At 42.3% G+C, this 57671-nt stretch carries 46 protein-coding genes and 1 pseudogene (1 of these 47 running past the window's edge); 36 read left to right on the top strand and 11 right to left on the bottom strand.

Annotated features, from left to right (window positions below; all coding sequences use genetic code 11):
- The 3 genes in view from HNQ82_RS04190 to HNQ82_RS04180 are tightly spaced (at most 60 nt apart) and all read left to right on the top strand, a layout consistent with a single transcriptional unit that may run on beyond the window.
- On the top strand, nucleotides 1-958 hold the 3' portion of the coding sequence (locus HNQ82_RS04190) for an aspartate kinase (RefSeq protein ID WP_183247425.1). 389 nt of this gene lie to the left of the window's left edge; the window shows 958 of its 1347 coding nt (coding positions 390-1347); its start codon lies off the left edge, out of view; the stop codon is at nucleotides 956-958.
- 60 nt (nucleotides 959-1018) lie between these two features.
- Nucleotides 1019-1942, top strand: coding sequence for a processed acidic surface protein (locus tag HNQ82_RS04185; protein WP_183247423.1), 924 nt, complete (start codon nucleotides 1019-1021; stop codon nucleotides 1940-1942).
- Nucleotides 1924-2430 carry a class D sortase gene (locus HNQ82_RS04180; RefSeq protein WP_032101269.1) on the top strand — a complete coding sequence of 169 codons (507 nt, stop codon included), beginning with the start codon at nucleotides 1924-1926 and terminating at the stop codon, nucleotides 2428-2430. The genes HNQ82_RS04185 and HNQ82_RS04180 overlap by 19 nt, the downstream gene beginning before the upstream one ends.
- 4 nt (nucleotides 2431-2434) lie before the next feature.
- Here HNQ82_RS04180 and HNQ82_RS04175 read toward each other — a convergent pair whose 3' ends face one another.
- Nucleotides 2435-2842, bottom strand: coding sequence for a YwpF-like family protein (locus tag HNQ82_RS04175; protein WP_343053397.1), 408 nt, complete (start codon nucleotides 2840-2842; stop codon nucleotides 2435-2437).
- Between the two features lie 375 nt (nucleotides 2843-3217).
- Between HNQ82_RS04175 and HNQ82_RS04170 the strand changes: the two genes are divergently transcribed.
- A complete protein-coding gene (locus HNQ82_RS04170; RefSeq protein ID WP_183247418.1) occupies nucleotides 3218-3610 on the top strand; it encodes a coiled-coil domain-containing protein in 393 nt (130 codons plus the stop codon).
- 21 nt (nucleotides 3611-3631) lie between these two features.
- Here the strand turns inward: HNQ82_RS04170 and HNQ82_RS04165 are convergent, their stop codons facing one another.
- Entirely contained in the window at nucleotides 3632-4045 is a 414-nt protein-coding gene (locus tag HNQ82_RS04165) for a helix-turn-helix domain-containing protein (protein ID WP_032101393.1), read from the bottom strand.
- Nucleotides 4046-4236: 191 nt separating this feature from the next.
- On the opposite strand from HNQ82_RS04165, the gene HNQ82_RS04160 reads away from it, so the two are divergent.
- A complete protein-coding gene (locus HNQ82_RS04160) occupies nucleotides 4237-4686 on the top strand; it encodes a hypothetical protein (RefSeq protein ID WP_032101266.1) in 450 nt (149 codons plus the stop codon).
- Between the two features lie 168 nt (nucleotides 4687-4854).
- Here HNQ82_RS04160 and HNQ82_RS04155 read toward each other — a convergent pair whose 3' ends face one another.
- A complete protein-coding gene (locus HNQ82_RS04155) occupies nucleotides 4855-5724 on the bottom strand; it encodes an accessory Sec system S-layer assembly protein (RefSeq protein WP_183247416.1) in 870 nt (289 codons plus the stop codon).
- Nucleotides 5725-5746: 22 nt separating this feature from the next.
- Nucleotides 5747-8077 carry an accessory Sec system translocase SecA2 gene (gene secA2 / locus HNQ82_RS04150; RefSeq protein WP_183247414.1) on the bottom strand — a complete coding sequence of 777 codons (2331 nt, stop codon included), beginning with the start codon at nucleotides 8075-8077 and terminating at the stop codon, nucleotides 5747-5749.
- 237 nt (nucleotides 8078-8314) lie between these two features.
- Between secA2 and HNQ82_RS04145 the strand changes: the two genes are divergently transcribed.
- Together HNQ82_RS04145 and HNQ82_RS04140 are read left to right on the top strand one after the other, a co-directional pair.
- Nucleotides 8315-11755 (top strand): S8 family peptidase, encoded by a 3441-nt coding sequence (locus HNQ82_RS04145; RefSeq protein ID WP_183247412.1) that lies wholly within the window; start codon nucleotides 8315-8317, stop codon nucleotides 11753-11755.
- 114 nt (nucleotides 11756-11869) lie between these two features.
- Nucleotides 11870-13462, top strand: a complete 1593-nt coding sequence (locus HNQ82_RS04140; protein WP_425486236.1) for an S-layer homology domain-containing protein — start codon at nucleotides 11870-11872, stop codon at nucleotides 13460-13462.
- 23 nt (nucleotides 13463-13485) lie between these two features.
- Here HNQ82_RS04140 and HNQ82_RS04135 read toward each other — a convergent pair whose 3' ends face one another.
- The gene (locus HNQ82_RS04135; protein WP_183247410.1) at nucleotides 13486-14451 is read right to left on the bottom strand and encodes an S-layer homology domain-containing protein; all 966 of its coding nucleotides are present in this window, start codon (nucleotides 14449-14451) and stop codon (nucleotides 13486-13488) included.
- A 367-nt stretch (nucleotides 14452-14818) separates the two neighbouring features.
- Between HNQ82_RS04135 and HNQ82_RS04130 the strand changes: the two genes are divergently transcribed.
- The 22 genes and pseudogenes from HNQ82_RS04130 (at nucleotide 14819) to HNQ82_RS04035 (ending at nucleotide 41864) form a co-directional block, all read left to right on the top strand.
- Complete coding sequence (locus HNQ82_RS04130) at nucleotides 14819-17875, top strand: S-layer homology domain-containing protein (RefSeq protein ID WP_183247407.1); 3057 nt, start codon at nucleotides 14819-14821, stop codon at nucleotides 17873-17875.
- Nucleotides 17876-18078: 203 nt separating this feature from the next.
- Entirely contained in the window at nucleotides 18079-18588 is a 510-nt protein-coding gene (locus tag HNQ82_RS04125) for a JAB domain-containing protein (RefSeq protein ID WP_183247405.1), read from the top strand.
- A gap of 14 nt (nucleotides 18589-18602) precedes the next feature.
- Nucleotides 18603-18902, top strand: a complete 300-nt coding sequence (locus tag HNQ82_RS04120; RefSeq protein ID WP_183247403.1) for a hypothetical protein — start codon at nucleotides 18603-18605, stop codon at nucleotides 18900-18902.
- A 24-nt stretch (nucleotides 18903-18926) separates the two neighbouring features.
- Entirely contained in the window at nucleotides 18927-19178 is a 252-nt protein-coding gene (locus tag HNQ82_RS04115; protein ID WP_183247401.1) for a hypothetical protein, read from the top strand.
- Between the two features lie 249 nt (nucleotides 19179-19427).
- On the top strand, nucleotides 19428-20297 hold the full coding sequence (locus HNQ82_RS04110) for a tyrosine-type recombinase/integrase (protein WP_183247399.1): 870 nt from the start codon (nucleotides 19428-19430) through the stop codon (nucleotides 20295-20297).
- Nucleotides 20298-20794: 497 nt separating this feature from the next.
- Nucleotides 20795-21181: a hypothetical protein gene (locus tag HNQ82_RS04105; protein ID WP_183247397.1), complete on the top strand. Its 387-nt coding sequence runs from the start codon at nucleotides 20795-20797 to the stop codon at nucleotides 21179-21181.
- Nucleotides 21182-21258: 77 nt separating this feature from the next.
- Entirely contained in the window at nucleotides 21259-23079 is a 1821-nt protein-coding gene (locus HNQ82_RS04100) for a DUF927 domain-containing protein (protein WP_183247395.1), read from the top strand.
- Between the two features lie 72 nt (nucleotides 23080-23151).
- On the top strand, nucleotides 23152-24045 hold the full coding sequence (locus HNQ82_RS04095; protein ID WP_183247393.1) for a tyrosine-type recombinase/integrase: 894 nt from the start codon (nucleotides 23152-23154) through the stop codon (nucleotides 24043-24045).
- A gap of 14 nt (nucleotides 24046-24059) precedes the next feature.
- Nucleotides 24060-24800, top strand: a complete 741-nt coding sequence (locus HNQ82_RS04090; RefSeq protein ID WP_183247391.1) for a hypothetical protein — start codon at nucleotides 24060-24062, stop codon at nucleotides 24798-24800.
- Nucleotides 24801-25395: 595 nt separating this feature from the next.
- Nucleotides 25396-27567: a hypothetical protein gene (locus tag HNQ82_RS04085; protein WP_183247389.1), complete on the top strand. Its 2172-nt coding sequence runs from the start codon at nucleotides 25396-25398 to the stop codon at nucleotides 27565-27567.
- A gap of 218 nt (nucleotides 27568-27785) precedes the next feature.
- Nucleotides 27786-28175 (top strand): hypothetical protein, encoded by a 390-nt coding sequence (locus HNQ82_RS04080; protein ID WP_183247387.1) that lies wholly within the window; start codon nucleotides 27786-27788, stop codon nucleotides 28173-28175.
- Nucleotide 28176: 1 nt separating this feature from the next.
- Nucleotides 28177-28542: a hypothetical protein gene (locus HNQ82_RS04075; protein ID WP_183247385.1), complete on the top strand. Its 366-nt coding sequence runs from the start codon at nucleotides 28177-28179 to the stop codon at nucleotides 28540-28542.
- Nucleotides 28543-28761: 219 nt separating this feature from the next.
- A complete protein-coding gene (locus tag HNQ82_RS14455; RefSeq protein ID WP_019418134.1) occupies nucleotides 28762-28869 on the top strand; it encodes a putative holin-like toxin in 108 nt (35 codons plus the stop codon).
- A gap of 334 nt (nucleotides 28870-29203) precedes the next feature.
- A complete protein-coding gene (locus tag HNQ82_RS04070) occupies nucleotides 29204-29845 on the top strand; it encodes a transposase (protein WP_343053394.1) in 642 nt (213 codons plus the stop codon).
- Nucleotides 29737-30301 (top strand): annotated as a pseudogene (locus tag HNQ82_RS14730) (ATP-binding protein); the annotation flags it as partial. The gene HNQ82_RS04070 and the pseudogene HNQ82_RS14730, both read left to right, overlap by 109 nt.
- 69 nt (nucleotides 30302-30370) lie before the next feature.
- Nucleotides 30371-31273 carry an RpnC/YadD family protein gene (locus tag HNQ82_RS04060; protein WP_246348874.1) on the top strand — a complete coding sequence of 301 codons (903 nt, stop codon included), beginning with the start codon at nucleotides 30371-30373 and terminating at the stop codon, nucleotides 31271-31273.
- A 262-nt stretch (nucleotides 31274-31535) separates the two neighbouring features.
- Nucleotides 31536-31643, top strand: coding sequence for a putative holin-like toxin (locus HNQ82_RS14450; protein WP_221261027.1), 108 nt, complete (start codon nucleotides 31536-31538; stop codon nucleotides 31641-31643).
- Nucleotides 31644-31930: 287 nt separating this feature from the next.
- Nucleotides 31931-32503 (top strand): transposase, encoded by a 573-nt coding sequence (locus HNQ82_RS04055; protein WP_183247382.1) that lies wholly within the window; start codon nucleotides 31931-31933, stop codon nucleotides 32501-32503.
- Between the two features lies 1 nt (nucleotide 32504).
- Nucleotides 32505-34019: a YifB family Mg chelatase-like AAA ATPase gene (locus HNQ82_RS04050; RefSeq protein ID WP_183247380.1), complete on the top strand. Its 1515-nt coding sequence runs from the start codon at nucleotides 32505-32507 to the stop codon at nucleotides 34017-34019.
- Nucleotides 34016-34492 (top strand): hypothetical protein, encoded by a 477-nt coding sequence (locus HNQ82_RS04045; protein WP_246348872.1) that lies wholly within the window; start codon nucleotides 34016-34018, stop codon nucleotides 34490-34492. The genes HNQ82_RS04050 and HNQ82_RS04045 overlap by 4 nt, the downstream gene beginning before the upstream one ends.
- Before the next feature lie 82 nt (nucleotides 34493-34574).
- Nucleotides 34575-35405, top strand: coding sequence for an RpnC/YadD family protein (locus HNQ82_RS04040; protein WP_183247378.1), 831 nt, complete (start codon nucleotides 34575-34577; stop codon nucleotides 35403-35405).
- A gap of 357 nt (nucleotides 35406-35762) precedes the next feature.
- Nucleotides 35763-41864, top strand: coding sequence for a pullulanase X25 domain-containing protein (locus HNQ82_RS04035; protein ID WP_183247374.1), 6102 nt, complete (start codon nucleotides 35763-35765; stop codon nucleotides 41862-41864).
- Between the two features lie 33 nt (nucleotides 41865-41897).
- Here the strand turns inward: HNQ82_RS04035 and HNQ82_RS04030 are convergent, their stop codons facing one another.
- Both HNQ82_RS04030 and HNQ82_RS04025 read right to left on the bottom strand, forming a co-directional pair.
- Nucleotides 41898-43736, bottom strand: a complete 1839-nt coding sequence (locus HNQ82_RS04030) for a stalk domain-containing protein (RefSeq protein ID WP_343053392.1) — start codon at nucleotides 43734-43736, stop codon at nucleotides 41898-41900.
- Nucleotides 43737-43827: 91 nt separating this feature from the next.
- Nucleotides 43828-45750 (bottom strand): 5'-nucleotidase C-terminal domain-containing protein, encoded by a 1923-nt coding sequence (locus HNQ82_RS04025; protein ID WP_183247370.1) that lies wholly within the window; start codon nucleotides 45748-45750, stop codon nucleotides 43828-43830.
- Between the two features lie 184 nt (nucleotides 45751-45934).
- On the opposite strand from HNQ82_RS04025, the gene HNQ82_RS04020 reads away from it, so the two are divergent.
- From HNQ82_RS04020 to HNQ82_RS04010, 3 genes are all read left to right on the top strand, one after another.
- Nucleotides 45935-48157 carry a S8 family serine peptidase gene (locus HNQ82_RS04020; RefSeq protein WP_183247369.1) on the top strand — a complete coding sequence of 741 codons (2223 nt, stop codon included), beginning with the start codon at nucleotides 45935-45937 and terminating at the stop codon, nucleotides 48155-48157.
- A 264-nt stretch (nucleotides 48158-48421) separates the two neighbouring features.
- On the top strand, nucleotides 48422-49864 hold the full coding sequence (locus HNQ82_RS04015) for an N-acetylmuramoyl-L-alanine amidase (protein WP_183247366.1): 1443 nt from the start codon (nucleotides 48422-48424) through the stop codon (nucleotides 49862-49864).
- 11 nt (nucleotides 49865-49875) lie between these two features.
- The gene (locus HNQ82_RS04010; RefSeq protein ID WP_343053390.1) at nucleotides 49876-50622 is read left to right on the top strand and encodes an S-layer homology domain-containing protein; all 747 of its coding nucleotides are present in this window, start codon (nucleotides 49876-49878) and stop codon (nucleotides 50620-50622) included.
- An 18-nt stretch (nucleotides 50623-50640) separates the two neighbouring features.
- On the opposite strand, the gene HNQ82_RS04005 is transcribed toward HNQ82_RS04010, so the two are convergent.
- Both HNQ82_RS04005 and HNQ82_RS04000 read right to left on the bottom strand, forming a co-directional pair.
- Nucleotides 50641-51984, bottom strand: a complete 1344-nt coding sequence (locus HNQ82_RS04005; protein WP_246348869.1) for a SpoIID/LytB domain-containing protein — start codon at nucleotides 51982-51984, stop codon at nucleotides 50641-50643.
- 2 nt (nucleotides 51985-51986) lie between these two features.
- Entirely contained in the window at nucleotides 51987-52205 is a 219-nt protein-coding gene (locus tag HNQ82_RS04000) for a hypothetical protein (RefSeq protein ID WP_183247362.1), read from the bottom strand.
- Nucleotides 52206-52430: 225 nt separating this feature from the next.
- Here HNQ82_RS04000 and HNQ82_RS03995 point away from each other — a divergent pair, with 225 nt between their 5' ends.
- Nucleotides 52431-53483, top strand: coding sequence for a glycosyltransferase family 4 protein (locus HNQ82_RS03995; RefSeq protein WP_183247360.1), 1053 nt, complete (start codon nucleotides 52431-52433; stop codon nucleotides 53481-53483).
- A gap of 35 nt (nucleotides 53484-53518) precedes the next feature.
- Here the strand turns inward: HNQ82_RS03995 and HNQ82_RS03990 are convergent, their stop codons facing one another.
- Together HNQ82_RS03990 and HNQ82_RS03985 are read right to left on the bottom strand one after the other, a co-directional pair.
- Complete coding sequence (locus tag HNQ82_RS03990; RefSeq protein WP_183247358.1) at nucleotides 53519-54535, bottom strand: LCP family protein; 1017 nt, start codon at nucleotides 54533-54535, stop codon at nucleotides 53519-53521.
- Between the two features lie 93 nt (nucleotides 54536-54628).
- A complete protein-coding gene (locus HNQ82_RS03985) occupies nucleotides 54629-55267 on the bottom strand; it encodes a YigZ family protein (RefSeq protein ID WP_183247356.1) in 639 nt (212 codons plus the stop codon).
- Between the two features lie 196 nt (nucleotides 55268-55463).
- Here HNQ82_RS03985 and HNQ82_RS03980 point away from each other — a divergent pair, with 196 nt between their 5' ends.
- The 3 genes from HNQ82_RS03980 to HNQ82_RS03970 form a co-directional block, all read left to right on the top strand.
- A complete protein-coding gene (locus tag HNQ82_RS03980) occupies nucleotides 55464-56627 on the top strand; it encodes a sensor histidine kinase (RefSeq protein ID WP_183247353.1) in 1164 nt (387 codons plus the stop codon).
- Nucleotides 56624-57310: a response regulator gene (locus HNQ82_RS03975; RefSeq protein WP_183247350.1), complete on the top strand. Its 687-nt coding sequence runs from the start codon at nucleotides 56624-56626 to the stop codon at nucleotides 57308-57310. Before HNQ82_RS03980 ends, HNQ82_RS03975 begins: the two co-directional genes overlap by 4 nt.
- A 208-nt stretch (nucleotides 57311-57518) precedes the next feature.
- A partial coding sequence (locus HNQ82_RS03970; RefSeq protein WP_183247348.1) for a helix-turn-helix domain-containing protein occupies nucleotides 57519-57671 on the top strand: 153 nt, incomplete at its 3' end.

Below are 57671 nucleotides of genomic sequence, written 5' to 3'. Positions count from 1 at the left end.
TCTTCGTCAGCTCGGTTATGAAGCGCATTATGTCAATCCAAAAGATGCTGGTATTGTCGTGACAGACGAGCCAGGAAATGCACAAATTTTGCCAGAATCATATGAACGACTTGCAAAATTAAAAGAAAGAAGTGGTATTTTAGTCATTCCAGGCTTTTTCGGCTATTCTCGTTCAGGGCATATCGTTACCTTCCCACGTGGCGGTTCGGATATTACGGGTTCGATCGTTGCCGCAGGTGTTGGTGCTGAGCTATATGAAAACTTTACCGATGTCGACTCTATTTACTGCGTCAATCCATCAATCGTTGAGCATCCGTGCCAATTAAAAGAATTGACGTATCGCGAAATGCGCGAATTGTCGTATGCAGGGTTTTCCGTCTTTCACGATGAAGCGCTTGAACCTGTGTACCGCCGTGGCATTCCGGTATGCGTCAAAAATACGAACAACCCTGAAGCGAAAGGGACGATGATTGTCGCAACGAGAGACCATCGCGAGCGTCCTGTCGCGGGCATTGCCAGCGATACAGGCTTTTGTAGCATTAACGTCAGCAAATATTTAATGAACCGCGAAATCGGATTTGGACGTCGCCTACTACAAATTTTAGAAGATGAAGGCATTTCATACGAACATACGCCATCAGGCATTGATAACATGTCTGTTATTTTACGTGAAGAACAATTGGCTGGTGATGTAGAGCGCCGCGTATTAGACCGCATTGTGAAAGAGTTGCGCGTCGATGAAGTATCGATTGAACGCGATTTAGCGCTTATTATGGTCGTTGGAGAAGGGATGGAGCGGAGCGTCGGTATTGCTGCAAAGGCAACCGCTGCGTTCGCTCGCGCAAACGTCAACATCGAAATGATTAACCAAGGTTCATCGGAAGTGAGCATGATGTTTGGTGTCAAAGCGGATGCGGTTGAAAAAGCGGTGCGCGCCTTATACGAAGTATATTTCTAATCGTATAAAAATGGAATAATCGAACAAAATAACCATAGCACACATAAGGGAGGAAAATACATGCGCGTGCTATGGTTATTGATTTGTTTATTATGTGCGACACCTGTGCAAGCAGCCATTCCTGAAGAAGCATTGCGACAATACGTACAAGACATCGGTTGGACGATGGACGATTTAACGCGTTATTTAGCGAAATGGAATATGACGATCAACGATTTTTCTTCGTTGGAAGCATTGAAAAAACAATTAGGAACACCGATCACTCCAGAGCGTCTTGATGAACTATTGCTCCGCTATGAGATGACGCAAGAAGAAGCTGAAGCGCTTCTCGGACAATTTGGCGAACAACTCCAACAATATACGTTTATTGAAGATTTAGCATATGCCTTATCGTTTTACCGCGATCGTTACGATGCGATGCAAGCAATGACCGACATTTTAGCAACGATCGGGCTAACTGAAGATGAAATTCATCGGTTAGTGGAGCGGACGCCTCCGTCTGCGAAACAAACGCTTGAGCGTCTTGATGAACAAATTCAAACGCTCGTATTGCGCGATTCATCTGCGCCGCTAACAAAAATAGAACAAGAAACCGTTCGTCATCTTTGGAACGAATGGCTGTCGCTTTACCGCCTTCAAGCAAAAGTATATGAAGTAAACGAACAAGGACGAAAACCCATTTCGTTTGAGCAATTCCAAACCGCCACGGCGCCTGTTGTGATGGAATGGTACGATGACGACGGCACATTAGTGGCTGATTTATATATTCCGTATGAGCGAATCGGATCAAGTGCGCTCATTGATGCAAGCGAACAGCTCGCACATATCGGCATGATGGCGCTTGATTTAGAAAGCGGATTACTTGTTGCGCGCATGCCAAAAACTGCTTCTTCGTACGGGATGAACATATTGATTGGTATCGCTTTACTTTTTGCAAGCTTCGTGTTATGGAAGAAGGGGAAACGATGCGAGTCGTGGCGATAGCGTTATTTCTTTTCGGCGCGTCTTTCATTTGGGCAAACGCTATCGGTTGGCATGAAGCGTATGAAGCGGTGCAACAGAGTGAACAACCGCCCGTCCAACAAGGAGACGCGATCGGCACGTTATTTATTCCGAAACTAAACGTAGCGATGCCCATTTATGAAGGCATGCAACAGTTAAATAAAGGAGTGGCACACGATGAACGAAGTGCACTTCCTGGTGAAGGCAATCATACCATTTTAGCAGGACATCGCGATACAGTATTTCGTAAGCTCGAGGACATTCAATTAGGTGATGAACTGATCGTACGGACGAACGACAAAACGTGGACGTATGTCGTTCAACATATTCGCATCGTCAAGCCCGATGACAAAACAGTGCTCATCCCAAAAGCGCACCCGACGCTAACGTTAATTACATGTTATCCGTTTCGCTGGGTAGGCGATGCGCCGAACCGATACGTGGTAGTTGCCAAACAAAAAAGAGGCTGAATAATCAGCCTCTTTTCGTATGCATTTGTTGTTTAAATTGTTGCAGGAGCGTTTCGCCATGTAGTCCACGTTGAACTAAGTCTTCTAACACGACTTCAGCTAAATTCGAGCGCTTAATGAGCGTCGCATCCATTAATACGCTCATTCGTTCTCCCATCATCGTCACGGAGCGAACAGTTGCACGTACATGAGCGGGATCGTTCGTTTTGCGCGAAATGGTTACGAGCGCATCAAACGGTGCCTCGCTCTCTTTTAACGACGTAAATAGCTCGCGATATGTTTGCTCGACATACGCCTCGATAAGCCAACGTTTATTTTCATCTTCTTTATTAATCATTAACCCATCAATGAGCGGAATGTCTTGTTTTTGCTCATGCAATAGTGTAAGAGCAACGAGCTTAAAAGTTTTCACCGCATCCACCTCGCAACAGTAGTTGCCTTTATTATACCATATGGGCGAAATGTAACAAAAAAAGAAAAGAAAAAGTGAAAATTGAATTTTTAGGCGCTTTTTTTGTCAAAAACGGCCGAAAAACGGCAAAAAAACAAAAAAACGGGCTCGAAAATTGAAAAATCGAAATTTTACACCATTTTTTTATTTTTGTATCATATGAATCGAGGAGGTGATCAAAAACAATTCCTCTCAACTTCCTTCCAAAATGTGTCCTCTTACTGCTCCCTCATTATTTGGCTAGCATCCCCTTCGCTAGCCTCTTTTTTCAATTGACCGTCTGTTACGGGAGTGATATGCTAGGGGTAAAACGAATAGAAAGGAGGGAAATGAAAAATGGAAAACCAAGTTTTACAAGCGGTGAAAGAATTGCTTTATGAAGTACGTGAAATGCGTGGGGAAATAGAAAGCTTAAAAGAAGAGATGAAAAGCTTTAAACAAGAGATGCGCACAGAAATGGAAAGTTTCAAACAAGAGATGCGCACAGAAATGGAAAGTTTCAAGCAAGAAATACGTGCAGAAATGGAAAGCTTCAAACAAGGGATGCGCACAGAAATGGAAAGCTTCAAACAAGAAATACGTGAAGAAATAAAAGAGTTGCATGTGCGCATCGACAAGTTAGAAACAAAAGTGGACAAGCTACACGACAAATTTGAACTGCACGCACAAAAACAATGGCAAACAGAAGCAGACGTGTATCGCTTAAAAAAATTAATTGGCATTGAATAACGGGCAAAAAGTGCCCCTTTTTTATTTCAACGCCTCAATCATTTCATCAATCATCTTGATGACGACTCCTTCAATTCGCTTTCGCTTATGTAAAGGCAATGACTGTAGGGCATATAGTCGCTTCGCGAGCTCGCGCTGTTCATTCATGTAACGAATAAGCGATAATTGCTCATCGCTCATTTCGTCCGTTCCGTACGCCAATCGCACTTCTTGTAACAGCTGTTCATCTGTTGGATGTTTTCCAAGCAAAAAGTCGACGCTGACACGAAACATATCACTCATATCGATAATGGATTGTAAATCAGGGAGCACCTCACCATTTTCCCATTTACTTATTTTAGAACGAGATACATTTAATCGTTGGGCGAATTGCTCTTGCGTCCAATCGTGAGCGTTTCGCAATCGTCTAATTTGTTCGCCAATACGTTGTAACATCATCTTCCACCAAATTCCCTTTTTCTTTTTACGATAGAAGAAGAAAGGGGATTATTTTGTTCTTTTTACGAACGAAATGACAAAATGTTCATTTTTAGAACAAAAATCGACGGTTTGTTTGTCGAAAAAAGTTGATTGAATATTCATAAAATGTAAAAATATACATTGGAAAAACTTGAAGGAGAGGATGAATCGTGAATATTTATTTTTCAAATTACATTGTTCATCAAGCGAAACAAGGAGGAAAAATGTGTGAAGTACTTATTAAAGAGAAGCCGAATCCTCCGTTTCACGAATCGCGAACGATTGAGCCCATTCACTTTTCTGATTCACTTCAGTTTATTTCACCAAGCGATAAACGACCGCTAGAACCGATTCGTTATCGGATGATTACGTGCACAACAAAAGATGACTTGTTTTTATTTTTTAAAACGATAGACGATCAATTAATGATTGTCATTACGTTTTTCTTCGGAAGAGGAAAAGCTCAAATATGTGTGAAACGTTGGAGTGACCTCGAGAAACGTTACATCCCCGCACCGATGAATGACCTCACAGCTGCTGAAGAACGAGCCATCTTATGTACATTCCGCTCAGTTTCCATTCGTTCTGGGCAGAAAATTCAATATTGTTTATTTTAATGGTTTGTCAACGAAAAATTTATGCCAAAAAAACTAAAAATATGTTTGTTAAACGTGAAAAATGATGCTAAAATATAACTGTAGTACTATTTCCTTCTGTTTACAATAGAGAGCGGTTGGTGGCCAGAGGCAAAGAAAAGGGCTGATGTAAATCATCAGCCCTTTTCTTTATGATTGCGGAATGTAGGCGCGCCATGTGGAAAAGTCAAATTGTTCTTTTTGCAAGAGCGACTTTGGAAAGATAAACGTCCACGGTTTGCTTGTATTTGCTTTTACTTCTAATTGCAATGTAAACGCTCCGCGTGCAACAACGTCCCCTGATGCATCTTCAACCACTAATGGCAATTGTTCAAACGTAATGTTTTTGTCGCTACCATTGCGAATGAGTAATGTGATCACTAAACTTCCTTCTTCATTTATGCGCGCCTGTAGTCCCATGACGTTCACTTCTCCTTGTTTTGGCGGAGTAAGAGAGCGAACGAGTTGCTCAAGCTTTTGTTTATCTTCTTCTTTTAAATGTTGTTCCCAACTTTCTTCTAAATCTAGTCGATGTGGCTTTTTTAATTCAAACGCCAACTTCCATCCTGTTTCTGGAATATGTTCTGTATACAGGTCGCTTGTTGTAAATACAAATCGCCATGGACGACTGCTTTTAGGCGGAATGTCCCCAAGTTCGTGCATTGGAAATACCTTTCGTCCGATTACTTTCCCATCTGGTCCAATCAACAACAAAGGTGTATGTTCAAAACGAATTGATTGATCTAAACTGTTTCGCACAAACGCTGTAACAATATAACGATCATCTTCTTTTTTCCATTCAATTCCTGATAGTGATACTTGATTTTTTTTCAATGGCGGCAGTTCGTTATTTACGTATTGAAAATAATATTTTTGTTCTGCCGTTAGCGACATCAGTGGATGAATCGATAACGTGGTATGCACGTCTTCATCTTGTTGTTCAGCTGCTCCGTCAAATAATTGTCCTGCTTGAACGGTACTATCTTCCCCTTGTTTTTTCTTTTTGAAAAATGGAATCATCGTTCCATCTCCTTTCCTCCATTTAAATAAGTAGCTGGGCAAGTTGTTGGGAAGCATCTTTTTCTAATCGATGGTACATTTGTATAAAGAGTTCCAACCCTTCTTTTGCATATTGGCGCATCGGGTCTTCTTGTCCGTAATAGCGCAACCCAATTCCTTCTTTTAATAACTCCATCGCTTCCAAATGTTTTGTCCAGTGAAAATCAATAAGTGAAAGTAAAGCACGTTTCAGTGCCCATTGGTGTTCTTCAGTGTATTCTAATGCATGAACACGCTCTTTCCATGAGGAGATTGCTTGTTGGACGATCGCTTCCACTTCTTTTTGATCGACAACACTAGTCAAATCAATATGTTCGTTTGTCACCGTTTGAACGGTTTTCACTAGCCGAGCCATATCCCATTCTTCTGGAATGACGTCTTCTGGACATGTATAACGAATTTCTCTTTCAAGAAATGACGGCACCATATGAGCGACAATTGGAATCACATCGTTAGCTTCAAGAATGCGATTGCGGAGCGTATAAACGGTACGACGCTGTTCGTTTAGTACGTCATCCAGTTTTAAGTTGTATTCTCGTACCGAGAAATTGCTGCCTTCACAAATACGCTGTACACGGTTGACGAATTCATGCACCTCTTTGTCTAATACTTCACCTTCTTCATTTACTTGTAGTGATTTTTTCATTTTTTCTAGCTCATCTTTAGCAAAACGACGAAACATGTCATCTTCAAGCGAAATGAAAAATTGCGAGCACCCCGGGTCTCCTTGACGGCCAGCCCGTCCTTTTAATTGGTTGTCGATGCGACGGCTTTCATGACGTTCTGTACCGAGAACATATAAACCGCCAAGTTCTGCTACGCCTTCTCCAAGCATAATGTCTGTTCCACGTCCTGCCATATTTGTCGCGATTGTAATTTGTCCTTTTTGACCAGCGCGTGAAATCAACTCCACTTCTTGCTCGACACTTTTGGCGTTTAACAATTGAAACGACAATCCTTCTTCTGCTAAATATTTCGCCACTTTTTCTGACTGTAAAATAGATGTTGTTCCAATGAGCATCGGTTGTCCTGTCTCATGCACGCGCTTTGCTTCTTTTGCGACTGCTTTATATTTCGCATCGATTGTCGCGAAGACGCGGTCTGGCAAGTCTTGACGGATGACAGGGCGGTTTGTTGGAATTTGGACGACATCCATTCCATACAACGTTTGAAACTCTTTTTCTTCTGTTTTCGCCGTCCCTGTCATCCCGGATAAAATTGGATAAAGACGGAAATAGTTTTGAATCGTAATCGATGCTTGGATTTTATTTTCTTCTGTTAACTCTAATCCTTCTTTCGCCTCAATGGCTTGATGAAGACCATTGCTTAAACTGCGTCCTTCCATCGAGCGACCAGTGAACATATCAATAAGCAACACTTTTCCGTCTTTCACGATATAATCGACATCGCGTGTAAACATGACGTATGCGCGCAACGCTTGAATGACGTAATGATACAACACTTGGTGTTCAAGGTCATATAAGTTGTCGATGCCGAACCCTTTTTCAATTTTTTCAATACCTTGTTCGGTTAAGTTGACAGTTTTTGTTTCTTCATCGTATTCGTAATCTTCATCGCGAACGAAATGTTTTACGATACGGGCGCATAAATAGCTTAACTCCGAACTGACACCTGTTTTTCCTGCGATAATGAGAGGGGTTTTTGCTTCGTCAATTAATACGCTATCGACTTCATCGATAATCGCGTAATGAAATGGACGTTGGACACGATCAGCGCTGCTGTACACCATATGATCGCGCAAATAGTCGAAACCAAATTCGTTACCGACACCGTACGTAATATCGGCATTGTATGCTGCTTTTTTCTCCTCTAGTGTCATTTGTGGCAAATTTAAGCCAACGGTCAGCCCTAAAAACTCGTGAATTTTTCCGATTAAATCACGGTCACGGCGAGCTAAATAGTCGTTGACGGTAATGACGTGCACGCCTTTTCCTTCAAGCGCGCGCAAATAGCTTGGGGCGGAAGCGACGAGCGTCTTTCCTTCACCTGTCGCCATTTCTGCAATATTCCCTTCCGCAAGCACAAGACCGCCGATGAGCTGAACGTCAAAATGGCGCATGCCAAGCACACGTTTCGATGCTTCTCTGACAGTCGCAAACGCTTCGACCTGTATATCGAGTACCGATTCACCTTGCGCTAGTCGCTGTTTAAATTCGTTTGTTTTGGCGCGTAATTCTTCATCTGTCAACGATTCAAATGTCGGTTCAAGCTCATTGATACGCGCGACGATTTTATTGTAGTTTTTCAGTTTGCGTTCATCACTGTTTACTAGTTTTTTTATGTAAGACAACATGGGGAACCTTCTCCTTCGCTGTAAATCAAATCGTTTCAACGTACAGTATACCATTGTTCCCAAAATGTTTCACGACCCGGAAAATATTTCTTTACTTTTTGTTTGTTGGGTGATATTGTAAGTTTATTAGAAAAAATTATCAAAATATGAAACTTTTTTGTCTTTTTTTCGTTATAGTAGGTGTATTTGCCTTTTATGGCGAATACATATGTTACATTCTTTTGAAGGAGGCTTTTTATGAAAAAATGGAAGAAAACCGCATTATCGATTAGTTTAGCCTCATCGCTTATCGTGCCGGCAGTTGCGCAAGCATCGACGGAACCGCCGATTGCGCAGTGGAAAAAACAAATGACGAAAACATCAGCGCCACTCGCTTACAAAAAGTTTGAAGATGCGCAAAACCAAGTGAGTACGGATACATTGATCGTAAAGTACAACGAGGCCATTCCAGCTGCTGTGCATCGCAGTTTAGGAGCGACAGTAAAACAGTCGTTTCCGCAATTAAAATATGATGTTGTGACGGTGCAAAAAGGGAAAAGTTTACAAGACGTAATGAGAAACTATGCAAAATTAAAAGCCGTAAAAAGCGTGACACCAAGTTTTACATACAAACGGCTCGGTTCTGCTGATCCAAAATCAGACCATATGTATTTATTATCGCTTTTAAATATGGATAAGGCGTTAAAACTTGCTGGACAACATAGCGTCACGGTTGCGGTCATCGACACAGGGATGGATACGAAGCATCCAGAGTTTAAAGGACGTGTTCTCCCTGCTTACAATGCGATAAACCCAGCTGGTGCGCCTGTAAAAGATGTACACGGGACGCACGTTGCTGGCATTATCGGAGCAAATGCAAACAACGGCATTGGTGCACACGGTGTTAATCCAAATGTTAAAATTTTACCCATTGACGTATTCGGTGGCGGTTGGGGGGCAAGCGACTATACGATTGCCCAAGGGATTTTATATGCGATTGAAAAAGGCGCAAAAGTCATTAATATGAGCCTCGGTGGCTATTTTAGCTCGCCAATTTTAGAAGAAGCTGTTCAAAAAGCAATTGATGCAGGGATTACGGTCGTTGCTGCAGCAGGAAATGAAGCGACGGACATGTACTCCATTCCAGCTTCCTATGAAGGAGTCATTAGCGTGGGGGCAACGGATAGTAAAAATAAACTTGCTGAGTTTTCAAACTACGGTCCGTCCGTTGACCTCGTTGCACCGGGGGTTGATGTATACAGCCCTATTTATGACTATACAAAAGGATCTTCATTTGCTGAGTTAAGTGGAACGTCGATGGCATCGCCAGTTGTCGCAGGCGTCGCTTCGCTTCTTTTATCGAAGTACCCGAATTTAAAGCCGTATCAAGTTGAATGGATTTTAGAGCGCACCGCAACAGATTTAGGGGAAAAAGGATACGATTTAACGTACGGTAACGGTTTAGTCAATCCCGTTGCTGCGCTGCAATATAATATCAAAAACGTGCCGCAAAAAGAAAAATGGAACGATGAAACGATTTTAGCGAAAGCGTCTGTGATTGATGCGAAAGAACCGTACGTGAAAAAAGGATCGCTGACAAAACCGGAAGAAGTGCATTGGGTAAAAGTAAACGTTCAACAAGGTGAAAGTGTGCAAGCGCTACTCGAAGGAGCAGAATTATACGACTATAAGCTCGTATTCCGTTTCTATCCTGAAGGAAAAACAACGTCTGAAAAGCCGATTCAAGTGAATGACGGTCGAGCAGGCGAGATGGAAGCGAAACTATTTACGGCGAAGCAATCTGGCGTGCTTGCGATCGGCGTTACAGATGCAAATGGCAACTATAGCTTACAAGGAAAATCAACGTATACGTTAGCTGTTCAATCGTTTACGGAACTTGCCGATGATGGCATTACAAAAGAAAATCCAGCTGTTATTGAACAATTGCCGTTTGCCTTAGAAAACTTAACATTTGTGCCAGAAAAAGATGCGAAAGAAGGCGACCGCGACTATTTCTTGTTTACTGTCGCTGAGCCGACAACGGTAAAGTTTGAATTGTCGCCTGTTCCGGGCATTGATTCGTCATTAAACGTTTATTTCGCTGAAGAACTATATCGTCCAGTTGATCCGAATGCGAAGTATAAAGAAATTCCATTCCCAATCGTGTTTGGGAACAATAACGGCGTCAGCAAAGGGGAGACGGTGACGTTTGAAGCGCAACCGGGCGTACAGTATGTGCTCGAAGCGTCAAGTGAACCACTGAGTGGATTTTATCCGATGATATTAGACTCTTTTATGTCAAGCAATCAAGTGAAAGAAGGAAACGCATCAGCCATTCCATATCAGCTGAGCGCAAAAGCCATTACATTGCCACAAGACGAAGACAACTTCCCAGCGCGCGAGCCGATGCCATCGGGCGGTGGTGCTGTTGAACAAACAGAAAAAATAAAAGAACAAATGCGTAAGCCAAACGATATCATCATCATTGGCGATGACGGAAGCTGGAGCTATTTTGAAAAAGAACAAATCCAGCAAATTAAAGAAAATGCTCGCCCTTACAACATCGGTGATCGGACGGAAGCATTTATCCAGTTTAGTGGTGACCAAGACTTTTATCGCTTCACTGTTCCGCACACCGCTATATATCAGTTTTCATTTGCGACACCGGACGATATGACGCCGTCAGCGATGTTGTTTGAGTACGATGAGAAAAAAGACGATCTTGTGTCAGTCAACACGTTTTACCCATTCGATTGGATGACAGGGAAAAAACAAACAGACTGGACGTTAATTCTTGAAGAAGGAAAAACGTATTACATGTCGGTGCAAAACGACAATTATCAATCGGTAGCTGATCCGTATGTGATTACATCGAAAAAGATGATCGATGCACCGAAAGATGTGAATGAGAAAAATAATGAACCGATTCAAGCGACAGTTGTGAATGTCAATGAATCGAAAACAGGAAATTTCGTGCTTCCGAACGATGTTGATTACTACTACTATAAACATCGTCAAGCGAACGAACTGTTGACGATTTTTGCAAATCCGAGCAAACCGAACGCATCGCTGCCAAAACCGTTGCTTGGCACACTAATTCCAATCGTATCTGTTGTTGAAGATACGAACGGCAATATGGCGATCGATGAAGACGAATACAACAAAGCTGTCATGTTTTTCCCGAATGGCTGGAGCCCTTTATATGAGGTAAACGGTTCGTTCCAAGCGAAGAAAAATGTCGGATACTTCTTCGTCGTCAACCCGCTTATGTGGAATGGGCTATCGCTTCAGTCGTATAAATTTGGCATTCAATCGCTCAATAAAAAAGACGAAGATGCGTCATCTGTTGTGAAAAACAATGTGCCATCAAAACCGCTTTCTTTCAATAAAAAAGGAAATGTGTATGAAGCACGTGGCTACATGAATGTCGTTGACTACGGCGATAAAGATTATTACAAATTTGTCGTTGAAAAAGACGGCACATTTACATGCAAGCTCGATGTACCGGGCACGATGGATGGGGTCATGTCCATTTACGACGCGAAAGGTCGCCTCGTTCAAACGTACGACCATTACGGCGATGGCGATGCAGAAATCGGCATGCTTTCTTTGAAAAAAGGAACGTACTATGTCGTCGTTGAAGAATCGCTTGCCCGGCCAAATGCCAACCCATACACGCTCTCTATAACGAAGAAATAAATATAAATACAAAGGCTGCCTATGCATACAGGCAGCCTTCCTTATTTTTCTTTTCCATCGCCGCGTGTGACGTGTTAACATAAATGTAGATTAATAGATAACGAGGTGATTGACGTGCAGCGCATGCGCTTCATTTGGCTTTCATTCATTTTTTTATTCTTTTTTCACGCGCCTGCCCACGCCCATGTCGTTGATTTAACGAAAAAAGCGCAGGCGCAAGCGTACGAAGATTATTATCCGCTGATCGCTCGCTATAAAGGAGCGAGTGGAGTAACGTTTGAAAGTTATAGCGTATATTGGAATACAGCGAAGCTTGCTCAGCTTGAACAAGAACTATTAAAAAATAAACATGGTGCGGAGCTTTCTTTATTAGGAAGCGTAAAAATTTTTCCAGATTATCCCGCAGGACAAAACGTGCTCGGACAATATTTTGTCCAATATCAACTGAGCCCGAAGCTCGCACTTCTTCCGAATCGGTACATTCATTTATACGGTGGCAACGAATGGACGACGGTGGAACAAATGGCAACGACGCTCGCACATGAGTACGGACATCATTTTACGTACTATTATATGATTAACAAAGAACAACGTCGCCCGAACGAATGGTTACAATCGTCATATGCTTCTGCGCGCGAGCTTTTTCGCTATCCGGCTATCCATGTGGACGGAAGTGGAGCGTACGAATGGTATATGCCTGAAATACTAGCAGAAGACTACGTGCAATTATTCGGCTCACCGAATGCTTTAAAAGGACATATGCAAATGAACGTTCATCTTCCGACACCGTTTGAGCTTCCAGCGCTACAAACGTATTGGAAAAATCAGCTCGGCGCTTTGTATGAGCCGATGCCACCGCTTTCATTACTGCTGACAAACTATACGGTAAAAAATAACGTATATGCGCTCAAGCTTTACACATATGCCGATGCCACCGCGTACGTCAACGCGCAAGATGGAAACGGACGCTATGCCTCTGTTTATATCGGAAGTGTGCCAAAAGGAGTAAAAGAAACGACATATGATGGTGCAACGTTAAACAATGAAGTGTCGTGGTTGTTTCGTTCAACGATTGTTGATACGGCACTATTTCGTGTCGTTCAGCCGACAACAAAAGGATTCAATCGCGGTTCGGCAACGCTACGTGTATCGTACGGAGCGATCGATTCGCTTCTTTCCACCCCGCCGCTTTTTCCTGACATTGCAGGGGGAGAACTACAAGAAGCAGCCACATTATTATATGAACGAGGGATTATCTCAGGATTTCCAGACGGAACGTTTCGTCCAAATGAACGGTTGCTTCGCCGACATGCTGCGCTTATGCTTATTCGTGAGTTAAGGCTGACGCTGCCTGAAGGATATGTCGTCAAAGCAACAGATATCAAACCGACCGATCCGTGGTATAAAGAAATGGCAATTGCCGAAGCATACGGATTGCTTACAGGATATAACGGAAAGCTATATCCGAACGATTATATCACTCGTGCCCAAATGGCAACGATTTTAACGCGTGTATATGCGGATGTATATGAACGCCCGACGGTAAATCAATCGTTTTTTGATGTTTCTCCTTCTCACTGGGCGTATGAACCGATTAACACGCTATTTTATAATCGAATAACGATCAACAATCCATATCGTCCAAACGACGTTGTGACACGCGGGCAGTTTGTGCTCTTTTTAAAGCGAACGATCGATAAAAAATAGCGAGAAAGGCTTGTCCTTTCTCGCTATTTTGCGTTAATTGCACGATAGAAAAATACCGCAAATTGTGCACGTGTCACTGTCTCTTTCGGTCGAAACGTTCCGTCTTCATAGCCGCTTGCAATGCCAGCTGCGACAAGTTTTTCAATCGCATCATATGCCGCATCTGTTTCTTTGACATCGGTAAATGCTACATCTGCTCCACGCTTTAACTTCCATGCTTCCGCAAACCACATCGCTAATTGTTCGCGCGTTAACGGTTCATCGGGTTGAAACTGCTTATTGTTTTTATCGACAATATTTTCTTTCACAAGGGCGTTCACCGCACCGACAGCCCAATGATCGCTCGGTACGTCAGAAAACGTTTCTTTTCGATTGTTCATGTTGAAGTTAAAGTACGTTGCGATCAGTCCGGCCGCTTCTGCACGCGTCATCACTTCATCAGGCTTAAAGTAGCTTTTCGCATATCCAAGCACCATTTCTTTTTTACCTAACGCCTCAATTTCTTTACTTGCCCAAAAATCGTTTCCGACATCTTGAAACTGCCCAGCAGCTTGCACGTATGCAAGCACGCGTCTTGCTCCTATGTATCGCTTTTTATAGTAAGAGTCGTCTAATGAAGTGATCGTAATGCCTTTAGATGAGCTCGCGTGAATAAATTGATTATCTCCAATATAAACACCTGCATGCGACGGCCCTTTTTTATACGTCTCAAAAAAGACGAGATCACCGATTCGTAAATCTTCTTTCTTTACTGCGCTTCCTTGTTTATATTGTTCCGTTGTCGTACGCGCTAACGTCACACCAAGTCCGCTCATTATATGGCGCGTAAATCCAGAACAATCAAACCCCTTTTCCGAACTTCCGCCGAACTGATACGGTACACCGATATATTTTTTCGCCAGTGGAATGAGCCGATCGTAACTTTCGTTTGCATAAGCGAAAGAAGGGAAAAGGAGAAACAAAAACAATGTTGCAACAAACCGCCTCACACGTCACACCTCACTCCGCCATTGTTCGACATTTTTACACTATTCCAAGTGTATCATAAATAGGGGAATGATAACTTTACAGTTATGTAACAAAACTTTTTGTCAAAAAGTTACGTAGGAAGGTATTGAAAAAAGTCGAACATTCGGTAAAATGGTGAATAGGTGGAAGACTACATGTGAAACAGTTTTGTTATTCCAACAAAGAAAAGTCATTCAAAAAATGGTTGACTTTAATCATGGAAAAAATTATAATGTAGTTTGTAGTCGTTCACTTGCTAAGTTTAAGAGTTTCATAGAGAGAACATACATAATCTCTTAAATTTAGCTGAGCTAAATAGAAACAGAAACAAAAGGAGGAAATATGTCGATGGCTTACCAACCAAAGTCTTATCGCAAATTTTTAGCTGGTACAGTCTCTGCGGCAGTTGTTGCTTCAGCGATCGCACCAGTAGCAAGCGCGTCTTTCACAGACGTAGCAGGAAGTGTACATGCAGATGACATCGCTACATTAGTCGCAAAAGGATACATCAAAGGATATGCAGACGGCACATTCAAACCAAACAAAACGTTAACGCGCGGTGAAGCGGCAATCATCTTTTCACGTATTTTAAAAGATGCAGGCTTCAAAGCTCCTGAGCAAGGTGCAAGCTTCCCTGACGTTCCAGCAAGCAAAGCTGAATTAGCAGAAGCGGTTGCGATCGTGAAAGCTGCTGGCGTCATGGGTGGAGACGAAAAAGGCAACTTCAACCCGAACGCAAACATCACTCGCGAGCAAATGGCGAAAGTCGTTGTTGAAGCGTTCAAATTAACAAAACCAGCAAACCACACAACAAAAATTACGGACCTTGACAAAGCTGGCTCATGGGCGCGTGAATACATCCAAACATTAGAAGCAAACGGTGTAACGAAAAACACTGAGTTCATGCCAAAACAAAACGTCACACGCGGTCAATTCGCTTCATTCGTCGTACGTGCGATGGATGTGAAAAAAGAAGCTTCCGCAGCTGACATTACAGCGGTGAAACTTGTTGACGAAAAAACATTAGAAGTAACATTCAACGGCGAATTGAAAGAAGTGAAAAAAGAAGACTTCGCAATCCAAGGCGTCGAAATCGACTCTGTATCGATTAAAGCAACTGCAGCAGCTGAAGCAAAAACAACAGTTGTTGTGATCAAAACAAAAACAGCGTTACAAGAAGGCAAATCTTACAACGTATCTTACAAAGGTCAAACAACTGACAAAGCAAAAGTAGATGTGCCAGTTGTAACGCCGAAAGTTGAAAGTGTAAGTGCGATTAACGCTAAACAAATCGAAGTTAAATTCAACACAAAAATGGATAAAGATTCTGTTACAGACGTAACTAAATACGCAATTAAACGTGCGGGCGTAGCTTCTGTAGCTTTAACTAATAATAGTTCTGCAACTGACGCAACTGCTTCGTTGAGTGAAGACGGCAAAACTTTAACTATCACTTTAAATAATGCTTTAACTTCTCCGACATGGTCTATTGCTGAAGGAGATAGTTTTAACTTTGAAATTGGAAAACTAAAAGCAGCTAATGGAAAAGAAATTGAGGCACAATCTGTATCTATTAAATATTCTGATAAAGTAGCTCCAAATCTTGTGAGTGCTACTGCTAAAGCAGCCACTACTACTAGAACTGTGACATTAAAATTCTCTGAGCCAGTTGATTTTGCAACAACAGGTGTGTTCAAAGTTAATGGTCAAGTTGCAACACCATCTGCAGGTTCAGATGTACGTGAAGTAGTTCTTACAACTTCTCAAAGTCTAACTGCAGGTCAAAAATATACTGTGGAAGTAACAAACTTAAAAGACTTAGCAGGAAACTTAATTACACCAAACCCTGTGTCCCTTGATTTCACTGTTACACAGGATAACACAGCAGATGGAATTGACAGCGTCACAGTTCAAGGCGATAACCAAGTAAAAGTAGTATTCAAAGAGCCTATGGACTCTTCTACGGTAACTGCAGCCGGAAATATTAAACTTGTTGATGCTAACGGTAATGCAATTACAAACGTATCTGTTGCACCAGTTGCTAATAGCAATAACAAAGAATATACAATTACTGTAGGTCAAGGTACTAACTTATACGCTAATGCTGATACAAATACAGTCAATGTTATCTTTACTAATGCAATTAAAGATGCGTCTGGCAACGCTATTACACCAGAAACTCGCACGGTTACATTTACTAAAGATAAAGTAGCACCTAAAGTATCTAAGGTACAATTGATTGCACCTGGAGATACTTATGATGGCGTAGCATATGCTAATGGTGCATTACTATTAACATTTGATGAAAAAGTCCTTCGTCCAGCCGACGGTGGTACGCCTGGTAACTTTACGAAATCAAAAATTCAAGTTATTGACCAAGACGGTACTGTTATTACAGACGCCCTATTCAGTGCAGGAGCGACTATTTCTGGCACAGTGCTTGATTCAAAAGATAATGCTAAGCTTGTAATTCCATTTACAGCAGCACCTGCTTCTACTGTAAAAACTGCTACAGTTCGTTTAGTAGCATCTGCAGTTACTGATGCATCACTTGGCGCAAATGGTAACGCGGCAGCTACAGTTACAGGAGTAGATTTCACAACAAGTGTCGCTGATACACAAAAACCTGTGATTTCAGCTGCATCGGTTGCTGGCGGATCAGGAAATACTATCACATTTACAATTACAGAAGCAAATCTTGATAAATCTACTGTACTTGATATCAACAACTATCGTCTAGATGGAGCTCCGCTTCCAGATGGCTCATATGTGACAATTAACTCTGTTGGTTCTACTCACACTGTAACTGTTCATTTGCCAGCAGGTTCGATTAGCAAAACTCGTACAAACTATGCATTTACTATTAGCGGAATCAAAGACAAAGCAGGTAATACTGCGGATGTAGTAGCAGTAAATAACGTTAGCCTAACAGACGACGTTCAACCTGTATTAACTGCTGGTAGACTTAATAATGATGGTACTATTACTCTAACTTACTCTGAGGCTGTAACTGGTGTAGCTCCTAGTGACTTGGTTGTAACATTAAATGGAAAAACTGTTGCATCAACTGCGTTAACAGTTAATAACATTACAGAAGGTTCTGATAACGGTGGTAGTCTAGTAAAAATCGCAGTTGGTTTTGATGACGGTGGAGATGGAGCAAGTACTGGTAACGAGAAAATCTTTATTGATGTTGCTGGTGGTACTGCTGGCCAATATGATGCAGGTACTGATATCTTGTTGGCTACTGGAACATACGCTAATGCGGCTGCGTACAATAATGGCTATATCCTAGCAAGCGACGTAGTAACATTGAAAGTATCAACTGCTGCTACTGGTACATTAACTGGTCAAGATGCGGCAGGAAACAAACTTGCTAACGGAAAATCTGTTACTATTAAGTAATTTTGCAAATAAGAAAGGTATAATATTAAGCTTTGAAGTTTGTCGAAAAGCTCTGCGGGGAGAAATCTCTGCGGGGCTTTTCTTTTTGCCCAAATCTGTATCAAGCCTGATTTCAAATATATATTATGGTTTTGAACCTACAGTCATAAAGCCTCAATTCCTCGAAAGGAATTGAGGCTATTTCTATTTTAGGAGGGAAAAGGATGAGCAAGTATCAAACCAACAACCACCAGCAGCTAGAATTGCTAGAAAGAGAGGTGCCTGCCAAGCAGCCAGCGAAGCGCATCAACATTGTCAGCCTGAAGCTCGTTCGTGAGTCGAGTGTGCTGTACAAGGAGCGGCAAATCAAATCGCCGGAGGATGCATACAAGCTGCTGAAGCCGTTTCTTGTGGAAGCCGACCGTGAGAAGTTTGTCGTTGTCTGCCTTGACACGAAAAACCAGCCGACTGCCATCAACGTTTGCCATGTGGGAAGCCTGAACGCTAGCATCGTGCATCCGAGGGAGGTGATGAAGGCTGCCATTCTCTCCAACTCGGCTTCTATCATCGTAGCCCATAATCATCCCAGCGGTCATTGCGAGCCGTCGAGGGAAGACATTGAGGTAACGAAACGTCTAGTCGAGGCTGGAAGAATCGTTGGCATCGATGTGCTAGACCATTTGATTGTTTGCCCTGAACGATATTTGTCGCTGAAAGAAAAAGGATATATTTGAGAGGAGACGAGAAGATGTTGCACATGGATTGGTTTGTAAGGACAATGAAAAGAACGTTCAACGTGGCAGTCAACATTGACGAGGTAAGCTATGAAGCGTATGAATTCTATCACGAAGAGCTGGACAACTATCTTGTGCCTGAAGAGCATCTGGAAAAGCTGCCGAATCCGTTGCTTCTTGAGACACTAAGGTATGTTGACGAAAAGCGAAATGAATGGATAGCGGGATTTGTAAGAGATGAGGAAACGGGGGAGAAATTGTACGAGGTTTGGATAAAGAATGGGGAGCCAATCGCTTACGAACTATACGTCTAAGGAAGAAAGGAGAATGAAGGAAATATGGCAAAATACCATCGCATCATCATTGACGGGGTGCCGTACTACCGGGAATACAGCTACGGACTGGACGGCTACGGAGAGATGCTTAGTGAGGACGAGCTCGTTCAGCTGCTGCTGGAGGAGGTGGTGGACGAGGAGATTGAGATTAGCGAAAGGGAAATCGAAGCCGCTCTGCGCCGGATTGAAGACCGTGACGACCGCAACTTGCTGCAGAGCTATATCCGCTACCTGGAGCGAATCAGCCGGGAATGAGACCGATTCACGACATTTCTTTCGGCAATCTCACGACAAAACTAAATGGATTTCAACCATGCATGGTAGATTCGATGAGCGACAAAGAATCTCTATGATTCCAGTATCAAAAAACTCCCGACATTATTATATAACTGTCGTGAGCAGGAAGGAGAGAGCGAACCGTGAAACCACATTACTGGTAGAAGGCTATTGATGTATAACCACGTACATCAATAGCCTTTTTGCATTGTAGGAGGTGAATGGAGCTTGGATATAGAGAAGTTTGAACGATGGCTTTTTGCGGAGGGAAAAGCCCCCAAAACCATCGAGTCGTATGTGAACGATGTGAAAGGGTTCCAATCATACCTGCAGGAGAAGCTGAAGGACATGCCAGTCCTTTCCCGCTTCTCTTTCGTGAAATACAAGGAGCATCTGATGAAGGAAGGCTATGCCGTTTCAACCATCAATAAGAAGATTAATAGCCTAAAGGTCTACAACGATTTTCTAAGAACCGAAGGAATCGTCAACGAGTCGTTCATCCAACTGAAGCGAGACCGAATCAAAATAGCCGACGGAAGCGAGGAGACGGTCGATGCGCTCACGGAGGAACAGGTGGAAAAGCTGCTCTTCTATGTGGAGGACAGGCGAAAAGTCACGCTGAGAAACAAGCTCATCGTCTATTTGCTGCTATATACGGGAGTCAGGGTGAGCGAGCTGGTAGGAATCCAAATTGCCGACATCGACTTCCTCACCAGCAGCCTGAAAGTGACCGGAAAGGGCGGAAAGAGGCGAGAAATCGGGCTCAGACAAGACGTCCTATATTTGATAAGGCAATACATGAAGGAAGAGCGTTCCGGGTCTGTTTTCAGCGATAGCCCCTATCTTCTGCTGAGCCAGAGGGCAGGAAAAATGCATCGGGATGCGGTGAGAGACTGGCTCGCCAAAATATCGAAAGAGCTGGGCTTCAAACTGCATCCTCACCTATTCCGTCACACCTTCTGCACGAGATTGCTGAAAAAGGGAGTAGACCTGACAACGGTCAGTAAGCTTGCAGGTCATTCCACCGTAAACATGACAGCCAAGTTTTACATTCAAACTACGAGGCAAGAGAAAATGGATGCCGTACAGCTACTATAGGAGCGAACAGAAAGGGGAGGAGCACATGAAGAATTGGATTGTAGTAGTTGAAATACTAAAAATTGTCCTTGAGGAATTGAGTAGAAAGAAGAAGTACTAAGTCTTTTTCAAAAACCAACATCTAGGTAACTTTCGTTACCTTTTTTTTACAGATGTTCTGCAGCCGTATCTTCAGGGAAAACGTTTACAACAAAAAGTTCATAATTTGTTCACAATTTTATAATTTTACTATGAAATCTTAACTTTCCGTCTGGAAGGCTAAGTTTCTAATGGAAAATGAATGAATAATCTAATTCAATAGAGGAGTAATGCTTCCTGTCTGAAATCTCTCTTTTTTATGAATAAATTTTGAATAAATATTCACGGGACGGATTGGGAAACGTTGATTTTTAGCGGGTTCCCCTTAGTGGTCGAATGAATTATTATTGCATTTTGTGAATGTGTGTGAGATACTTCTCCTGCAAATAGAAATCAACACTTTGAAGGAGAGGAACAAAATGAAAAGAAGACGGAAAAAGATTTCAGCGATGAAGCCTCCTACTGGAAGGTTCATACAAGCAGAGGTTTCCTCCATCTGTGAAAGTGAAGGCTTGAATTTCTTTGACGATAGGATATCGGTCAAGTTTCGCATAGAAAACTACGCAGACGTCGAACATGAGTTTCCGGTGTATTCAAGTGATGATATAGACTTTGCAAAACTCGTAGATTGTACGCTGGGAAGAAGCGAACAGGAAACTACTATTCGGTTGCAAGACCTAGTGGGGTTGAAGTGCGGAATCAAAGTAGAGTACGTGCTTCGTAATGGTCGACTGATTTTGGATGTAGTGGATATTTGCTCTTTGGACGAATTGGCGGAAAAGCAAGTAGTCCTACTAGCAAAATAGCACTCAATGACATTCTGTTGTGGGGGAGGTATTTCTCCTTTCCCCCTTACTATCTACGAAGAGAAGGAGCTATTCACATGAATCCAAACACACCCACAATCAAATCACTTGTCATCGAAACTAGCCGCCTGCAAGAGGGGGAATCCTATCAGATACAAAACTTTGTCCTGAACAGTAAAGGTCTGTTTCTGAACAATGTGAACAAGGAAACGGGAGAAGTGTCCGCATTCAAGATAAGCGAGCCGATGTTTGTGAAAGAAACGGTGCAAAACCTAGATACGAAAGACGTGTATGTGAAGCTGTGCTACCGCTACAAAGAAAAATTTCACGAGATTGAAATCGGCATGGGGCAGCTCATTCCAAGCGAACTCCTCAAGCTATCGGGAAAGGGGCTGGACGTATCCCATGAAAACCATAAGCTTGTCGCTACATTCTTGCGAGAACAACAGAAGCTGGCGCCTCACCGGGAAGTGTATCGGGAGGTGGGATGGCATGAGGAGGAAGGCGGTCATCTGGTGTTCCGCCATCATCATGTGCTCGCAAAAGAAGCAAAACTGAACGTCATTCATGATATCAAAGGCGGATTTTTCAATCTGGAGCCTAACGGCTCGCTGGATGCATGGAAACGGATGATTGAGGAAGAAGTCAAGGGCAATACGCCGCTCGAAATGATAGTATGCGCTGGCTTTTCCTCCGTTCTCGTTGGGTATCTCTCGAGATTTTACGATGAGGTCGACACGCTGCTCATCCATCTGGCAGGCGACAGCACCAAAGGAAAAACAACGGCTGCGCTGCTGGCGGTGTCCATCATGGGAATGCCGTCCAACAAGAAGAAAGGACTGCAAAAAACATGGAACGGCACCAGCAACGCCATCATCAATATGATGAGCGGAAACTACGGCATCCCTATTGTGTTAGACGAGCTCTCCATGAGCCATGCAAAATCATTGACCAGTGAACTGTATGTCCTGACGGCTGGGCAAGAAAAGTCACGGCTTAACGACGAAATGAAGCTGCGCAAGCAGGGTACATGGGCAACCACCATCCTTTCAACGGGAGAGCAGTCCGTCTTTGAGCGGACAAATCAAAACACCGGCTTGACCGTTCGGACTTTTGACTTCTCGAACATTACTTGGACAAGCTCTGCCGCGAATGCCGATGCCATACGAAAAGTCATTCAGAATAACTATGGTCATGCGGGGATAGCGTTCATTCAATATTTGTTTGATTCGGGACTCCACATCATCGAGGAGACATGGGAAAAATGGCAGGCTGTGTGCCTGGAAGCCTTGCCGGATTCCCCGTTCCGAACACGGATTGCCAAGAAGTACGCCATCCTCCTTGCGGCAGGGGAAATTGCTAATCAATCGCTGAGCCTATCGCTAGACCTAGAAAGCATCCTTTCGTTCCTAGTAGAGGAGGAGAAGGAGCGGATGATAGCGAGGGACATCGGGGCAAAAGCGTTCCAGCACGTCACGCAGCTATTCATCCAGCATCAAGCCAACTTCCGCAGAGAAGGCAGCATCGTCAGTCCTGCTAACTGTTGGGGGAAAATGTTCATTCACCGTGACTATGTGGAAGTCGCCTTTCTCAAGCACATTCTCGAACAGGAACTGCGGAAAGGTGGATTTGATGACCCGAAAGTGGTGATTCGGAGCTGGAAAGAGAAAGACTGGTTGGTGACAGAAGGAGATAGACCAACGAAACGAACGAAGATATTCGAGAATTCCGAGCAAGAAGAGCGAAAGAAAGCGCTTGGGACTGCCAATGTGCCGAAAAAACTTCAAGATACAACCTATAACATCAAACTTCCGTTAGAAACGCTCAAGGGACTCATCACCGAGCAGCCGCATCCGCTCGAAATGGATGAAGTGGCGAGAAGCTGGTACGGATTTTGAGTAGACGAGGCAAAGGGCAGACCTTTGCCTTTCTTATATACAAAATACGTGTCAAAAAGGAGAGGATAGAAAATGAGACAAATGGAAACGACAAGCCTATTGTTGAACCAAGCGATTCCTGTATTTGAAGAATGGCTTTCGATGCGGGGGATGAGTAGCGAAACGATGAGAGGCTACCTCGTCGACATCAACCAGTTCAACCGCTGGATGACGTCAAAGTCCAACAGCCCCGTATTGGTGGATGCCATCACCGTACGGCACGTAGAGGAGTTTGTCAGCTATCTGACCAATGAAAGAGGCTGCAAGCCGAGAACCGTGAACCGCAAAATCAACGCTCTATCAACCTTTTTCCAATGCATGAAGAAAAAGCGGATACTGTCCGAAAATCCTCTTGAAGACTTCGAGCGTGTCAAAGTGCCGGATTCGGAACGCATCTATCTCAGCCGGGAAGAGGTGGAAGCCATCATTCAGGCGATTGACCATCCGGTCTTGCACTATTTTGCGATGACGATGGCGTACACAGGACTCCGAGTCAATGAGTGCATCAATCTCACTTTACATGACGTCAACCTAGAAGACGGATATATCCAAGTCATTAACGGAAAGGGTGGGAAGAACCGAACCGTGCCGATAAGCGACAAGCTGAAATCGAAATTGCAGGAATACTTGAAGTTTCATCGACCAGAAACGAACTCACTCTTCTTCTTCGCTCTCAAAAAGACTGGAACCGTCAGCGACCAATACGTCAACCGCATTCTGAAAGAGGCGTGCAAGAAGGCGGGAATCACGAAGCACGTCACCAGCCATATTCTGCGCCACTCCTTTGCCAGCTATCTGGTCAAAAAGGATACGCATGTGGCGGTCATTCAGCGCTTGCTGGGACATGCCAGCGTCAAAACCACGTCTGTCTATTTGCACGTTCATCCAAATGACCTCAAAGAAGCCGTCAACCAAATTGATTTCTAAGGAGGAATGGACAGATGACAGCGATTGACCCATCTGTATATGATGACCCGAAAATCAGCCAGACCCTTGCCATGTTGGCAGAAGGAAAGACAAAAGAGGAGATAGTGAAACATTTCGGTAACAAGAGCTGGGCTACCATCGACATGTATTTCAGACGGAAAGGGTTCCGCTGGAACGGCAAAACGTTTGAGCCGAGAGAAGAAGGAGGGACGGATGCAGTGGAGGAAGCCCGTTTCGTCCAGACAAAGGCGGCGCAGATAGTCAGGCAGTTGTCACAAAAGTATGCGGATATCAGGCAGGTAGCCATCAAGAATGGATTTCCCTCCATTGAAGAGATGGGGGACTACATGAAGTCGCAAGGGTATGTGTGGAACAGCGACATCAACAACTACGAGTACGATGAAAACATGGCGCAAAAACAGCGATTGCAGCCAAAAAAAACTCAAGGGAAAGCATCCGGGAAGGTAGAAGGGCTGCCGGACGAGTATCGGGACTTGTTAGCGTATTTGCTGGACAGGAAGGAACGATTGTACGAGCTACTAGAGCCGCAGAACAGCGGCACGCTCCCACGCTACAAGTTCAAAGGAGCAAAAGCCAACAAGACGCTGGGGCTTCCGACCTCCTTGCAGACCCTGCTGAATGATTTCAGCAAGGAGTTCAACGTCACGCAGAGGGACATCATCGAGGTTGCTTTGGCGGAGTTTTTCAGAAAGTACGGATACGAAGAGCAATTGAATAGCGTACTGCAAGTCTAGCGGGGAATGGGAAAATCATCCCCGCTTTTTTTGTTGTCCGCTCCTTGAGTTCCCGACCAACCCGTCGTCCCGATGAAAAAATGATGCATTTGAAAGATTGATAGAAAAGTAGGTAACTTGTGAGGAGATAGGGTGTTAACCGTATTAGGATGTTCGGTGGTCTATTTTTTGTTGGTTCTTGTCCTATTTTCTGGAGTTTGTGACGAGTTTCTACATATTATATAGTCTTTTATTTTACAAAGTTGTTTTTCTTCTCTTTTTTTCTATCGGGTTTTACGGGGTTTTCGGGATTTGGATTGTTTGTCTCCATTTTTTCATTTTGAAGGTTCCGGTCTCTTTCGGTTTTGTCGGGACTTTTCTTTTTTTCCTATTCCAGCTTTCACTCATCTTTTCCTAAGCTCTTCCACAAACTACTCTTTTTTCACTCGTTTTTTACTAAGCTACCAACTGAAGAAATCGCCCAATCCCTTGTGCCCGTTGGGGTTGAGGTGCATTCAAAAAAGCCAAAATTTCAGGTTAGGTTTGTGCGATTAATGCTAAAACTTTAAAAGTAACTTTCAACAAAGCTGTTGATGACACTAAAGCTAAGTTTGAAGTGAAAAAAGGTTCTGTTACTGTAAACGTAGCAAAAACTACTTTCTCTGCGGATAAAAAATCTGTTGAACTTGAACTTGCTAGCAAATTATTTGAAGGCGAGTACACTGTTAACGTAACTGGTCTTGCTGATCAAGCTCTTACAGGTTCTGTTAAAGTTGAAAATGAGAAAGTAGCTAAAATCGAACTCCTTGGTGAAGTTGCTCCAGTAGTTGTTGCACAAGATGGTACTAAGAAGACAGCAACAGTTGCTTACCGTGTGTTTAACCAATATGGAGAAGATATTACAAAATCTCCACTTGCTGCCTCTATTAGTTGGACAGCATCTAACGGTGTTACTGCTCAAGATGATGATAAAGGTATTTTAACTTTAACAAACACATCTGATTTCAAAACAGGAGATAAAGTTGCTATAACAGGTATTAATGTTTCAACAAATACGGTAGTTTCAGGTGTTGTAACTATTAGCGATGCTTCAGCTGCAGATACAGTTGAATTCGTTGGTATTTATAACAAAGACGGAAAAGAATTTTCTGGTGACTTAGCTGTTGGTGACTTCGTGTTGTTATTAAATGCGAAAGACCAGTATGGTAATGCTGTTAATGCATCAAAAGTAAATAACGATGTTGTGTTCACTTCTTCAAATCCGTCAGTTTTAACAATTGATAAAGCATACGATGGTCAAGGTAAGGATAAGGATAAGGATAAAGTTGGTTTGAAATTTACTGCTGGTCCGAATTATGCAAATGGTGGAAAAGTCATTATTACAGCCATTTCTAAAACAAGTGGTAAAGTAGCCCAGTTTGAAGTAAACGTGAAAGCCGCTCCAGCACTTGATACTTTCACTTTAGGTACACCAACTGAAATCGTAGCTGTTGGAGAAACTGTGAAACTTCCGTTTACGGCCGTTGACCAATATGGAAATACAGTTACAAAACACGAAGCATTGGATGGTAAAGTTACCTTCAATACTAATAAAGCCAAACTTGTAAAAGATGCGTCTGGGAATGCTGTCCTTGAGTACACTGCACCTGATACAAAAGGATTGCAAGTGTTAGTGGCTACAGTTGTCGGAAGTGGGAAAGTTTCTCAATTAACTATCGATGTCAAAGAAGCTGCATATGCAGCAACTATTGAGTCTCTTAAAAATGTCACAACTACCGTAGCCAAAGATGGTAAAGTAGAAATTAGTCTTTCTAACCTTGTTGTTAAAGACCAATACGGTCGTACTTTTGATTTGAAAGACAAGTTAACAAATACAGCAAATGAAGCTAACCTCGGAAAATATAAAATTGTTGTAACTGACTCTGAAAACGGTGCTGTAAAAGTTGCAGAGGCTGGAACTGAGGCTGTGATTACTGCCAACGATGGTAAGATTACTATTACGGGGTTAGAAAAAGGTTCAGAAGAAGTAACGTTCAAGTTACAACGTGTTGAAAAGAATGCGAACAATACTTACGAATTTAAGGATGTAGCAACAAGCCCATTAAAAGTAACATTTAACACTATTGAAAAGTCTGAATTTACTTCATTCGAAATTGGCGAAATTGGAAAATTATATGCTGATGGCGATGCAAGCACTCACGCAAAAGCCCTTAAAGTATACGGCGTAAAGGCAGACGGTACGAAAGTTGAGTTACCTTCAAATTATTATAATGTAATTGTTGATTCTAATGTTCTTGCATTCACAGATGGTAAACTTGATGTTAAATTAACAAACGGTGACAACAAATTCGGTACAAAAGATGAAATTACAACGAAAGTAACTGTTATCGTAGAAGGTGAAGAAGCTCCTGTAACACTTACAAAAGATATTGTCGTTTCTAAAGTAGAACCAAAAGCGGATAAAATTGAATTCACTGACGCTGTAAAGAATGGCACAGCTTCGATTGCTGTAACTGAGTTAGAAGATAACGATGACGCTGCTGTTTTGAGTCTAGTTCTAAAAGTTACTGATCAGTACGGTGTTGAAATCGAGAATCCATCACCAATTATTACTGTTACAAATATAAAAGAGAAAACTGTAGATACAAATCCTGATCAGCGATTCAAAGTTGTTAACAATGGAAGTGATACAGTTGATATCCAAAATGTAGAGGCAGGAGATACATTTGCTGTAACTTACTTGTTAGATGGTAAAACAGCAACTGTTAAGTTTACTGTTACTGAATAATTTAAAAGCTACTGCTCTGAGAAATGCCGAAAAGCTCTGCGGAGAGAAATCTTTGCGGGGCTTTTCTTTTTGGGTAGGGTGCCTGTCACCCGTCGAAGTTTGTCGAAGATTGATATAGGTAGGGTGCCTGTCACCCGTCGAAAATGTGTTGTTTTTTGTGTAAAATTATGTGTATAATATAGATAATAATGCATATACTAAAGAAAGGAGGATGGAAAGTGGGTGTTCATACATTGACAAAAGAACAATATCCTATTGCCAACACAAACACATTGAATTTTTTGAAAACGAATGTTTTAAGTGTTACGGATCTTTCTAGAACAAAAAAATTATCAGAGATACTGGATCGTTTTTCAAATGGAGTCTCAGATGAAGTATTTGTTATTCAAAATGCAAAAAAGAAAAATGCACTGGCTGTAGTTGTTGATATAGATTATTTTGAGCAGTTGCTCCAAATAAAAGAAGTTGTAGAAGAAGCACTTGACCAAATTGTTATGGAAGAGGCATATGCACGTAAGAATAAACCTGTAAATCAAACTTTATCAGATATTTTTGATGAAGCAGATATTAATGTAAGCGAATTAATGAAATTATTAGAGGAAGATTGATGTGAAAACGCTTGAAGATTTGCAGGAGATTATTTTAGAAAAATATAATGTTGAACTGAGGTTTGTTGAGGATGTAAAGCAGGATATTAAAGCGATTAATAAAGGACATAGACAAACCGTTTTATTAGAAATTTTAAGAAGGGCAAAGCAAGGTCCCCTATTTAAGCCGGATGGAGTGGCTGAATCGTTACATGGGGACTTGCATGGTTTTGCAAAGATTAAGTCGAAGTCACTAAATATTAGAATTATTTATCGCCCGGTTGAAGGACAGCCGATAAGAATGGAAATCATTGCGATAGGTCCTCGTGATAAAGAAAAAGCATATCGAATGGCTGCGGAACGTTTACAAAAATTCTTCATTGGATAGCATGCCTGTCACACCCCGAAGATTGTCGAAGATTAGTAGGGACAGAGAGTCACATGGCTCTCTGTTTCTTTTTCTGTATTTTTGTTGATGTGCTGTGGCATTTTTTGTGGCAGCTGTTGTTGAAATTGCGAGGGTGATAGAAAAATGTTACAATCTCCATAGCAGCTACATAAGCAGGGTGGGCGGTTGACCACTTCCCTGATGAAGGGAGGTGGGAATATGACGACGTATGAAGCATTGAGTCTTATTGCGCAATTCAGCTTAGTGTTCATCGGAATGCTAACATTGACTGTTACCATCGTCGTCTATATAAACAAAAAGAAATAACCGTCCCCCCTCGACCAAAGGTGTGAAACGGTTATTTCTTTTTTATCTGTTACACATCTAAAGGTCAGCCGCTCTTCTTGCGGCATGTAGTTGCCTGCTGAGTGTTCACCGCACTCAGCTTTTTTATTTTACGAAGTATCTGCTTATATTATACAAACGATATAGCTAGTTTGACAAGTGGGATGAGTGTTACGGTATAAGTAAAATGTTTGTGGAAAAATAAGTTTTTGATTACGTGCCAGTCGTCCAGAGAGAGAAATTTTTCTTTTGATGCAGGATTTTGTTTGTTTTTGTCGAAGGGATATGGCGAAAAAGTTTGCGTGAGGTGAGGTGTGTGGGACGAGCGAGGCGGATATGGGTGCCGCATTTGTTTTATCACATTGTGTGCCGTGGAAATCGGCGTGATCCGTTGTTTAAAGAAGTAAATGATTTTCGTGCGTTTTTGTATATCCTCGAACAGCTTCACGAAAACATTCCGTTTGAACTCGCTTCGTATTGCCTTATGACGAACCATTTTCATCTTCAACTTCGCTCACAACAACAATCCATTTCCAAAGTCATGGCACTGATTAACAAACGATACGCCAACTATTACAATACACGTTACGGATTAACCGGTCATGTGTTTGAAAAACGTTATTTCAGTAAAATCATTGACGATGACGCGGAGATGTTAGAAGTTAGCCGCTATATTCATCTTAACCCTGTCGAGGCGCGTATGGTGCATCTCCTTGAACATTATCGCTGGAGTAGTTTCCATTTTTATCATCAATCTCCCTCATTGCCTCCGTTTATGAACATGGATGTACTCCTTCGTTATTTTACTGGAACAATGAATGAAAAAAAGAAAGCATATATCTGTCTTCCGTTGTCGATCCACCTCAAAAAACTCATCGCGATTTTCAACATATCATCGGGCATGACTACGCCAAGTATGCACTTGAAGTTGCCGCTGCAGGAGAACATAACGTGTTGATGATTGGACCACCAGGGTGTGGAAAAAGCCTGTTAGCCGAAACATTTCCAACGATTTTACCGCGCCTTTCCGATGAAGCGCAGTTGGAAGTGCTTAGTTTATACCAACTCGCAGGAGAAACGAAAAATGATTCTTCTCCACCGTTGTCGCCGTGTGGAAGTTGTGCGCTTGAAGCAATACGAGCGGTATGGGGAGGAAATCACCAACGGTCGTGTGCCCATTGACGTGCTGCTTGCGAAAAGCCCATTGACGAAAGGACAGCAACAACTGCTTCAACATTGGGCGACTATAAATGACTGGAGCAACCGTGTCCAAACAAAAATTATTCGCCTCGCTCGCACCATTGCCGATTTAACAGAAGCGGAACACATCACCGATGAAGCATTATGGAAGGCGATGGCGTTTCGGAGAATAAAAGAAGGACGGCAAGAAAGGAATATGAAGGGATGGTGTTGATCAAGGTTGGCTGGCTATGTTTATTTCATGAAAAAGTTATAGTAAAATAAAGGGAAAGGAAGTGTAATGATGAGCGAGCAAATGGATATTGCATATAATAACTATGACATCATATTTCGTAACATGACTGCTCAATTTAAAGAAAAAGTTCTTGATTTTTATGGTATTCAGACCGCTCCGATTGTTCGAGTAGAAGCAACAGATTTACCAACGATTGCGGTTAATGATCGAAGAATGGATTTTCTATTTTTGCTTGCAGATGGCACGTATTTGCATCTTGAGTTTCAAACGACGTTTAATGAAGAAGATTTGGATCGATTTCTTCAATATGATGTAAGTGCGTATGAAAGGTATAAAAAGCCGATTAAGACAGTAGTTATTTATGGAGCCGATGTGGAAAAAGTGTTAGAGCAAAAAAGCTACGGTTCTGTTCAATATGAGGCCCAAGCGGTGCTGATGAAAAAATATAATGGCGATGCCATAATTCAACATTTGTGGACGAAAGTCGAGAATGGGGAAGAGCTTACGGATTTAGATGAGCTGCATCTCATTTTTCTTCCATTAATGCGAAGTTCCGTCAATCGTTCCGAACGAACAATTGAAACAGTAGAAATAGCGAAACGGATCAAAAATGAGGAAAAACAAGTACGTTTATTGGCAACGATTATTGCGGTTTCCGACAAGTTTATTGATAAGGAGTATGTAGAAAAACTAATGGAGGTGTTAAGTATGGCGAGAGTAATTCGAATGGCGGAAGAAAGGGCAAGAATCAATGAAAGCCAGCAGGCAATAAAAAAATATTTAAGCGCAAGATTGGGGTTGGAAAGTAAACCGATGCAACATAAAGTAGACCTTATTACCGATTTGTATTTGTTGCATCATTTGCTAGACGATTTGTATCGAGCGGAGAAGAAAGAAGAAATGGATCATTTAATTGATATTGTATTAGAAAAACAAAAGTATATGGGATAGGGCAGCGTGCCTGTCACTTCCCGAAGATTGATAGAGACAGAGGGTCATTGGATGACTCTCTGTTTTCTGTGAAAATAACCAATCCATGAGCGATTATTTTCATGCTTGGTGGCGAGCAAAACTTGCTCATGGATGTTTTTTGTATTTTTGTTGTAACTGTCGTTGAAATGGCGAGAGTGATAGAAAAATGTTGCAATCTCCGTAGCAGCTGCATAAGCAGGGTGGGCGGTTGACCACTTCCCCAATGGAGGGAGGTGGGAAGATGACGACGTATGAATCATTGAGTCTTATTGCGCAATTCAGCTTAGTGTTCATCGGAATGCTAACATTAACTGTCACTATCGTCGTCTATATAAACAAAAGGAAGTAACCGCTCTCCCGCGACCAACGGATGAAGACGGTTACTTCTTTTTGGTAATCTCTAATTCGGTTCGGTCAGCCGCTCTTCTTGCGGCATGTAGTTGCCTGCTGAGCGTTTGCGGCGCTCAGCTTTTTTATTTTATGAAATATCTGCTTATAGTATACAAATGATATGGCTGGTTTGGCAAGTGGAACGAGGGATGGTTCCTGTTTTGTAAAAAAACTCTTTGGACATGCAGGAGTTTCGCTATTTTTGTCGAAGAAATGTGTGGAAATCCTTCAAAAGGGGTGAAAGGTGTGGGACGAGCAAGGCGGATATGGGTGCCGCATTTGTTTTACCATATCGTTTGTCGTGGGAATCGGCGTGATCCGTTGTTTAAAGAAGTAAATGATTTTCGTGCGTTTTTGTATATCCTCGAACAGCTTCACGAAAACATTCCGTTTGAACTCGCTTCGTATTGCCTTATGACGAACCATTTTCATCTTCAACTTCGCTCACAACAACAATCCATTTCCAAAGTCATGGCACTGATTAACAAACGATACGCCAACTATTACAATACACGTTACGGATTAACCGGTCATGTGTTTGAAAAGCGTTACTTCAGTAAAATCATTGACGATGACGCGGGGATGTTAGAAGTCAGTCGCTATATTCATCTCAACCCTGTCGAGGCGCGTATGGTGCATCTTCCCGAACATTATCGCTGGAGCAGTTTTTATTTTTATCACCAATCTTCCTCATTGCCTTCGTTTATGAACATGGATGTACTCCTTCGTTACTTTTCTGGAACAATGAATGAAAAGAAGAAGGCATATGTGCAGTTTGTGAAAGAAGATGTTGTACCGAACTGTGTCAAGGAGGAATAACATGAAAGTTTGTAGCATCGGTTTGCGTGGGATGGAAGGGTATCGTGTGCAAGTGGAAGTGAAAGAACTGCCGGGAATGCCTTCCGTAGTCATTGTTGGATTGCCGGATACGTCGGTGAAAGAAGCAAAGGAGCGTGTCATTGCAGCGTTGCATGCCTTTGGATGTGATATTATGAATCAAAAACTTGTCATCCATTTGTCGCCGCCCGAGCGAAAAAAACAAAGCCCGATGTTTGATTTAGCAATGGCGATTGGCATTTTACAAGTCAAAGGAAAACTCGAGCAACCAATTCCGTCACATATCGCATTTTTAGGCTCATTGTCATTAGACGGAACGATTCAGCCAGTGGATGGCATGTTGCCAGCTATTTTAGCTGCCAAAAAACTCGGCTTTCAACAAGTATATGCCCCATATGACCCCACATTTCCTTTCCAGTACTTGCAGCATATCGATTGTGTTTTTGTTCAAACATTAGATCAAGTGGTGCAATGTTTACAAGGGCAACAAGTGTTATTTTCGATGAATCATCTACCTTCAGCTGTCGATCCACCCCAAAAAACTCATCGTGATTTTGAACATATCATCGGACATGAAGACGCCAAATATGCACTTGAAGTTGCCGCTGCAGGAGAGCATAACGTGTTAATGATTGGACCGCCGGGGTGTGGGAAAAGTTTATTAGCTGAAACGTTTCCGACGATTTTGCCGCGCCTTTCCCATGAGGCACAGCTGGAGGTGCTTAGTTTGTATCAATTAGCTGGAGAAACAAAAAACGACTCCTCCCCACCGTTTCGTCATCCGCATCATTCAGCATCTTCCGTGGCATTGATTGGTGGAGGAACGCAGCCGAAGCCCGGAGAAGTTTCGCTTGCTCATCGTGGGGTATTATTTCTTGATGAAATGGCAGAGCTTACGAAAAAGACGCTCGACATGCTTCGCCAGCCGTTAGAAACAGGCAGAGTGACGATTAGCCGCGTGTCGTCGACAGTGACGTATCCAGCACATTTTATTTTGATCGGAGCGATGAACCCATGCCCATGCGGCTATTTCGGTTCGAAAAAGCGCTATTGCATATGCAGTCCGAAACAAATCCACGCCTATCGCCAGCGCATCTCAGGGCCGATTTATGACCGCATCGATATATTGTTATCGTTACAAGCAGTGGATTTGACGCAAAAACACCAACAGCTAGAGCGTTCGGAAACAATTCGTCGCCGCGTGGAAGCCGCACGCTTTAAGCAGTATGAACGGTATGGCGAAGAAATAACAAACGGTCGAGTGCCAATTGGCGTGCTGCTTGCGAAAAGTCCATTGACGAAAAGGCAACAGCAATTGCTTCAACATTGGGCGGCTACGAACGACTGGAGCAACCGCGTCCAAACAAAAATCATTCGCCTCGCTCGCACCATTGCTGACTTAGCAGAAGCGGAAGACATCACAGATGAAGCATTATGGAAAGCGATGGCGTTTCGGAGGATAAAAGAAGGACGTCAAGAAAGGAATATGGGATGTTGAGCGGGCAAACGGATATTGCACATGATAAACATGATATCATATTCCATAATATGACTGTTCAATTTAAAGAAAAGGTTTTGGATTTCTATGGGATTCGGACTGCTCCGATTGTTCGGGTAGAAGCACCAGATTTGCCGACTATTGCGGTTAATGATCGAAGAATGGACTTTCTATTAATGCGAAGTTCCGTCAATCGTTCTGAACGAGCGATTGAAACAGTAGAAATAGCGAAACGGATCAAAAATGAGGAAAAACAAGTACGTTTATTGGCAACGATTATTGCGGTTTCCGATAAGTTTATTGATAAGGAGTATGTAGAAAAACTAATGGAAAGTATGGCGAGAGTGATCCGAATGGCGGAAGAAAGAGCAAGAATCAATGAAAGCCAGCAGACAATAAAAAAATATTTAAGTGCAAGATTAGGGTTGGAAAGTTGGGCTAGATGCCTGTCACGCCCTAGTGAGTTGTGTTAGCTCTCTGATTTTCTGTTGTCCAAGCAAGATTTTCTCTTATTTGTCGAAAAGGTATGTGACATTCAGAAAGTGAGGTGCATATATGGCGGTTGATCATGACCGGTTGTTTAAAGAGTTAATCACGATGTTTTTTGAAGAGTTTATTCTCCTCTTTTTCCCGCATGTGCATGAGTATATTGATTTTCAGCATGTGTCGTTTTTATCGGAGGAGCTGTTTACCGATGTGACGGCGGGGGAGAGGTATCGCGTTGATTTACTTGTGGAAACAAAATTAAAAGGGAAAGACGGCTTGATTATCGTCCATATCGAAAATCAAAGCTACGTGCATCCATCTTTTCCCGAACGGATGTTTATTTACTTTAGCCGATTGTTTGAAAAACATCGCAAGCCCATTCTTCCCATTGCGCTGTTTAGCTATGACTTCATTCGCCACGAACCTTCATCGTTTACACTACAATTTCCGTTTTTTGATGTGCTTCAGTTTCAATTTTTGGTGGTTGAATTGCGCAAGCAAAACTGGCGTGACTATATTCGTCATGACAACCCAATCGCCGCTGCATTGTTAAGTAAAATGGGATATACTGAAAGTGAAAGAATAGAACTAAAGAAACAATTTTTACGCATGATCGTGCGGATGGAATTAGACGAAGCGAAGCAGCGGTTGTTAATCGGCTTTTTTGAAACATATGTAAAGCTGTCTGAGGAGGAAGAACTGCAATTACGAAATGAGGTGAATGAAATGGAAACGAAAGAAAAACAACAAGTGTTGGAATTAATGATTTCGTATGAGAAAAAAGAGAAACGAAAGATCGCGAAAAAAATGCTAGCGAAAGGGTACGATGTACAAACAATCTACGAATTAACGGAACTTCCGATGGAGGAAATTGAGAAATTGAAGGAGAAGCACTGGTAGCGTGCCTGCCCCCCAAAAAAGAAGTAACCGCTCTCCCACGACCAACGGATGAAGACGGTTACTTCTTTTTGGTAATCTCTAATTCGGTTCGGTCAGCTGCTGGCAAGAGGGATGAGTGTCTCTCGTTATCACGCCCAAATAGGATGTTTCTGTGGAATAGTGGAGAAGTGAAGCAGGTTTACGGTCATGGCTAACAAAAGTATTATAAATACACAAAAAATTCAAAATATTTTATTGAAATTCCCTCCTTTTTTATGTACGATAATTAGTAAGTGAGGCCGTTTGTTACCCCCTTACTGTACCCCTTTGTGCAAACGGTTTCACTTATTGAACAATGTAAAGAAGGAGGAAAAGATCGTGGGGAGAAGATGGAGAAAGTATTTTGCTTATTTCTCAATCTTTTTGCTTCTCGCACAGTTGTTTTCATTTAGTGCAATCGTTCGCGCTGATGAAAACGTGCAAAGCCCTGTTGTAAACGGAAACGATGTGACATTCCGTTATGTAGGTACAGGGGAAGAACAGTCTGTGTTATTAGTTGGATCGTTTAACGATTGGCAAACAGATGGAGACAAAAAGATTGCATTAACAAAAGAAAACGACCGCGTTTGGTCTGTAACGAAAACGCTTCCAGACGGAACGTATATGTACAAATTTATTGTTGACGGAAAATGGGTGACAGATCCGTTAAATGCAAATCAAGCTGATGACGGATACGGCGGAAAGAATAGTGTTGTTGTTGTCGGTCAACCAGTTCAACAACACCGGACTGTGACGCTTGTTGGGAACTTGCAGGATGAGTTAGGACATACAGGTGAGTGGGATCCGAAAGCGACTGCTACGATCATGGTGTATGAAGGCGATGGATTGTACACATTCACAGGAACACTTCCTGCAGGCACGTATGAATACAAAATTGCCATAAACGGTAGTTGGGATGAAAACTACGGGGCTGGTGGACGTAGTGGAGACAATATTTCACTTACGTTACAACAAGAAACGGAAGTAACGTTTTATTACCATGATCGTACACATGCGATTGCTGATTCGACATGGTATACACCTATTCTAAAAGAAAAACAGCCGCGGTTAGTCGGCACGATTTTACCTGCGATCGGCTATGAAAAAGAAGTCGATGGTTGGACGCCAGAAACATCCACAGCATTTTTTACAGACGATAATTTCGACTCCATTTACACGTTCTCAGCACGTGTACCAAAAGGAACGTATGAATATAAAGTAGTGTTAGGGAATAACTGGAGTGAGAACTATCCACAAGAAAATGCGAAGTTAAACGTACTCGAAGAAACGATGGTAACATTTTTCTTCGATGCGAAAACCAAATCGGTATATACCGACTACAGCCCAACGGGTTCAGATGGAGCTATACAAAAAGAACGGTTAAAACATAACACGTGGGATCCTTTATATCGCCAACCGTTTGGTGCAGTGAAAGCAGGAGAAAGTGTCACCCTCCGGTTAGCTGCGAAAAAGGGTGATTTGACAAAGGCGAACGTATATGTAAAAAATACAACGACAGGGACAGCGAAGTTATATACAATGAGTAAAGTCGGTGTCATTGGTGACGATGAATATTGGGAAGCAACGTTTACACCAGATGACAAAGGATTGTACGGCTATAAGTTCATCGCGATGGACGGTGCAGCTAAAGCAGAATATGGTGAAGATACGCAAGAAGGTCAATGGGGACGAGCGGTCGATAAAAATGCGGAATTGTTCCAATTGACCGTGTATGATCCAAACTATAAAACGCCTGATTGGATGAAACATGCGGTTGTATATCAAATTTTCCCTGATCGTTTCTTTAACGGAAATCCAGACAATGACCACGCAAAAACGAACGCGCGTGGGGATGAACCGATTGAACATCGTGAGTGGTCGCAACTTCCTGACAATCCGCGTATGAAAGGCACTCCAGGATATGATGGAGATGGCATTTGGTCAAACGACTTTTTCGGTGGAGATATTGCTGGGGTTGAGCAAAAACTTGATTACTTGCAATCGCTTGGTGTGAACACGATATATTTAAATCCAATCGCACATGCACCGTCAAATCATAAATATGATGCGCATGATTATAAAGAAATCGACCCGATGTTTGGCACGCCTCAAGAATTTCAGTCATTTGTGCAAGCGATTGCATCTCGTGGCATGCACTTAATTTTAGACGGTGTATTCAATCACGTATCAGACGATTCTATTTATTTTGACCGATATGGAAAATATCCAACAGTCGGAGCTTATGAATATTGGTCGGCTGTGTACGATTTAATGAATGAAAAAGGATTATCAGAAGAACAAGCTCGTGCTCAAGTTGAACAAAAGTTCATAGACGAAGGGCAACAATTTAGTCCGTACGGATTCCATTTATGGTTTAACATTGAAAATGAAAAAGTAAACGGTGTGTATAAGTATCAATCATGGTGGGGATTTGATAGTTTACCAGAATTCAAATCAATTTCTGGGAATAAAGTGCCATACGCCAGTGAGTTAAATAACGAGCAGCTTGCTAACTATATTTTCTATGAAAACGACTCGGTCGCAAAAAGTTGGATTACGCGTGGGGCTTCAGGCTGGCGTTTAGATGTTGCCAATGAAGTAGATACAGAGTTTTGGCGTGAGTTTCGTAAAGAGTTGTTGCAAGGTGACTATGATCGTGGTCCAACGCTTAAAAATGGGGAGCAGCCGTTAATTCTCGGTGAAATTTGGGATGATGCGTCAAAATACTTCCTAGGTGATCAATACGATTCAGTGATGAACTACCGTTTCCGTGGAGCTGTGTTAGACTTTTTACGAAACGGGAAAGCGGAAGATATCGATGCCCGATTAACAGCCATTCGTGAAGATTATCCGAAAGAAGCATTTTATGCGCTCATGAACTTAATTGGTTCACATGATACAGCGCGTGCTGTTTTCTTACTTGGAAATGGAACGGATTCGTATGAACGTGCAGAGCTTGACCCGAATTATAATGAAGAGCTTGGCAAAAAACGATTGAAACTCGCTGCCATTTTACAAATGGGCTATCCAGGAGCTCCAACGATTTATTACGGTGACGAAGCGGGAGTAACGGGATCAAAAGACCCAGATGATCGTCGTACGTATCCGTGGGGAAGTGAAGATAAACAATTAATTGCACACTATCAAAAAGTAGGAACGATTCGTACGGCACATCAAGATGTACTAGCGAAAGGTACAATTGAGACGGTATATGCGAAAGGAGACGTATATGTCTTTGCACGTCAATATGAAAAAGATGTCGCATTGATTGCGATTAACCGTGGCAATAACGAGCAAACGGTTGAATTAAATGTCGCTTCGCTCATACCAAACGGAACGACGCTTGCAGATGAGTTGCATCATTCGTATAACGTGACAGTAGCAAATGGAAAAGTGACGTTACATGTTCCAGCGATGGACGGTCGCATGTTATTTGGAAAAGTAACTGTCGATCTACCGAATGAAGTAACGAGCGTTCAAGCGACGCCGGGCGTTGGTCAAGTGACATTAACGTGGGAAGGCGATGCTTCAGCGTATCGCATTTATCAATCTACATTAAAAGGTGCAGGATATACACTTGTGAAAGAAACGAATGAAAAGACGATTGTGATTAATGAGTTGAAAAACGGTACAGCATATTATTTTGCGATTACAGCATTAGATGGAAACGGAAATGAATCGGCAAAGGTAGAAACAAATCGTGTTGTACCACATTATCCGTTAACAGAAGATAACATTGAATTACTTTCTGAAGTACATGATGGAGTACTGAATTTAGCTGCTCCAATTGTTATTGAGGCAAGTGCGTACATTAATGATGTAACAAAACATGGATTAGCTGACGGTTTACAAGCTGTTTTGCAGGTAAAGAGACCAAATAGCGACAAATGGGAAAGTGTACAAGCAACATATGATCGTCAAGGTCATGAAGCAAACGTATTCCGTGCGACGTTTATTCCATTACAAGCTGGAACGTATACGTATCGTTACGGTTTTACGACAAACCTTGGCGACGATTGGGTGTATACATCTGAACGAACATTTACACTCACAGCAAATACTGAAGATACGCAACCGCCAGCAAAACATATTCAACTCGTTCAGCCAGAAGTAGAATCTGGTCAGGTGAACTTAACATGGTCGTTCGTTGACCGTGATGATCATGATGCATACATGCTTGTCATTGAGCGCGATGGTCAAATCGTTCATACAACAACGGATATCGGCACATCATTTACCGATTATGATGTAGAGAATGGAAAAACATATACGTATGTTGTAAAGTTGTATGATCGGTCTGGAAACTTTGTTGCATCCAATGACGTGCAAATTACACCAAACATCGTGATGGTTCAAGTAACGTTTAAAGTGAAAGCACCAAGCTATACGCCGTTAGATACGCGCATTACGATTCCGAATAGTATTAACGGTTGGAATACAGGTGCATGGGAAATGACGCGCGGTGGGGCGGTTACACCTGATTGGGAGTTTACGACAGAGCTTCAAGAGGGAGAAACAATTATTTACAAATACGTAAAAGGTAGCTCATGGGATCAAGAAGGGTTAGCTGATCATACGCGTGACGATCAAACAGATGATGACGTTAGCTATTACGGATATGGTGCGATTGGTACAGACTTAAAAGTTACTGTGCACAACCAAGGCAATAACAAAATGGTCATTCAAGATTACATTTTACGTTGGATTGATATGCCTGTTGTCGTTGAAGATGTCACTAAAGAAGGTGAGCGTGTCACTATAAAAGGAAATGCGATTAAAGATGGTGTGTTAACGATTAATAAAGAACGTGTAACAATTAAAGACGACATGTCATTTACGTACACGTTCACACCAGCAACAAGCCAAAAAGAAGTGGCCATTCACATTGAGCCGTCTGAAAGAAGCAAATCGGAAATTTTCAAAAATGACGGCGGTGCTATTGCGAAAAACACAAAAAATTATGTATTACATCTCGACACAAAACAATTACGTGAAGGAGTATTACAAGAAGACACAACACCAGGCAGCGGTACAACACCAGGCAGCGGTACAACACCAGGCAGCGGTACAACACCAGGCAGCGGTACAACACCAGGCAGCGGTACAACGCCGGGTAGCGGTACAACGCCGGGTAGTGGCACAACACCGGGTAGTGGCACAACACCGGGTAGTGGCACAACGCCAGGTAGCGGTACAACGCCAGGCGGCGGTACAACACCAGTGACGGGTGAGAATGGCACGGTTGTTTTACAGCCGAAAGTAGAAGCGAAAGAAAAAGATGGTAAAGTAGTGGAAAAAGTTGCTGCTGTTTCTTCGAACGATATTGCAACAATTGTCAATGAACTTTCAAATGAAAAGAAACAAGTTGTCATTTCAACAGGTTCGCTCGTTAAAGATGTAGCAACAAGAGTAGACGTACCTGCGACGTTGTTTGTTCAAGTAGCCAATAAACAATCCGATGCGACAATTGTTAGTGCGAGTGAACAAGCTGTGTATAAATTGCCAGCAAAAGAAGTGAAGCAAGCAGTAGAGGAAGTGGCTAAGCAGCTTGGAGCAACGGTAGATCAAGTGAGCATTTCCATCGAAATGAAAGTAAAAGACGCTCCACAGTTACGTGTGAAAGCGTTGTCTGATGCGGTCGAGTTTCACGTCGTTGCGAAGACAAATGGAAAAGAACAAGCTATTGATCGCTTTACTCAATATGTTGAACGCGAAATCGTATTAAAGCAGTCGGTTAACGCAAGTCGTTCCATTGTCGTGCGTGTAAATCGTGATGGCTCTCTCACTCCAGTACCGACAACATTTGTCGACAACAAGGCAGTTGTAAAATCGTTGACGAACTCGACTTATGTTGTCATTGAAGGTACACATACATTGAACGACATTGGTCGACATTGGGCAAAAGGATATATCGAAACGTTGGCAGCTAAACAGCTTGTGAAAGGTATGACTGAAACAGCATACCGACCAAATGAACATATGACACGTGCGCAATTTGCGGTCTTGCTTGTACGCGCATTAGCATTGCCAAATGAAGCATACGATGGTCGATTTGTCGATGTGAGAGGAACAGAATGGTTTAACAAAAATGGGGAATTAGCTACAGCAATGAAGTTTGGCATTATTCAAGGAAAAACAGCAAATACGTTTGCGCCGAATGAGCCGATTACTCGCGCCCAAGCAGCTGTCATGATCGATCGAGCACTAAACCTTTCGTTTATTGGCTACGATGGGGCAACGAAAGACAAAACGAAAAAAGTGACAGACTTCCGTGATGCAAAACAACTACCAACATGGGCGAAAGAAGCGATTGAAGTTGTATATCAAGCAGGAATCATGCAAGGGAGAGATAACGGAACATTTGATCCTGCGAGCTATATGACACGTGCGGAAATGGCAAAAGTATTGGCGGAGTTTTTAGGAAAAGTAAAATTGATGTAACTAAAGGGAGGCCTCCGATGTGGAAGCCTCCCTTTACTTCACCGTCGAAACTTCAATCCCAAGCGGCAGTGCGGCCCCGCCTGCATGCATCAATTCAAGTGAAAGAACGTCTTGAGTCGAAAAGATGGTGTAATCGATATAGGCCGATTGGGTAATCGGTTGAAGCGGTGGGATGAGATAAACGACACCGTTTATTTTGACGCCCCCACAGTAAGCGCCACCGCGTCCGCTAAAACGAAGGCGAATGGTCTTTATTTCTCCTGCTTCATTTTGAATTGGAAGTGATAAACGATATGTTAAGCCGTAATGACCAGGGTTGTGCACGGTTTCGTTCGGATTGCTTAATGCATTGGAAACGGAAAGAAGATGATCCGTTTTTCCGTTTGATATACTGTAAGCAACAGGTTCGCTATCGATCGTATATGTCGGCAATGTCGCTTCTAATGTCGTTCCTTTCCATACGCCGCGCGGATGAGTTGCATATGAATCAAGCGGTGCGAGCGTTGGAGAGATCGTTGAGAAATTAGCGGATGAATTGGTGACGACTGTGCGAATACGATAGTCTGCCATGCCGTTTTCTTGTTGCACAGTAAAGTCATATAAAAAGCCGAGCAGTTGATTGTTTGAGACGTCAAATGCTTGAATGACTGCGCTCGTTCCTGCTTTCACTTTCACTGTTGGAACGGTTGCGAACGATTGACGCAACACCGCCTCAGCCAGTGGTAATCCAACATCATAATGCCCCCAACTATTTGGACTTGTTCGATATGTTCCTCTTATATTTGTTACAACAATATCGCTAGATGAACGGTTGTCAATCATTATTGCAACTGTCGCATGAGTGCCTAAGGCGTTAACGTGCCAACCAAATACGCGATGCTCCATCGTTTGAAGTGGTTCTTGCACGTGATCAAGCGCTAACGTTGCTTGTTGATTTGGTACAGAAGCGGATGTTAACACTTCTGGATTATCGCTCAGTAATAGACGACGGTCGTCAGCAATTTTTGGTGTTGTGACGTGCTGTGGGACAATCATAGCTGTTTCGTTGACGGGCAGTAACGGACTGCGAAACGTCGTTCGTGGAATAGAGAAAAATAAATCGTTATTTCCGTTACGAGTCATTTGCGCGCCAAACACGGTCATGATCCACGAAGCAGATACGTACCATTCGTCGTTCAGTCGAATCGGTGCGAGTGGTGCTACAACTTCTTGGTCATCAACAATAAATTGTTTTTTCCCTGCGAAAATGGTCAGCTGTCCACGGGATAATCGCACGGTTAATGATTCATCTGTTTCGATCCAATCGGCATTTACATCAATAGCTGTTAATAAGTTTTTTAATGGGATGTATGTATATAATCCATCTGTCATCGTGTTGTTTGTGATTTTTGTCTGATTGACATATACTGCTCCCTTACTTGTTTGTAAAGTTGCCCACGAGATGCGCACATCTTTTCCCGTCCATTGAACATGGGCATCGAGCGCTTCAGCGACAAAACGAATAGGAACGAATGTGCGCCCTTTGTAAATGATCGGCGGGGCGTCAAGTGTAACGGTTTGCTCATTCATTGTCGCTGTGGACGATTGAACAGTAAGGAAAATAACCTTTTTATTCTTTTGAACGGTCACTTGTTTTGTGTTTGCGTTCCAAAAAACATTTGCCCCCATCGTTTGAGCGATCGCTCGAAATGGGACGAGAATACGATTGTTCACCATAATGGGCGACGCATCTGTTTGTAGTGCTTTTCCGTTTGAAATGATTGGGATATGTACAGGTCGAATGCTTGTTGCCTCCGTAGATGTCGCCATCGTTGAAAAACTAATGAGTGTAACGAGTACATATCCAATAATTTTTTTAAACAAAACTACCACTCCTTCCCAACACATTATACCATATCATTTCCTTTTGTCACGTATTTTGGGATTTAACGTAAAAAAGACGCCCGTTTGGACGTCTTTTTCGTTATTGATTCGCTACCGTAATTCTTCCTTCTACCGCTGAAATCGGCTTTTGTGATTGTAAATAGTTGATCACGACTGTACTTAATAATTCCCCGCTATCAAATTCGAGTTTATTTGTTTTAAACATATCATAGCCGTCGCCACCTTTGGCGATAAAGTCGTTTGTTGCGACGGTGTATGTTTTTGCTTCATCAAGTGGCTGTCCGTTAATTTGAACGGATGTCACACGTGAGCCAGCTGGTTTCGTCGCATCAAACGTGAAGCGAATGCCTGAAACGTGTGGGAAGCCGCCATTTTGTTCAGGATAGAGGCGGACGCCATGTTCAAGCGCTTTTTTCAAATCGGCACCGCTCATCGATACTTTCACAAGCGTGTTTGCAAACGGTAGCGTCGTTAAAATATGATTGCGTGTCACATTTCCTTTTGGAATGGAAGCGCGAATGCCGCCGCCGTTCGTTAGCGCGACATCCGTTTGAAGCGCTTGGCGCATCGCATCAGCAACGAGGTTGCCCAGATTTGTTTCTTTTGTGCGTACGTTTGCACGTTCACCGTCTAAGTTGACGTCAATTGTTGCGATGACTTGTTGTAAGGTAGCATCGATATTGTTTTTGTACGTGTCAACGATCGCTCGAACGGTAGCGTCTTCTTGCTTTGTTGCGCTGTCACGATATAAGAAGCCGTTTACCCCAATAAGTTTACCTTTATAAAATAATAAGTTTGTTTGTCCTAGTGCTTTTCCGTATTCAAATGCTTGGGAGACGTAAGCGTATTTAAACTTTTTCGGTGCTTCAATGGTGTCGTGGCTATGACCACCGAGAATGACGTCTACACCAGATACGTTGTTAGCAAGTTTCTCGTCTGTTTGTAGACCAGCGTGAGACAATACGACGATATGATCAACTTTTCCTTTTAGCTCGTCCACGAGTTGTTTTAATGTCGCTTCTTCATCTGCGAATGTGATGCCGACGATGCCTGCAGGATTCGTTTTTACTGCTGTATCTGTTGCAGTTAAACCAACGAGGGCGATTTTTTTCTTGCCGACTTGTTTAATCGTATATGCAGGTAAAAATGGTTGTCCGTTTTTATAAATGTTTCCGCTAACGACTGGGAATTGTACAGCTTGTTTTAACTCAAGCAAACGATTTTGACCGTAGTTAAAATCGTGGTTGCCCGGAACCATTGCATCGTATTTCATTGCGTTCATCAAATCAACGACAGTTTGTCCGTTATTTAAGTTCACGTATGTTGTGCCGTGGAACGTATCACCTAAATCGACAAGGAGTGTTTGTTTATTTTTTTGACGCGCATCTTGGGCAATTTTTGCGATTTTGGCAAAGCCCATTTCACCGTTTTGCGTGTTGGCGATCACGCGTCCGTGCGTGTCGTTTGTATGAATGAATGTAATTTTTTCAATGTTTGTTTCGTATCGCTTGAGTATTGTTTTGATTTGTTCAGATGTAAGCCACTCTTGTGGGCGGATTGTTTTGTCGCTATATCCTTGAAGCAAACCGAGATGAAGTGCGGCAGCGAGCGATTGTTGTGCCCATGGTTTAATAGACTTTTCGTCCTCATACAATTTAAATACGTTCGTTGCGTAGTGATGGCGAAGTTGTAACGAACGAATAAGAAAGACATACGCTTGTTCGCGTGTTATTTTTTCGTTTGGCGCAAATGTTGTTTCCGTTTTTCCACTTGCGATGCCGAGGCGAATAGCTGCTTCAACGTAAGGTGCAAGTTGTGGATCAACGTCTGTAAAAGGAAGTTCCTTTACTTCACTTTTAATGTCAACGCCTAGCGTCGTAATGAGTTGTTGCACAAACTCTCCGCGCGTCACATGCTCGCTTGCTTCCGATGCTTGCGGTTGGAGAACAAAGGCAACAGCAAACATACAAGCAAACATGAGCCATTTTTTCATTTTATACATCTTTTTTCCTCCTCTACTTCATTATGACTCTTCTTCATTATAACAAAATTCTACAAATCTTTTTTGCTAAAATATTAAAAAACTATTATTTTTCAGTTAAATTCCTATTTTATGTAGTTGCGATTTTTGTCTATTCATGTCGTGTTTGGCGCGATACAATGGAAGTGCGTAGGAGGTGGCACGGGTGAGCAGGTGGTTATGGATATTATTGATTTTTCTTTTTATTCCACAAGTCGTTTGGGCGAGTGAAAAAGAAGAGTGGATTGTTCAAGTTCAACGTATATCAGATATTGTATTTCTTCAACCGTACGTTGTTGATACGATGGGGACGTTTGCGAAAGTTGCATTAACAGAAGAGGAACAAAAAGCGGTATCACGTTTGCCATTTGTTTTGAAAACGGAAAAAAATGATGTGAAGCGGGCAGCTATTGATGATCCGTTATTTTCGGAACAATGGTCTTTGCCGCTTATTCATTGGTCTATGCCTTCGCTAACATCGGTGAATCGACTAATCGGTAAGCAGATGATTGTCGATGGACAAGAATACGTGTACGATGGTGAGCCGTTTGACGGCGAACATATCGTCGTCTCACTTGGCGAAGAGAAATTGTCTCGTATTTCTGTCACGGTCGATCATCTGGAAGGGCCGTGGCGTATAGAGGTACAAGATGAAAAAGGTGACATGTTAGGGAAAAATGAAGGAGAGCTTTCTCGTTTAGATGTACTCATCCCCCGTTCTTCTGCAACGATTCATTTATATGTCACCGCACCAAATTGGACAAAAGCACCACGCATCATTGAAATGAAAGGGGTTGACCACGTTCTTGTTGCGGTTGTTGATTCTGGGATTGTGCTTCATGAAGATTTGAGCGACCATGTGTTATATAGCGTAAGTGTCGATTATGCAGAAAAGAAGCGATATGCTGATGATACGTTTGGGCATGGGACGCATGTGACCGGCATTTTAGCCGCACGTGTCAATAACGGAAAAGGAATTGTCGGGCTGATCGGTGATGCACCAATTGATATTTTACCAATTAAAGTGCTAGATCGTTATGGAGTTGGTGGCGATTTTGAAATTGCAAAAGGAGTAAAATATGCACTTGACCAAGGGGCCTCTGTTATTAATTTAAGTTTAGCTGGTCAAGGAGAGACGGAAGTGTTAAAGTCGGTCATCGAAGAAGCAGTAAAACGAGGTGTACATGTTGTTGCCGCCGCAGGAAATAGCCATATGCCGACAACAAACATTTATCCCGCCAGTTATCCTGGGGTCATTACTGTTTCAGCGATCGATCGAAAACAACTGCCGCTTTCTATTTCAAATTATGGTTGGGACGTGGACGTGAGCGCACCAGGAGATTTTTTAATGAGCACATATTTGTCAGGGTATCGGACGATGCGCGGAACGTCGATGGCAGCACCGCACGTTTCGGCATTACTTGCGATGTTGCAGGCGATGTATCGAGAAGAAGATGCGTTTCAGCTTCGACAACGTTTGTGGAAAACCGCCAAAGACGTGTACTGGCGTGGATATGATATATATACCGGATATGGAATGATTCAATGGCAACGGGCAATGACGTTATCTGTTCCATTAGGTATTGACTGGTTGAATTTGCAGCCGGGGCAGCCAATTGAAAAACATCGTACGTATATTTTAGGTTTGTCTTCTCGATTTGTTGGAAAACAAGGTCATCTTTTTGTGAACGGAAAGCTCGTTCATTCGTTTCATATAGATGGAGAAATGATGTCTTTTCGTTTGTTCGACATCGTTAAACAACAAGGAGATGTGGCGGTCGTTATCACAGATGAGGAAAAGCGAGTCAGCGCTTCGGATGTTCGTTCTGTTCCGATTCGTTCGACAACGTTTTCCGATGTGAAAAAGACGTATTGGGCATATGATGCGATCATGCAAGCCCAGCAACTACAGATTGTACGTGGACTTCCAGACGGCTTGTTTCATCCAAACGATCCTGTCACACGTCGGCAAAGCATTGTTATACTTTCCCGTCTATTTGGTTGGGAGGCGCCATCTATTTTGCAATCTCCTTTTTTCGATGTGCCATTAACGTCAGCTGATGCACTGATTGTAGCGATAGCAGCGGAAAAAGGCGTTGTGAAAGGAAACGAGGGAAAAGCTTTTTTACATGAACAGCTCACACGTGGGCAATTTGCTTTGCTGCTTATGCGTGCCCTTCAACTAGAAAGCGAAGCCATTCGCTCCGTTTATCCGTTTCGAGATGTGAAGCAACAAGATGTGTGGAAAGCAGTGCAATTGCTAGCGGAACGAGGATTGATTGCAAAACATGCCTTTTTCCGTCCGAATGATCCGATCACGAGAGCAGAAATGTGTGCCATACTTATCCGCGCTTCTTCCCTTGTTCGACAAAATTCGACAAAACCATAATAAAAAAAGCCCCGCCATTTGGAAACGGCGGGGAGGCTGACTTAGCAACCAAAACCTTATCGCATAAATAAGTATAGCCTTTTTATTTTAAAAAATCACTACAAAAATAATAACTTTGTTGTATAAATTTGTCGCTTTGTGTCGTTATTTGTCGAAAAAGATCGAGCGATTTGTCGAATAGAAAAATATGCTTTGACGGGTATGGAAAAGGTTAGGATTGTTTGTTATGCTTAATGGTAGAAAAATGTCGAAAGGGAGAAGAAGATGCTGGGGAAACGTCACGTATATGGTTGGTTAATCGTTTTTCTTGCTTTTTTTTCTGTTGCTTCACCTAGTTGGGCAAATACAGAAGTAAAGCAAGGAGGGCGATTTGTCGATGTTGGGGACGATCATTGGGCAAAAAATGAAATTGATTTTTTAGCAAATGCACAAATTATTAACGGCTATCAAATGGGACAAACGGTACAATTTCGTCCTGCACAAATGGTGACAAGAGCAGAAGCGGCAAAAATGATCGTCAGCGCTCTTGGGCAAACGGAGTGGAAAGATGGAACGTTGCCGTTTCAAGACGTTCCACTAAATCATTGGGCGCGTGGTTGGATCGCACGCGCAGTGCAACTAGGCGTGATGGGGGGAGACGGCACGACAAACTTTCGTCCGAATGATGGGTTGTCACGTGCTGAAATGAGCATCGTTCTTGTCAATGCTTTTTCTCTCCCGAGTAAAGGAGCAGCGGTAGAGTCTGCAGCGGTATTTAAAGATACGGCAGGGCATTGGGCGTTAGCTCATATTAATCGCTTATATTATCACGGTATAGCGAATGGACGGAATGGGCAATTTTTTCCGAAGGATGCGATTTCGCGTGCTGAATTTGCAACATTAGTAGCTCGAACCATTAACGATCAATTTCGTTTGCCGTTACCAGATTTAATCCAACAAGGAAAAACAAATATTCAAGGAACGGTGACAATTTCTTCGCTTAACGTTCGACAAACGCCGTCAACGACTGGGATGCTTGTCGGAACGTTGAAAAAAGGACAAGTTGTTGATGTATACGACATAAACGGATATTGGGCAAAAATTGCGTATAACGGTCAGTTTGCTTACGTGCATAAAACGTATTTAAAACTGCGGAATATAGCAGGTTCCCCTGTGAAAGGGCGCATTATCGTCGTTGACGCAGGGCATGGTGGAAAAGATCCTGGTGCGATCAGCGGAGGAGCGAACGAAAAAACGATTGTGCTTGAAGTAGCGAAATTGTTAAAAGATAAACTTGAAAAAGCAGGCGCAACGGTTGTCATGACGCGGGAGACCGATGTGTATCCGACGCTGCAAGATCGGGTTGATATTGCAAAAAATAACTATGCTGAAATGTTTGTCAGCATTCATACAAATTCAGCGACGAACACAAGTGCAAAAGGAGCTGAAGTGTATTATGATTCATCAACGAATCCGAATGCTGAAGAAAGCAAAAAATTGGCGCAATACATTCAAGAGGAAATTGTCCGTATGGCAAATATGGTCGATCGTGGTGTAAAAAATAGCGGCTTGTATGTTTTACGTAACAATAACGTGACAAGTGTGCTCGTTGAACTTGGATTTATTTCGAATGCTGAAGATCGTGCTAAGTTAACGTCGGCACAATACCAAAATATATATGCAGAAGCCATTTATCAAGGTATTGTGAAATATTATACAGCACAATAGGAGGTGACGTAGTGAAAAGGTGGATCATCTCGACTGTTTCGGTCGCCATGTTGTTATTGACAGCTTGTGAGCAGGAACATGCAGGGGCAAGTGAAGAACAAGAAATTGCGACAGCACCATGGACGGAACAGCAGTTGGCAGATACGAATAGCCGTTTAAATCAAATCGATGAAAAAATAAAACAGTTAGACGAACAACTAGCAAAGATGAAAACAGCTGCGGAATCGCCGCAAGTGTTTAAAGACGTTCCGCTCGGTCATTGGGCGTATGTCTCCGTCACTCGTTTATACCGTCAAAATATCGTTGGGGGTGTGGGTGATGGTTTGTTCGCTCCAAATCAAGCGATTACGCGCGCGCAAGCGGCTGCGATGCTTGTCAGAGCATTCCAACTGCCGCTATCGAACAAGCCATCGATTTTTGCGGATGTCCCCAATTCTCATCCGTTTGCCCGCGAAATTATGACCGCATATGAGGCTGGTTTTGTTGGAGGGTACCCAAACAATCGGTTTGCACCACAAGAATCGATGAAGCGAAAGCATATGGCCATGATTATTCAACGCGCTTTTCGCCTGCAGGCGACATCAGCACCGTATGCAGGTTATAAAGATGTGACAAACGGAACCGAAGGAGCGCTAGAAATTCGCATCATTTCCCAACATAGCATTGCGGAAGGAAGCAACGGCTATTTTTATCCTGAGCAAGCAACAACGCGCGCTCACTTTGCGACGTTTATGGATCGTGCGCTTCAAAATAAATAGGCTGTGCATGTGCACAGCCTATTTGATTTTTTTCACTTCAATCCCTTTGTAGTAATACTTTAAAATTTGGTCATACGTAAATCCTTTTTCGGCCATCGAGCGCGCTCCCCATTGACTCATGCCGAGTCGATGTCCCCATCCATTCCCTGTAAATGTAAATTCAGTTGGGGCAGTTGGATAGTACATCGTTCCATTTTCTGTACGAATCGAAGTATTTCCAGTTGTAATCGTCGTTTGTCCATTATTTGTTTGAAGCGCATAGCCAACAATATGATCGACTGTTTGTTCTGACCCATCTGCCCGTTTCACTTTCACGTTTGCATTTCCTTTGACATCGAAGGCAATACTTTTTAATGAAACGCCGAAAAATGAACGAAACGCATCAGCTGATGAGACGAAAGAAGGGCGAGCTTGTACGATGCGCTTTTGTCTTGTCGCTGGATTGTATACGGTCGCTTCCATTTGTTGAACGCTTCCTGCATTTGTTTTTTGTGTTACACGAAGTGATACGACTTGTTCGTTTGTTAGCTTAAATCTTGAAGATACTGTATTAGCTACTACTTTTGCGTTCCACCCATAATGTGGATTGCTTCCATGACGATCATATGGATCAGAAACAGAACGAATATAAGGAACGGCGTTACTCCATACATTTTCGCTATTTTCTGTGTTTCCACCAGAACTTGAGTGGAAATACGCAGAAATGGGTTCATTTTGATACGTTGCATATACGCCTGCTGTTTCATTGACTGCTGCTGTTGACGTTGCTTGTTCTTTTGATTTTCCGCCGTACACTTGGCTTGCGACTGTCATTTGTAAAAATGATGTATTTTTTAATTGGGCATATGCATAGCTACGAGCCGCCACAGCTTGTGCTTTTAACGCTTCTTTATGCCAAGATGACGGCATTTCTCCTGGAACGACACCTTTTAAATAATCTTCTATATCTAACGTATTAAATAAGTTTGGTGCTGTCGGCCCTGGGGTTATTTCAAATGAACCGCGATATTTCACAGGTGCTGATGTGCCGTTTGCTTGTTGAATGCTGCCGATTGTGACGTCATGTTGATCGTTTCTTGTCACTTCATCTAATAAAAACCCGCTTGTTGATGTGTAAGAAGCACCGTTGATCGTAGCGACAACCGCCCCATTCGTTTGCGAAAAGGCAATGGGATTTGTAAACGGAATAACTTGTTTCGTTTTTAAATCAATGAGCTGATAGTTTCCATTTACTGTCGCAAGAAACGTCGCTGTCGGCAATAGCTTTACCTTTACAGGAGTTGGATATGACGCCGCATCAACGGATGTTGGGATAAAGAGAAATAGACTGAAAGCAACTAAAATCCATCGAATGCGTTTCATCGTCATTTCGCCGCCTCTAATTGTTGTTTTAGTTTTTCTACTTCCTGCTCAAGTTGTTGAACGCGTTGTTCAAGCTTAGTGACACGGTCATTTAACGGATTAATTTTTGATAGCACCCATTCGACGCTTGCTAACACAGGTTCGCTATTTGCTAGCGCTTTTGATGCAGATACGGTCAACATCGCTGCGAGAAACATCATGACGATCGTTCTTTTTTTCACCGGTTTTCTCCTCCCTTAACTCTATCTATCTCACATTATAACAAATGATTTCAACAAAAAGGACGAAAATGTAACAAAATTCTAGTTTTCTATTTTCCATTTGTCGATTTTAAAATTTATGGTATAATGTCTGATAGGTTTGTGAGAACAGATGGTAGAAAGTGTTACTTTTTAAACGATAATGGATTAAAAAATCGGGAATGCTAACGAATAGGGAGGTTTCCTATGGTTTATTTCACCTTGTTTCTTTGTTTTGTTGTAGCTGTGCTAATTACGCCTGTTGTCAAATGGTTGGCGTTTCGTGTTGGTGCAACAGACAAGCCGAATCAGCGGAAAGTGCATCAAAAAATTATGCCACGTTTAGGCGGATTAGCGATCTTTATTAGTTTTATCGTTGGTTATCTTGTATTGAAACCAGCTAGCCCATATGCGACAGCGATTGTCGTTGGAGCGACAATCATCGTACTAACGGGTGTGCTTGATGATATATATGAGTTGTCACCAAAATGGAAGTTGCTCGGTCAAATCATTGCTGCCATTGTTGTGATATATGGTGGCATTCGCATTGATTTCATTAACTTGCCGTTTGGTGGCCATTTAGAATTTGGATTATTAAGCATCCCGATTACGATGCTTTGGATCATTGGAATTACAAATGCGATTAACTTAATTGACGGCCTAGACGGTTTAGCCGCAGGCGTATCGTCGATTGCGCTCGTAACGATTGCCGGAATGGCAGCGACAATGGGTAATACGTATATGTTCGTTTTTGCCATGAGTTTATTATTGCTCGGAAGTACGCTCGGCTTTCTTTTATATAATTTCCATCCAGCGAAAATTTTTATGGGCGATACAGGGGCGTTATTTTTAGGCTATATGATTTCGGTGTTATCGCTTCTCGGTTTTAAAAATGTTACAGTGTTTTCGTTGATCATTCCGATTTTGATTTTAGGGGTGCCAATTTCGGACACGCTGTTTGCGATTGTGAGACGCATCGTCAACAAACAGCCGTTATCGGCACCAGATAAATCACACTTGCATCACTGCTTATTGCGTCTCGGCTATAGTCATCGTCAAACGGTGTTAATTATTTACGGCATGGCAGCGATGTTCGGTGTATCTGCTGTTGTGTTATCGAAAGCGACGATGTTTGGAGCATTGCTCGTTATCGCGTTCGTTTTACTTGTTGTTGAACTTGTGGTTGAGAAAATTGGACTTGTCGGAAAAGACTATCGCCCGCTACTGAAAATGGTTCGCGGAATGAGGAAAATTTCGTAAAACAAAGAGGGTGCCTCGTTGGACACCCTCTTTTCTTATTCTTGAGCGAATTGTTCCGTTCTTGCTTGGTAAGATGATACATCGAGATGTGTTTTTAACGTTTGTTTAATTTCATCTACCGTTGCTTCATCAAGTCGGTAATAATATACCCCGCTGATGCGTGCGTCTTCTCCTTTGAGATGGAGCGTTTCGATGTTTGCTCCCGTCCCTTTTGTCGCGTAAGCAAAGAAACCTTTCATTTCTTCAAATGTTAAGTTGGTCGTCATATTTTTACCGACCGCTTCCATGATATCGTCAAATTTCGTTAATGAATGAACGCTCATTGCTTTTTTGAAGATCGCTTTCATCAATTCTTGTTGCCGTTTGCCACGTTCAATGTCGTTGTCATATTTACGTGTTCTTGCAAGCGCTAACGCTTCTTCACCGTTTAATGTTTGTATACCTGGTTTTAAATGGATGGCGTTTTTGCGATCTTTTGAGTCTATTTCGCGAATTTCATAAGGGACATCAAACTCAATGCCGCCAAGTTCATCGACGACATCGACAAACGCCTCAAAATTCATTTTGACGTAGTAATCAACTGGAATATCGAGCAATTCCTCGACTGTTTCGACTGTTGCTTTGACCCCACCGTATGCATGGGCATGAGTAATTTTATCGTATTTTTTTTCGATTGGAATATAAACGTAAGAATCGCGTGGAATGCTAAGCAATTTGACCGTTTTATCTTTGACGTTAAATGTCGCAAGGACAAGTGCGTCGGAACGTACGGCACCCATTCCTTTCTTTTGTCGAATGTTACTGTCGTCTACGCCAATAAATAAAACAGAAATGTTGTCTGAGTTTGGATCCACTTCTTTCATTCGCTTTTCTGACTTTTCTCGTCCATCGATTTGTTCAAATGATTGCTGGATGACGGATTGCGCTTTATTGAAAAGAAATGTTGCGTATGCTCCCCCACCGATAAGAAGTAGAAGTAATGGAAGCAAAACAAAGGTCCATATTTTTTTTCGCTTTTTCTTTTTTTTCATATATGCTCGTCTATTTTGCATAGTCGTTCCCCTTTTTTAAAAGTTCAACAAATATCGACATGTAAACAATCATCATTTTACAAAATTTTTATGCAGTCGTAAACGAAAATTTTTTTACTCCTTTACATCAAACTCGACATATACATGTTCGCCTTCTGCGATGGTGCCTCGCCCATTTGTCAACTCTGTCATCCATGCGCGGAAATCGTCTTTTTGTTTTTCTTCCACATATGTGTCAATAGTCACATGTTCCGCATAATGAATGTCTTTGATTGCATAGATTGAGGCGCGCAATTCGTTTTCGACTTTGCCAAGCCATGTATAGTCAATCGTTGTATGCATGATACGCATAAGTTTACGTTCGACGATGCCTGCTGCTTTTAGCCCTTCGGTTACTGCTTTGCCGTAAGCGCGCACAAGGCCGCCAGCGCCGAGTTTAATGCCGCCGAAATATCGTGTGACGACAACGACCGTATTTTTTAGCTTTTTCTTTTTTAACACTTCGAGCATAGGAACGCCTGCCGTACCGCTCGGTTCTCCGTCATCGTTCGCTTTTTGAATATGGTCATGCTCGCCAATGATATACGCAGAGCAGTTATGTGTCGCATCCCAATGTTTTTTCTTTATTTGTTGGATAAAGCGAACGGCTTCTTCTTCTGTTGTCGCGCGTTCCACATAACCAATGAAGCGCGATTTTTCAATGACGATTTCTGCCTCTCCATATCCTTTCACCGTATAGTATGCCTCTAACAAAGCGTAATCACCTCAAATGCTTATTTGGAATGTTGTGCGTTTTTTGTCGAAAAATGCTGATGTAAATAGACGAAACGTGCTATAATAAAAATTATAAAACGATATGCCAAATGTTCAAAGTAAGAATAACATTCAAATAAAAGTCAGAAAAGTCATTTTTGTTGACTTTTGGTCATTTTTTCTTTAGGTGGTGTATATGTCCAACAAGAAAATAAACGCAAAAGAGCTGGACCGAATTGTAAAAAAAATGATTGAAGCTGTAGATGAAAGTAAAGCGGAAATTTTTCATATTAGCGAACAATCACGGAAAGAACATGAACGTCTCCTTGAAGAGCTACGACAAACGAAAGAAGAAGTGCAACGCGTTATCGCTCAAACGGACAATTTAGAAATGCAAGCACGTTTAGCGCGACAACGATTATCCGATGTTAGCAAAAACTTCTCGTTTTATACGGAAGCTGAAATTCGACAAGCGTATGAGAAAGCGCATTTGCTACAAATGGAACTAGCCATGGCGCAAGAAAAAGAAAAGCAGTTGCGGCAACGTCGTGATGATCTAGAAAGACGGCTTACTGCTGTGAAAGAAACGATTGAACGAGCAGATCATTTAATCGGACAAGTGACCGTTGTGCTTAACTATTTAAATGGAGATTTTCGCGAACTGAGTGAATTTATTAATGGTGCGAATGAAAAACAAGAGTTTGGACTTCGGATTATTGAGGCGCAAGAGGAGGAGCGAAAGCGTCTGTCGCGAGAAATTCACGATGGACCCGCGCAAATGCTTGCGAACGTCATTATGCGTTCCGATTTAATTGAACGCATTTATCGCGAGCGTGGTGCTGAAGAAGCGATCCATGAAATGCGCGATTTAAAAAAAATGGTCCGCTCGGCTTTATATGAAGTGCGTCGCATCATTTACGATTTAAGACCGATGGCGCTAGATGATCTCGGTTTGATTCCGACGTTGAAAAAATACTTACAAACGATCGAAGAATATCATAAAACAACGATTACGTTTACATATATGGGAGAAGTGAGACGGTTATCTGATCGCTTTGAAGTTGCCATTTTTCGTCTCGTGCAAGAAGCTGTGCAAAATGCGCTAAAACATGCGGAGGCAAAAACCATACAAGTGAAAATAGAGCTTAAAAAAGACAATTTGCTCATTGTCGTGAAAGACGATGGTAAAGGATTTAATCCGAATGAAAAAAAAGAAAAAGCGTTCGGATTAATGGGCATGCGTGAGCGTATCGAATGGCTGGAAGGAAAATTACATATTTACTCGCAACTTGGACGCGGGACGATTGTTACAATGCACATTCCGCTCCAAAAGACAGCAGGGAAAGGGGAACAACAATGAAAACGCGCATTGTTTTAATTGATGACCATAAATTGTTTCGAGAAGGAATTAAACGTATTTTAGATTTTGAACAAGATTTTGAAGTCGTCGCAGAAGGAAGCGATGGCAATGAAGCACTAGCGCTTGTGGAACAGTATAAGCCAGACGTTGTCATTATGGACATTAATATGCCACATGTAAACGGTGTAGAGGCGACACGCCAGCTCATCGAAGCATATCCAGATACGAAAGTCATTATTTTGTCTATTCACGATGATGAAAGTTACGTCATGCATGCTTTACAAACGGGCGCGATGGGCTATTTATTAAAAGAGATGGATGCCGATGCTTTAATTGAAGCGGTTCGTGTCGTGGCAGAAGGCGGTTCGTATTTACACCCGAAAGTCACGCATAATCTTGTGAAAGAATACCGTCGTCTCGTTGCGGAAGAGGGATTGGGAAAGGAAAAGCAAAATCAAAACCAAGATGTGTGTCGTCCGTATCATTTATTGACGCGTAGGGAATGTGAAGTGTTGCAGTTATTGGCAGACGGAAAAAGCAATAAAGGTATTGCCGATGCGCTTTATATTAGTGAAAAAACGGTCAAAAATCACGTTAGCAACATTTTACAAAAACTAAACGTGAACGATCGCACGCAAGCGGTTGTTGTTGCGATTAAAAACGGTTGGGTCGAAGTGAAATAAGGTTGTCGAAATCGATTCGACAACCTTTTTCAATGCAATCGTAGTTGTAATGTAGTACAATGCAGATAGGAAAAAATTTGGACAAGGAAGGGTAGTAACTGTTAAAATATTTTTGTAAAAATCAACAAAACTCTATATACAATTTACAAAAAATCACAAGGCAAAAGAGCCAACAAAGCCAAGAGAATGGTTAAGGAGCTAACTGAAAATGATTAAAACATATAAGGTTATGCTACTTCCGAATAACAAACAAAAAACAAAATTAGTTGAGTGTGCGGGTGTTGCCAGATGGGCGTATAACTTTGCTTTAGCACAACAACAAGAAAATCATAAACAAGGTGGCAAATTTTTAAGTGATGGA

Origin of the sequence: Anoxybacillus tengchongensis (assembly GCF_014201585.1) — a bacterium.
Taxonomy (GTDB): Bacteria; Bacillota; Bacilli; order Bacillales; family Anoxybacillaceae; genus Anoxybacillus; species Anoxybacillus tengchongensis.
Note: the sequence above shows the minus strand (reverse complement) of the source record. Positions and strands in the feature narration are given on the sequence as shown.

Coding starts and splice junctions, on each gene's coding strand:
- HNQ82_RS04185 (WP_183247423.1), top strand. CDS start 1,019: ATGCGCGTGCTATGGTTATTGATTTGTTTATTATGTGCGACACCTGTG.
- HNQ82_RS04180 (WP_032101269.1), top strand. CDS start 1,924: ATGCGAGTCGTGGCGATAGCGTTATTTCTTTTCGGCGCGTCTTTCATT.
- HNQ82_RS04170 (WP_183247418.1), top strand. CDS start 3,218: ATGGAAAACCAAGTTTTACAAGCGGTGAAAGAATTGCTTTATGAAGTA.
- HNQ82_RS04165 (WP_032101393.1), bottom strand. CDS start 4,045: ATGTTACAACGTATTGGCGAACAAATTAGACGATTGCGAAACGCTCAC.
- HNQ82_RS04155 (WP_183247416.1), bottom strand. CDS start 5,724: ATGATTCCATTTTTCAAAAAGAAAAAACAAGGGGAAGATAGTACCGTT.
- secA2 (WP_183247414.1), bottom strand. CDS start 8,077: ATGTTGTCTTACATAAAAAAACTAGTAAACAGTGATGAACGCAAACTG.
- HNQ82_RS04145 (WP_183247412.1), top strand. CDS start 8,315: ATGAAAAAATGGAAGAAAACCGCATTATCGATTAGTTTAGCCTCATCG.
- HNQ82_RS04130 (WP_183247407.1), top strand. CDS start 14,819: ATGGCTTACCAACCAAAGTCTTATCGCAAATTTTTAGCTGGTACAGTC.
- HNQ82_RS04125 (WP_183247405.1), top strand. CDS start 18,079: ATGAGCAAGTATCAAACCAACAACCACCAGCAGCTAGAATTGCTAGAA.
- HNQ82_RS04120 (WP_183247403.1), top strand. CDS start 18,603: ATGTTGCACATGGATTGGTTTGTAAGGACAATGAAAAGAACGTTCAAC.
- HNQ82_RS04115 (WP_183247401.1), top strand. CDS start 18,927: ATGGCAAAATACCATCGCATCATCATTGACGGGGTGCCGTACTACCGG.
- HNQ82_RS04105 (WP_183247397.1), top strand. CDS start 20,795: ATGAAAAGAAGACGGAAAAAGATTTCAGCGATGAAGCCTCCTACTGGA.
- HNQ82_RS04100 (WP_183247395.1), top strand. CDS start 21,259: ATGAATCCAAACACACCCACAATCAAATCACTTGTCATCGAAACTAGC.
- HNQ82_RS04095 (WP_183247393.1), top strand. CDS start 23,152: ATGAGACAAATGGAAACGACAAGCCTATTGTTGAACCAAGCGATTCCT.
- HNQ82_RS04090 (WP_183247391.1), top strand. CDS start 24,060: ATGACAGCGATTGACCCATCTGTATATGATGACCCGAAAATCAGCCAG.
- HNQ82_RS14455 (WP_019418134.1), top strand. CDS start 28,762: ATGACGACGTATGAAGCATTGAGTCTTATTGCGCAATTCAGCTTAGTG.
- HNQ82_RS04060 (WP_246348874.1), top strand. CDS start 30,371: ATGAGCGAGCAAATGGATATTGCATATAATAACTATGACATCATATTT.
- HNQ82_RS14450 (WP_221261027.1), top strand. CDS start 31,536: ATGACGACGTATGAATCATTGAGTCTTATTGCGCAATTCAGCTTAGTG.
- HNQ82_RS04050 (WP_183247380.1), top strand. CDS start 32,505: ATGAAAGTTTGTAGCATCGGTTTGCGTGGGATGGAAGGGTATCGTGTG.
- HNQ82_RS04040 (WP_183247378.1), top strand. CDS start 34,575: ATGGCGGTTGATCATGACCGGTTGTTTAAAGAGTTAATCACGATGTTT.
- HNQ82_RS04025 (WP_183247370.1), bottom strand. CDS start 45,750: ATGTATAAAATGAAAAAATGGCTCATGTTTGCTTGTATGTTTGCTGTT.
- HNQ82_RS04015 (WP_183247366.1), top strand. CDS start 48,422: ATGCTGGGGAAACGTCACGTATATGGTTGGTTAATCGTTTTTCTTGCT.
- HNQ82_RS04005 (WP_246348869.1), bottom strand. CDS start 51,984: ATGAAACGCATTCGATGGATTTTAGTTGCTTTCAGTCTATTTCTCTTT.
- HNQ82_RS03995 (WP_183247360.1), top strand. CDS start 52,431: ATGGTTTATTTCACCTTGTTTCTTTGTTTTGTTGTAGCTGTGCTAATT.
- HNQ82_RS03990 (WP_183247358.1), bottom strand. CDS start 54,535: ATGCAAAATAGACGAGCATATATGAAAAAAAAGAAAAAGCGAAAAAAA.
- HNQ82_RS03980 (WP_183247353.1), top strand. CDS start 55,464: ATGTCCAACAAGAAAATAAACGCAAAAGAGCTGGACCGAATTGTAAAA.
- HNQ82_RS03975 (WP_183247350.1), top strand. CDS start 56,624: ATGAAAACGCGCATTGTTTTAATTGATGACCATAAATTGTTTCGAGAA.